Below are 57,671 nucleotides of genomic sequence, written 5' to 3'. Positions count from 1 at the left end.
GTTATAATTGCAAAATGAAAAAGTCTCGGATTACACTCAAGGATTTAGCAAAAGAATTAAATTTAGCACCATCCACAATTTCAAGAGCCCTGGGAGATCACCCCGCAATAAGTGAAGCCACCAAAACAAGAGTGAAGGAAAAGGCAGAGGAATTAGCCTTTATACCAAATTCAATAGCTTCCAGCTTTAGAAGGAAAAAAACGCGATCAATTGGTGTGGTTGTACCTCGAATAGATGTACACTTTCACTCATTGGTCATTAGTGGAATTGAAGAATATGCATATAAGAAAGGATATAATGTAACCATCTTTCAATCAAAGGATTCTTTAACCAGAGAAAAAGAAATTACAAAAATCCTTCAAAACAATATGGTGGAAGGAGTAATTGCGTGTCTTGCCATCGAAACCAAAAGAAGTGATCACTTTAAAAATTTAAAAAAAATAGGGATACCCCTGGTATTCTATGATAGAGTTCCATCAGATTTCGAATCCAACAAGATTGTTATCAATGATTTTGGAGCTGCTTTCCAGGCAACCGAACATCTAATAAATATTGGATGCAAAAATATTGGGCATATCGCAGGGCCTCAAACCACGGGGATTTTTAAGGCTCGGTTGGAAGGCTATAAGGCCGCACTAAAGAAAAATGGTTTGCCTTTCCATTCCGGTCTGATCAAGTATGCAAATAATTTAAGTTATGAAGAAGGAGTCTCTTGCGCTAAAGATTTTCTTAAATATAAAGAACCTTTAGACGGTATTTTCTGTGCCAATGATTACACGGCTATAAGTGTGATTCAGGTATTTCAAAAAGCTGACTATAAAATTCCCGATGACTTATCTATTATCGGTTTTAGTAATTATCCCATCTCAAGGATTATCGAACCTAATTTAACTACTATTAATGATAGGGCTTTCGAGATGGGACAGGCTGCCGCCAAATTGATAATTCGTCAAATCGAAGATGAAGAAGTCCTTATTGATTCAGAAACACAAAGCATCAAAACAGAATTAATAATAAGGGAATCTTCTATGAAAAAGAGAGCTGTTTAAGACCATCCTAGGTTTGAAAACAATTCTAAATTTCATCAGTTAATTAAACCTTCCAAAACAAAAAAGCCTCTTCCCACAAAGCGGGAAAAAGCTTTAGCAAACCGAATTTTAATGGCTAATCCCAAAACAAGATGGCTTCCTTAATTTCGAATGGCCAGGGAATTCACTGTATTTCACTTTAAAACTATCTAATAGTTAGAGAGTTTAGTTATTTCTCTGGAAACCTGAGAAAAATAAAATGAATCCCCTAGGTATATGTTCTTCCAAATTTTTATAATACCTCCTTTTTAATGTAATTTCTCAATCACCCGCTCCGGATAATCGGTAATGATTCCATCTACTTCCAATTCTATCATTCGGGAAATATCCTCCTGAGTGTTCACTGTCCATGGAATCAACTTCATATCTAATGCTTTTACCGAATCCACAAATTCCCGGGATTCCACCAATCCAAAATATGGATTATAATTGTCGGGTTTAAAATCCAACTTAGCAAGTTGCCTTGGGATACCGACACCACTTATTAAATATCCTACTTCCATTTCTGGATAAGCTTTATTAAGGTAATTTAATATCCTTGTATCAAAAGACTGAATATTACTGAAATCATTGATCTTCTTTTCTGAAACCACAGCCATAACTAAGTTCACAAACTCTTCGGGAAAAGGTTGAAACTTTCCATAATGTTTCTCTCCTGATTTTAGTTCAATATTATATTTTATAGGTTGATAGTTGTGTTTTTGAATGAAAGTCTCCACACTGTCAATTAGCTCGCTTAATAAGGGTTTATATGAAGCCATTGCTTTTTGATCTGGAAACAATTTATTCCCTTTTGAACCGGCATCAAATTTCCGAATACTATCATAGGCCATGGTATAAAAATTATATTTCTTTTGATCGGCTTCAGGTATAGAGTCTCCCGACGGATCCAACATGTATAGCGAATGCATATATGGTTCATGAGATACCACTACTTTGTTGTCTCCAGAGATCACTACATCCAATTCAATAACATTGGCTCCCTTTTCAATGGCACTATAAAAAGATCGAATTGTATTTTCAGGATAACTACCCCTATCTCCCCGGTGTCCCTGCACCTGAATGTTATTTTGTTGAATATTATCGCCGGTGGATTCACTTTCCCTTTCCTGAGTGCTTTTACAGGAAGAGATAATCAAAACTGCAACAAGAAGATTTAAAAAAGATAATAATTTCATTGTACAATATGTTTAAAAATAAGTGTTTAAGAAAACCATAAATAGGACTAGTACCAATAGGAGCATCAAATATTTTAATCTTCTCATCTCAAAATATTAATCTATTAAAACAGGGAGTGAAGGACCTACCTCAGCCATCTCTTTATAATTGAAATTCAGGAGTTTGGCAACGGTAGCTGCTACCTGAGTGGCGAAGTACTGATCCCGGGATTTTGCTTCGCCCAACTCTTTCACATTATTTCCGAATGCTATAAACCAGCTTTGCTCGGAGTTCCTTATTGACCTGCCATGATGTTTCCAGGTATTTTCCTCCGTTGCTTCTTCTCCTCTCCCATGGTCTGTGGTGATTACAAAGGTGGTTTGATCTTTATAAAAGGGATCAGACTGGACAAATTCCCAAAGCTCTCTTATCATCTTATCGGTTTTGTGAGCAGATTCAAGATACTTTTGGTAGTTGCCTTCATGGGCAAAGTCATCGGTTTCACCATAGGCTATATAGGTAACCAGAGGTTTGTCATACTTCAAACTTTCAAGAGCATAATTATGAGTGAAAGTATCGAACCTTACCGTGCCCCACCTTTTGGGAAACTCATCCTGAATTTTGTTAAGCAGGAGCTCATTTGGACTTGGGTTTTCCCTTAAACTATGACGATACCCGGCATTTACAGACAGCTTGCTTCGCTCCTCATTCAAAATATAGGGAAAGACATCCCAGCTACCAAAAGCCCTGATTCTACCCTGATACTCCTGACTTTCATTCAGGATTTCCAGCAGAGTTTTATTCGGGTTATTGAGCTTGCTGTTGTCTTTTATATTCTCGTCGTCGGGGTTTCCAGTAAGGATCTCGTTGTATCCCGCATAAGAAAGCAAAACTTTATTCTTTAGGCTGAATTTATTGCCTAATTGGCGATTTCCCAGAAATACTCCTTTGTCTACCGCCTCATTCCAGAAGAAGGGAAACAAGGCTTCCCTTCTTTTTTTCTCCTCAGGTTTCCAGAACTTTTGTTTTAGTTCTTCCTTGCTATATACAAATTTAGCTTCGTTAATCAACAAGCTGTCTGCTCCCTTATATAATTCCTGCCATCTAAGACCATCAATGGTAATCCAAATCACCTTATTTTCCCGTTGAGCAGTTAGGGAAACTGATACAAGCAGAATTAATATAAAAACATATTTCTTCATCTCCTTCGTCTTACTCAGCTTGCTGATACACCCTTACATAGTCTATTTCAAAGGTATGAGGGAAGGCGGCATCATCTATCCCTTGCTGACCTCCAAGTCCGCCTCCAATAGCCAGGTTGAGGATAAGGAAAAAGGGTTTATCAAATGGCCAGGCACCTTCTCCGGTTCCATCATTTTTGTAAATGAAATATTCTTCCCCGTCAACATAAGAACGTAATTCGTTCTTATCCCATTCCAGGCTATAAACATGGAATTCTTCTGTAGCAGTAGGCAGATACATCTTTTCCCCTACTTGCGTGCCAATCAAGTGATTGTAATCTTTGGTATGTACGGTTGAAAAAACGGTATCAGGATCGTGGCCAACATGTTCCATTATATCGATTTCCCCCATATCGGGCCATTTTACTGAATCATCGGAAGAGAGCATCCATATTGCCGGCCATGTTCCTCTACCTTCCGGCAATTTGGCCTTTACCTCAACTTTGCCATATTTCCAGTCCCCTTTACCTTTGGTAATAAGACGCGCCGAGGTATATTTTTTTCCTTCTTTATCTTTTATAATCGCATTGATTTTAAGAGTCCCATCGCTAACATAACTATTCAGGCTGTCTCTGTCAGTATGGAATTGCGCTTCATTATTCCCCCAACCCCAATCATTCCCTGCAGTATCATGGGTCCATTTAGAGGAATCAGGTAATCCTGTATAGTCAAATTCATCATTCCAAACCAGTTCCCAGGTGGCATCCAAATTTTGTCCTTCCTTAAAGTCTTTACTCTGTTTACAAGCTACAAAGCTCATAAACAGAGTAAAGATCACTGAATATCTTGTCAATTTCATAGTTACTTTAATAACCATATTTTTTTATTGATTTCATCAAACCCATCAAATTGACGTTCAAGTGCAGCTTCCAGATTCTCCCTGTTATATGTAGCCTCCGAACCAGGATAAAGCCATCTTAACGGTAAACCATCTTTGTTATTCTCGTTTAGACTGGTAGTGGGATCAACAGGAAATTCAGGAAATTGATTTCTACGGTATTCAAAAAAACTGGTGTCTCCATCCATCAGGAAATTTAAAATATAACGCTGCATCCAGATCTGCTCTAGTTGATCTTTTGTATTTTCAGCAAAAGCAGCTTCTTCGGTAAAATAATTATCGATATAAGCCTCATCTATTGGATTTCCATGAGCAAAATCGGTTGAGATCTCCAACATCTGAGAAAGAGCGGCTTTAACACCATCCTCATAATAATCTTTGGCAGTCCCCTGGGTAATCCAACCTCGAACATGTGCTTCCGCAAGAATAAGTTGCTGCTCGGCATAACTCAACAATCTTCTTGGTTCACTGCTCTCCTGGGTAAGGTATCGCAGATTGATAAGGGAAAATTCATCATTACTATGCATGGCATTCATTTGCGCATACTCCATAGAAACATCTACTCCTACATAAGCATCTTTATTGGATTCATCCAGACCCTCCATTATTTTGATTCCAGCAGGTTCAGCGAAATAATAAAGACGACGATCTTCGAGCTCCTTCAAAGTTTCTACGAGATGTGAACTAAGAATAGTTTTACTTGTAAAAAGGTCATTGGTACTGAAGAGTGGATGGGGGTTTTGAGTTGAGTAGCGTAAACCCCAGAAAACGCCGGGATTCTGGAACAAATTCCCCTGACTTACTATTTCCTGAAACTGTGCAGCCACATTTAATTCTTCAGCCTTAGGACTTAAACTCATTAAAACTTTTAATCTACAAGCATTTGTTGCTCTTCTCCATAGATCGGCATCTCCATTAAAAGGAGTGGGATCACCAGTAAAATTTTCGCCTTCCGCAAAATACTGGTCGGCCTCTTTCAATTCCTGAAGTATTCCTATAAAAACTTCTTTTTGAGTATCATAAGCAGGCTTATATTCCCCCTTAGCCCCTAAACCAGTTTCACTATATGGAATATCACCCATTTCCATAGTTAGGTTATAGAAAAGATAAGCCCGGGCAAATTTGGCAAGCCCTCTATAAGAGTTCTCGGCTTGTCCTCCTTCGGCATACTCGATCATTTTGTCCAGGTCAGGAAGTATCGTCATTCCTCCAAAACTGGAACTTCCAATAGAATTATATTGAGCGCCCATCTGACCTTCATTAGCATACCCCACATATTTTGGCAATGCCGAATTTGAGATAAAAGCTTTTGCATCCCCTCCAAAGCGGGTCATGCTTAAGATTACCTGAGTTGAAAGCAAGGAAGCACTGGCTTCTGTGGTGGTATCAGGATTTGTATTTATTTCATCGAAATCAGCATTACATCCTATAGCAAACAGTAAGCTAAATACTGCCAGGCCACTGATTATTTTTTTTATTTTTTTCATCTTCTTAAAATTTATATTTCAATCTTCATTAAAATGTTAGGTTAATGTTCAAACCTAAATAGCGTTGCGAGGGATCACTAAAATTATCAGAACCCCCATCAGGATCAGAATATTTAAAATCCTTTGCCCATAGCGCAAGGTTTTGCCCGATAGCCGACACAGAGCCTGAAGAAGCTCCAATAAGATCATTGAAAGTTTGTGGGAGATTATAAGACAGACTTATTTCTCTCAACTTTAGAAAAGTTGTACTATAAGTTTCCAATGGAGATGGTGGTCCCCACCATGCATTGCCTTTATGAGCTCTTTTAACCCAATTCTCATAGGTTACTGCGACATCATTTGGAGCAAATTCCCTTGTATCACTGGTAATATTACCATACGTATCATAGGCAACTTCTCCTGAAACAACCTTTACCCCTTCGGCTATATAATTAGCTGTCCCGGTAGTAGCATCCAGATAACGCTCTTCGGTTACCGAATCGGGGTGGTTACCAGATTGCCACATATACATTTCTGTTGTGGTTTGAGCTAAACCGCCCACGCGTCCATCCATGGAAATGCTTAGGCTAAAGTCCTTATATTTTAATGCGGTCCCCAATCCCCAAATCCAATCGGGGTCCGAATATCCGTATAGGGAGTGAAATGGATTATACTGTGGAAGCCCGTTAAGGTGAATAATATTTCCCTGGGCGTCTCTCTGAAATTCGTTTAGTGTAAAATGGTCTACACGCTCTCCTTCCTTCACCCAGATCTGATCTGGAGAGAACTCATCATCCAATTGCGTGTAATATCTGGCATATTTAGACCAGTTAAATGAAATATCCCATCTCCAGTCCTCTGTTCTTACCGGATTAATATTTGCAGCGATCTCAACACCTCTTCTGGTAATTTCCTCATCTGTGTTCACGTAATTGGAGGTATATCCGGAAGCCGGACTAATGCTGGTAGATCTTAGGAAATCGTACATTCTCTTTGCATAATAAGTAACATCGAATTTAGCTCTGTTGTTGAGTACATTCAAAACAGTACCAACTTCAAATGTGGAAGAAGATTCGGGTCGAACATCAGTTCCTCTAATAACGTTAGGAAATGTAGCAGCGCTTAAATTATCCCAGGCGTTATTGGTGATATTGTAAATATTATTGGTTGCATAAATACCCGCCGGAGTCTTGGATGAGGTCCAGGAACCCCGAAGCTTCCAAAAGGAAAGCCAATCGATCTCCGGAAGTACTTCTGAAACCACAAAACTTGTGGCTACCGAAGGATATAGATAAGATCTGGTAGATTCAGGTAATGTTGAACTCCAGTCATTTCTTAAAGTTCCTTCTAAAAAGGCGATATCGTTCCATGATGCCGAAAGTCTACCGTACAAACTGTTAACCTGTCTTTTATATAAGCGGGAATTAACCGCTGGAGGGTTAACCGATCCTTTAAGGGAATAAAACCCCGGAACCGAAAGACCGGCTTGTGTTCTTGATTCTATACCTTCGTCTTGCGTATAAAAAATAGTACCACCGGCTAAACCTTCTAAATTAAAATCTCCAAATTCATGATCGGCTGATAATAGGAAATCACTGTTTATACTATACCCACGGCCAATACCTATATTAAAAGATCCTTTTTGAGATTCTCCCCATATCTGAGAGCCTCCCTCAATAACGGTGGAGGTACCCCCTCCCTGGAAAGACCCTTTTGAAATGCGTACTACCTGCCTGTTGGTATAGGAGTCGTATCCTGTACGAAAAGTTGCATTCAACCAGGGAGTCAACTCATAACCTGCAGAGAAAAATCCATTAAAGATATCTTTATTTAATTCATGAATTCTCTCATTCCTATCGAAATACGGGTTATTATTAATGGAAGTATAACTACTATTCTGTACCTCATTTTCTACTAACCAGTAGTCCTTATAATCTCTTATATCATAGTCTGGAGAGGCCCAAACCAGAATATTATACATAGGATCATAACCGGTATAACCACTAAATCCAATATTTGGAGAATCTTGTTTATTGTAGGAGATAGAAGAAGATAAATTAAACCTTCCGGCTGTCATATCTCCTGATAAACTATAAGTTAATTTATCAAAGTCTGAATTAGGGTATTGTCCCTTATTATTAACCCAGGATGCCGAAGAACGAAGGCTCCCGTTTTCCCCCTGTTGAACAACGCTAATATTATTATTCAGAATATGGCCCTGCTCAAGGAAGTTGGCGAAATTATCCTTCCCTCTTGCAGTAAACGGCATGGGTTGCATAGATTTTGAAACCGGATCCCACTGAATTACTTCCTGGCCTTCTAATGGAGGTCCCCAGGAACCATTACCAGATCTCACATATTCGTTGGTATTGGTATTCACCTTCCTTCCGTAAGTAGATTGTGTTTCAGGGATGGCAAGGTATCCCGCAGTAAACATAGTACTACTATTTAAGGAAACACTTAAGCCCTGGTTCTTAGCACCTTTCTTAGTGGTAATCATAATTGCACCACTATCACCTCTAAATCCGTACAGTGCCGAGGCTGTAGCTCCTTTTAAGACATCAATAGTTTCGATATCATCAGAGGGAATATCTCTTAAGCTCATATTCCCATAAGGCACTCCATCAATAACAATTAAGGGATTCTCACCACGTAATTCAATTTCAGGAGCAGCGGTGAACTCGGTACTGTTTTTCACTAATAATCCGGCAACCTTCCCTGTTAAAGAAGTTCCTACATCTACCCCTTTTACAGTGGTTAGCTCTTCCCCCTGTACTTTTTGGGTGGCATACCCTAAGGCCTTTTCCTGTCGTTTTATACCAAGGGCTGTGACTATAACTTCATCAAGAGCACTAGCACTCTCTTCCATAGTGATAACCTGGAAAGTACTGGTATTAAAATTTACTTCCTTTGTTTCATATCCTATAAAGGAAATAAGCAGAGTGACATTAGGCTCTGAAACATTCAAGCTGAAATTACCATCAAAATCGGTGTTTACCCCATTTGAAGTTCCTTTTTCAATGACGGTAGCCCCGGGTAAAGGCATGCCATTTTCATCCTGCACCTGTCCTTCTACTGTATCATCCTGAGAAGCGGCAGCATCTAAAGTAAGGGTGATATTATTTCCTACTATTTTAAAATTATACCTCGTAGCCTGAGAAAGCTCAGCCAGTACCACAGATAGTTCCTGGTTCGTAAAATTAAAGGCTCCAGCTACCTGGGCTTTTGGGTTTATATTGCTTGCGAATGCAAATTTGTAATCGGTCTTACCTTCAATCTCAGCGATAATTTGATTTAAACTGGGATTTTCGAACGAAACGGAAATTTCCTGAGAAAAACCGGTTAAAGACCAACAAAAAAACAGTGTAAAAATTAGTTTCTTCATATTGAATTTAGTTAAATTTGGGAAATAGAAAGCCTCTCGACCCGCTAAAGTCGTTTGTGCTTTATTTTGAATTTTTATAAAAGAGTCCTCTATTTGATCGTGGCGGACTCTTTTTATTTTTTAAATATTGTCACTTTCTTTTGTTCCTTGTTCACTTCATAATTGGTTTTATTTATTATTGATAGGATATTTAAAACTTGTTCGAGGGAATCAGATTTATTGATTCTTAAGGTCACTCTTTTGTTTTCCATTATTGAATCAGTATGGAATTCATATCCAAACCGGTCGCTTAGAAAATCAAACAGTTTTTCTATCTCCAGATAATTGACATCGATGAATTTATTTCCTGCCTCAAAAGACAAAATCGTCTCAAATTTTTCTATTGAAGTACGACCGTTTTTATAAACCAATGATTCTCCAGGGATAATAGCAAAAGATTCAGCTTTATCCTTAATGGAAACCAGGACTCGACCCGAGAAAAGAGTTACCCGTGTATTACTTGCATTTTCATCCTCTTCTTCGATTAAGAAAGAAGTCCCTAGAACGGTAGTAGTTGTTGCCTGGGTTTTAACTTCAAATCTTTTTAAAGTATCCCGTACAACATCGAAAAAAGCATTTCCTTTCAAAGAAACATTTCTTTTTTCAAATTCCTTTGCATATTCAATCTCCGACCCCGGCTGCAAGATCACCAAACTCCCATCAGGCAGATTAACTTCTTTATTAGCAATTGAGTTATTAACTATATGCATGGAACTTTCCGAAAGAGAGAGGTAAGCATATCCCGCTAAAAGGGCAACAAAAATTGCCGCTGCTGAATATATTTTGATTAAATGTGACTTTTTGTGATTTTTTTTCTTAGAAATCGTTTTCGAAAAATCATTCCAGGAATCCTCTATAACGTCTTCCGACAGGTTTTCATAACTGCCCTTCCAGGCTCTTTCCATCTCTTGATTAATATCGGAATCGTAATTTTTCACCTTTTTAAATATAGGATTATACTACTATAACAATTGAGTAATGGAAAGTTCCTAAGGAAAAGAGAAAAAATTCAGAATTTAAATTTTTCCTTTTAAAAATAAAGTAGCCAGGTAAATTTGATTTGCGATGGTTTTCTTTGAAATGCCCAGATTTTCAGAGATCTCCTCATAGCTAAGGTTATTGATCTTGTGCATAAGAAAAATTTCTTTCCTTTTCTCAGGCATCTCAGCTATTATCTTATCAAATCGGTTTTTATTTTGTTGATACCGCTCATCCTCATTTTCTTCAGGAGAAGAAGAATCTGGTATATATGAATCTGGATTACCGGAAATTCGGGTGAATTTCAGATCTCTTTTTTGCTGATTAATAATGATGTTTTTGCATATCACAAAAATTTGCTTGTCAAACAATACATCTTCCTTGAGAAGTTCTCTATTCTCCCATAATTTAAGAAAGCTTTGTTGAACAAAATCATTAGCTTCAGTTTTAGAATTACCAAATTTAATGGCAAATTCATATAATTTGGAATAATAGTCTTTATACACTTTTTCCAGTGCAGGCAAGCTCCCAGCCTTGAGTGCTTCCACTAAAAAATATGTATCTACCCTTTCCAATCGTAATTAAATTTTATCACGGGTAAACTTAAAATTTTGTTAATCAAAATAAAAGAAGAAAAGAATATTATTTCTTGAAATTAATGTTAATTAAAATCAGGAAACCCCACCTCAAAGCAAGGTAAATAGCCTCAAGATTCCCGGGAGAAAGAGGGATTTTCAAAAACCTTCCAAAAACAAAAAAGCCTCTTCCCGCAAAGCGGAAAAAAGCTTCTCATCAGTCGACCATGAAATCCTGGAAGTCCAGGAATTTCAATGGTTAACTACACAATCCCGAATAATCGGGACAAACAACACAACTAATCTTTAGCGCCAAAAAAAGCCCCCCATTTTGAGGAGCTTCTTTGCAACTTTGCGGTCTGGACGAGACTCGAACTCGCGACCCCCTGCGTGACAGGCAGGTATTCTAACCAACTGAACTACCAGACCGTTGCGTTATTGCGAGGGCAAATATACTACCGATTTTAGATTACACAAACCTTTTTTTTACTTTTTTCAAGCTTATTTTTTACACCCTAGACAAGCTTTTGTCTTTCAAGCATATAAGCAGTGAGAATATTATCAAAATTTTTATTGATATCGGCTTGTACATAGCTTATCTTATATTTTGCACACTCCATTTTCAGATCGTTTACGTATTGCTCTACCGCTTTTCTGTAGCTTTCCTGAATATTTTCCGAATAAAGATCTATCTCTGCACCGGTTTCCACATCGGTAAATCGTCTGGGGCTGTTATCAAAGTCAAAGTTTAGCTCTTTTTTTTTATCCAGAACGTGAAAGAGAACCACCTCGTGCCTGTTATATTTCAAATGTCTTAGAGCTTCAAAGAGTTCACCTTCTTCAGCATCGGCCTGAAACATATCTGTAAACAACAAAACCAGGGAACGCCGCTTTAATTTCTCGGCGATCTGATGAAGATAGGTATAAGTATCTGTCGCTTTTTTTTGTCCTCCTTTAAGGAGCATTTGTTCCAGGGCATTCAGCAACATAAAATAGTGCCTTTCACTGCCCATTTCCGGAGCGTAAAACTCAAATTTATCACTATAAATACTTAAACCCATAGCATCCCGCTGCCGCTTTAAAATTTGCATTATACTGGCCGTTGCTAAAGCCGAAAATCCAATCTTATTTAAAGAATCTATACTGAATTGCTCCAGTTTTGGGTAATGCATGGAAGCCGAATTATCTATGATAAAATGACACCTAAGGTTGGTTTCCTCTTCATATCGCCGGGTATAAAGCTTATCGGTCCTGGCGTAGAGCTTCCAGTCAATATGCTTGGTGCTTTCTCCAGCATTGTAGATCTTATGTTCAGCAAACTCTGCAGAAAAACCATGAAACGGACTTTTATGTATTCCAGAGATATAACCTTCTACCACCTGCCGGGCTAACAGGTCGAGATTAGAAAATCCTGATAGTTTATGTATTTCCCGTTTTAAGTCCATTGCTCTAAGATAGCGATTAGACATAAAAAAATCCCGGATAGACCGGGATTTTTAAAGTTATATATGCTTGCAAACAACTACATAAGTTGATCTAAAGCCTCAGCATAAGTATTTTTTGGAGCTACTCCAACCTGACGGCCTACAACCTCTCCGTTTTGGAAAATAAGAACCGTTGGGATGTTACGTACCCCGTACTTTGCGGCAAATTCCTGGTTGGCATCTACATCAAGTTTTGCAACCACGGCTTTCCCATCATATTCTTCACTAATTTCCTCAATGATAGGTCCCACCATTCTACAAGGTCCGCACCATGCAGCCCAAAAATCTACTAAAACTGGTTTATCACTTTTTAATACTTTTTCTTCAAAAGTAGCATCGGTTATTTCAATTGCCATAATATTTGTTTTTATAACGTTTTGTGTTTCGTTTAAATCAATTGTAAAATTAGTCAAATATTTTCGGTTTCCTTACAAACTCAATATTGTATTTCATTATGAGAACATTAGGTGTCTTTATTCCAGTAAATTCGGCTAATTCAGCTTATATAAAACCTGTTGTTCTTCCAGAGCAGTAAGCAATTCCTGCGAGATTTGCACCTTCTGTTTCCTGCTGGGCATATGCAGTTTCACCTGTTCTTTCATCTCATAAACCACAAAATTCAGAATGTGATTTCCGCGATGATTTCTAAAGGTCTCCTTCATCCACTGAATATTATCCTCTTTCAGGTCGTCAATATTAAGTTGAATAGTGAGCTTTTTTGCAAAGGTATCCATCACTTCGTGTAACAGCATAAAATCTGTAAATTGAATTTTAGGATCGAATTTTTTTCCGGTTTCTTTATTATGCCAGCCCTCTTTTATATTGATCTTTATATGAACAAAGGAATTAGGCACCAAAAAATGTCTGAATTTAAGGTACTCCTCTTTAAACAACTTAAACTCATAAGAAGAATTGTAATCTTCTACCGTAAAGATTGCCCAGCCCTGTCCCTGTTTGGTGGTTCGGTGCTGCACATCACTTATCACCCCTCCCAAAGTTAGAGAACGATTAACACAACGTTCCAGATCCTCCAGATCGGCGAGTACGGCATTGCAGAAATACTTCATCTCCAGCCTGAAATCATCCAGAGGGTGTCCTGAAATATAAATTCCTACCACTTCTTTTTCCCGACGCAGTTTTTCCATGGTACCCCATTCTTCACACGGAGGCACTTCAGGTTCTGGGATTTGCACTTCGCTGGCTTCCCCAAACAAGCTTACCTGGGAGGAATTCTGATTTTCCTGAAATTTAGCGGCATATTTCACCACTTTCTCAAGAAAGCTTATCCCATCTCCCTCATCATGAAAGTATTGAGCGCGGTGGGTATCGCCAAACCCATCAAAGCCTCCTGCCAGGGCCAGATTCTCAAAAGCTTTTTTATTGGCGGCACGCAAATCTATGCGCTTAGCCATATCAAAGATAGATTTGTACGGCCCTTCCTCGGTTTTACGGTTTTCTACTATAGTGGCTACCGCTCCGGCTCCAACACCTTTAATGGCCCCCATTCCAAAGCGTACCGCATTTTCCTTATTTACCGAAAACTTGTAGTAAGATTCATTTACATCGGGCCCAAGCACATTAAGCTTCATTCGCTTACATTCCTCCATAAAGAAGGTCACCTGCTTGATGTCATTCATATTATTGGAAAGCACCGCTGCCATATATTCGGCCGGATAATGGGCTTTTAAGTAGGCGGTTTGGTATGCAATCCAGGCATAACAGGTAGAATGCGATTTGTTAAAAGCATACGCAGCAAAGGCTTCCCAATCTTTCCAGATTTTCTCCAAAACATCCCGCGGATGCCCTTTTGCTTCTCCTCCGTCCAGGAATTTTGGTTTGAGTTGTTCCAGTAAGGCAAAGATCTTTTTCCCCATCGCTTTCCGAAGAACATCGGCTTCACCTTTGGTAAATCCTGCAAGCTTTTGTGATAGCAACATCACCTGCTCCTGGTAAACCGTAATCCCATAGGTTTCCTGGAGGTATTCCTCCATATCGGGCAAATCGTAGGCAATCTCTTCCTGGCCATGTTTTCGGGCGATAAAGCTGGGAATATATTCCATCGGACCGGGGCGGTACAGGGCGTTCATCGCGATAAGATCATCAAAAACCGTGGGTTTGAGATCTTTCATATGTTTCTGCATCCCCGGCGATTCATATTGAAAAATCCCAACCGTTTCCCCGCGCTGGAACAGCTTGTAGGTTTCCTCATCGTCCAGCGGAAAGCTGTCAGGATCAAGATCAATATCGTGTCGTCCTTTAACGATCTTCACCGTATCTTTTATTAAGGTAAGGGTCTTAAGCCCCAGGAAGTCCATTTTCAGCAATCCGGCATTTTCTACCACCGAGTTATCGAACTGGGTAACATAAAGCTCAGAATCCTTTGCTACTGAAACCGGCACATAATTGGTGATATCACTTGGAGTAATAATTACCCCGCAGGCGTGAATTCCGGTGTTTCTAACAGAGCCCTCCAGGATTCTGGCCTGGTTAACCGTTTGTGCTTCCAGGTCATCCCCTTCCGAAATATTTAAAAGTTCATTTACCTTGTCGAGCTCTTCACTTCTGAATTTCTTCTTCAGGTCTTTCTCCTCCATTCCGAAGATCTTGCTGAGTTTAGCCATATTCGGAATAAGCTTAGAAATTCTGTCGGCATCCATTAAGGGAAGGTCCAGCACCCTGGCAGTATCCCTTATTGAGGATTTAGCGGCCATAGTTCCGTAGGTAATAATTTGTGCTACCTGATTGGCGCCATATTTCTGAATCACATAATCCATCACCCGGCTTCGGCCCTCATCATCAAAATCAATATCAATATCGGGCATGCTCACACGATCCGGATTAAGAAAACGCTCAAAAAGTAAGTCATACTTTATCGGATCAATATTGGTAATCCCAAGACAATAAGCCACGGCACTACCCGCAGCCGATCCCCTTCCCGGCCCGACTGACACATCCATATTCCTGGCTTCGCGAATAAAATCTTCTACGATGAGAAAATACCCCGGATAACCGGTATTCTCAATTACCGAGAGTTCAAAATCCAACCTTTCTTTAATATCAGGAGTGATCTCGCCATAACGGTCTTTAGCGCCTTCGTAAGTGATATGTTTGAGGTAGGCATTCTCCCCGCGTTTCCCTCCATCCAGATTATCCTCGGGATGAAGAAATTCATCGGGAATAGTAAATGCAGGTAACAGTACGTCCCGCGCCAGTTCAAAAGGTTCAATCTTATCGATAATCTCCTTAATATTCGAAATAGCTTCGGGCAGATCCTTAAAGAGATTCTTCATCTCTTCTGAACTTTTGAAATAATATTCCTGATTAGGCAAACCGTAACGGTAACCACGACCCCGGCCTATTGGGGTAGCCTGCTTTTCACCATCCTTTACACACAGGAGAATATCGTGAGCATTGGCGTCTTCTTTAGCGCAGTAATACGTATTATTTGAAGCAACCAGCTTTACATCGTGTTTTTTTGAAAACTGCACCAGCACTTCATTCACACGGTTTTCCTCTTCCTGGCCGTGGCGCATTAACTCAATATAAAGATCGTCCCCAAATTGTTCTTTCCACCATAGCAAGGCCTCTTCTGCCTGATTTTCGCCAACATTAAGCACCTTGCCAGGCACTTCCCCGTATAGGTTTCCTGTGAGCACAATGATATCTTCCTTGTACTCCTTAATGATTTCCTTATCTATTCGCGGAACATAATAGAACCCATCGGTATAGGCTTTTGAAGACATTTTTGCGAGGTTATGATAACCTTTTTTATTCTTGGCGAGCATCACGATTTGATACCCGTTGTCTTTACGGGATTTATCGGCGTGATTTTCACAAACAAAGAATTCACAGCCTAGAACGGCCTTTAATTCCTTAGCCACCGGCGGTTCATTATTAGCCAGTGCCTCTTCATTTTTTGTTTTTACAGATTTATTGTAGTCCCCAACCTCCTTTACAAAATGGAAGGCTCCCATCATATTTCCATGATCGGTAAGGGCTACGGCAGGCATATTCTCTTTAGCAGCGACCTCCACCAGGTCTTTTATACTGATGGTGGATTGAAGAATGGAAAACTGCGAATGATTATGTAAATGTGCAAAGGGGATCTCATCGAGTTTTTGCAGGTTCTCCTCGATCTCCTCTGTGGTAATTTCTTCAGAAGCCTGTTGTTTTTGAAGCTCTTTCCTTATTCTTTCTGAAGCCTTCTTTAAATTGATATGCTTTAACCCAATAAGCTGAAAGGGTTCCGGGTTATGTTCCTCAAAGCGCTCTAAATACCCGGCTGGCATTTCCAATTTGTTGGTACTAAAGGCCCTTCTTCGGATAAGTTCCAGGAAACAACGGGTGGTTGCCTCAACATCGGCAGTAGCGTTGTGGGCTTCTCCAAAAGGCTCATCAAACAGATATTCATGAAGCTCAGTTAGGGTAGGAAGCTTAAACCTTCCTCCCCGGCCTCCGGGAATTTTACATAAATCGGCAGTGATTTCGGTACAGGTATCCAGAACAGGTAATTCCTGCAAGCTGTTTTCTACATTCTTTCTGTAGAATTCGGCGCCCATGATGTTCAGGTCAAAACCAACATTCTGACCAACTACAAATTTGGTTTTATCCAGTGCCGCCTGAAATTTCTCAAGGACTTCCATCAGGCTTATTCCTTCCTGTTCGGCCAGCTCTGTAGAGATCCCATGAATCTTTTCAGCATCAAACGGAATATTAAAGCCTTCAGGTTTTACCAGGTAATCCTGACTTTCCAACAGGTTACCCATTTCGTCATGCAACTGCCAGGCAATCTGTATACACCTGGGCCAATTATCGGTATCGGTAAGAGGAGCATTCCAGCGTTTAGGTAATCCGGTGGTTTCGGTATCAAATATCAGGTACATGGGCTGTAAGTAGTTAAGGCATCCAGCTGATTACCAGCCTTCAGCACAAGAGTTTTAAATAAAAAACAGGAGGCTAAAAATATGGAATTTTAATGTCGACTAAAAAGAAACTTTTTAGGATTTATTAACTGTTTTGGAAAGCCTGAAAAAACGCTCCTGCACTATTGAATAAAAAAACCTCACAGAAGGCGCATTGAGCAATCTGTGAGGTCTGTACGAACACTAAAAACTACTACTACATCAATCAAACATCTGCTCGTACATCTTAACATTATTAATACTAGTTTGTATATGTCTTTGCTGGCGATTTAGCTTCGAATTAAGGCTTGGGGGAAGATCGGTTTCGGTAGTTATATCTTTATAATCTTCCAGTGCAGCTTGTTCACCCTTAAGTGTTTCTTGCAGGATGACTTCTTCATCATCACCTGAAAGTGCAGTTTTCAAATCCATCCAGGTGCGGTGCATACTACCAGTGCTACTTCCTCCATTTTCGGGCACCTGTCCATATCCGGCAATTTCGTCACGCAATTCCTTAATAAACATTTTTCGTTCCTGAGATTTCTGGCGGAAAAAGTCGCTCAACCTATCATTTTTCACTTTCTCTGCAGCCTTCTGAAAGCCTTTTTCGGCATCATAACTTTTCTCGAGCAACTCGTTGAGCTTCTCACCCATTTCTTCTTTCGTTCTTTTCATATCTGTTTTTTTAGTCGGCCTGAATTCTCAGGCTCTTCACTTTATTTAAAGCAGCGACAATATCGTTTTTCTGCTTTAGCAGAATATTAGCTGTGCTGGCAGGCACCTCGGGATCATCCAGTATCTCTTTATATTCTTCTATGGCTATTTTTTCACCTCTCACAGCTTCCTCTAAAGCCGGTTCAGCTTTATTGGTAGAAAGCGTGGTTTTTAAATTCATCCAGGTACGGTGCATATCCCCGGTAAGGCTGGACTTTTCCTTAGGCATTTCCCCAAAATTCCTGATCTCAGATTTAAGCCGGTGAATAAAATCGTAGCGCTCTTCTGCCCTTTCAGTAAAAAAAGCTTTTAACTGAGGGTCTTTTACATTTTCGGAAGCAAAACGATACCCCTTTTCTGCATCAATATTCTTTTCCAGGAGCCGGTTGAGTTTTTCGGCAATTTTTTCGGGGTATTTCATAGTGGCTATTTATTAATTTTTCAGTTATAAATATAGAGCCACAAAGCTTATTCAACAAGCTGTTTAACAGGCTTTAGCACTAATTAACTGCTTTTAACAACGGGAGGATAGAAAGCTAAAAAACCTTCAGAATAATTATGATTTTTAGCTTATACCACAATTGTATTTGCAAAGACTTGTAAATTAGAAAATTGTAGTATCTTTGCAGCCTTATTAATAATCGGGGTCGGGAACCCCACAAATTAATTTTTATGCCAGTAAAATTAAGATTACAGAGACACGGTAAAAAAGGAAAACCTTTTTTCTGGATCGTAGCCGCCGATGCGCGTGCTAAAAGAGATGGTAAATTTCTTGACAAATTAGGAATTTACAATCCAAACACCAATCCTGCAACTATCGAACTTGATATTGACGGAGCGGTAAAATGGTTAGAAAACGGGGCGCAACCAACAGATACGGCTCGTGCTATCCTTTCTTACAAAGGTGTTATGCTAAAAAGACACCTTGCCGGCGGAGTGAAAAAAGGTGCTTTAACTGAAGAAGAGGCTGAGAAGAAATTCCAGGCCTGGTTGGAAGAAAAAGAAGCCAAGATCAACGCCAAGAAAGAAAATCTTTCCAAAGAGCAGCAAGCTGAAAAAGCTAAAGCTCTTGAAGCTGAAAAGGAAGCCAATGCAAAGCGTGAAGCTGAAGCTAAAGAAGCTCTAGCTGCCGAGGAAGCTGAACAAGAAGCTGAAGCTGCTGCAGATACTGCAGAAGCCCAGGCTGAAGACGCTGCCGATGCACAAACTGCCGAAGAAGCAAAAACAGAAGAGAAAAAAGACTAATTCTCAGGCGACGATGACTAAAGATGAATGTTTCTATTTAGGAAAGATCGTTGCTAAATTTAGTTTTAAAGGGGAGGTGCTCATCAAACTGGACACCGATGAACCTGAAGCTTACACAGAAATGGAATCGGTTCTCATTGAATACAATGAGAATCTGGTTCCATTTTTTATTGAAAGAAGTTCACTACAAAAAAGCACCCTGCTCCGCGTTAAATTTGAAGATATTGACACCGAAGAAGACGCCGAAGACCTTATTGGCGCCCATACTTATCTTCCACTATCTATGCTTCCCGAACTGGAAGAAGACCAGTTCTATTACCACGAGATCATAGGTTTTGAGGTTATCGATGCCGAGCACGGTAATATTGGTGTAATCACCGGCATCAACGATTCTACCGCGCAAGCACTTTTCGAGATCAAAAAAGGAGATAAAGATCTTCTTATCCCAATGAACGACGAGTTTATCGAAAAGATAGACAAATCCAATAAAACTATATACCTAACTACTCCTGAAGGATTGGTGGAGATGTATCTTGGGTGATCGTTATTGCGAGGCAGGCGATAGCCTGACGTTGCAATCAATCCTTTGTGAAATAAAACATACTCAAAGTCACTCTATTTTTCAATTCAAAAGATTGTTTCAGTTGCAAAAAAGCAACTTTGCAATGACGCATAGCTTGGTTTTTTCCGTCATTGCGAGGAACAATTCGACTGGAGGAGAATTGTGACGTGGCAATCTGTCAAAAGAAAGTGGAATTTTTCAACAAAAGATTACTTCAGCTGCCAAAAAGCAGCTTCGCAATGACGCTTCAAGGTACATTCGTCATTGCGAGCGACGAAGGAGCGCGGCAACCTTATGTAATTTATCCTAAAATCATATCTTTAGAAAGATCAATCCAATCTGGATTCTGGCCGTTTATAAGTTTTTCTTTTCGGGATCGGTTTCCAGATTTAATTTTCTTTTCATATTCAATCGCCTGATTTATTTCGCTGAATTCCTGAACAAAAACAAGTTTTTCACAATTATACTTCGCGGCAAATCCTTCATATATTTTATGGTTATGCTGATACATTCTTTTCTGAATATTGGAGGTATCTCCGGTATAGAAAACTGTATTATTTTTATTGGTTAGTATATACACCCAGGATTTTTGCATATTATAAAAATATGGACCTACTCAAATTAGAGAAATAAGGGAATTTACTGAATATATGGATGAGATTGCTTCAGCTGCGAAAAGGCAGCTTCGCAATGACGCTTTGAAGAATTGTTTTCGTCATTGCGAGCGACGTAGGAGCGTGACAATCTGTTCTTATTAACCTTTTTCTAAAATCACTCTTTCTTCAGCTCAACAGATTGCTTCAGTCGTGCCTCCTTCGCAATGACGGCAATAAAAAAATCCGCTCCCCCAACCTGGAAACGGATTTCTTCAACTTATATATTATTTAATCTTTTATCCCACTATATTCACAATCTTCCCGGGCACCACGATCACCTTTTTAGGGGTGCGGCCATCGAGTTGTTTTTGAGTACGCTCATCGGCTAAGATGGTTTTTTCGATTTCATCTTTTGGCATATCCAGCGGTAATTCCATCGTAAAACGCATTTTTCCGTTGAAGGAAATCGGGTAGTTTTTGGTGCTTTCTACAAGGTATTTTTCTTCATATATAGGATATTCTTCTGTCACCACTGATTCTGAATGCCCTAACTTACTCCAAAGCTCCTCGGCTATGTGTGGTGCGTAAGGCGCTATTAAAACTACAAGAGGTTCAAGCACTTCCCTGCTGTTACATTTTTGCGCTGAAAGCTCATTTACACAGATCATAAAAGTAGAAACCGAAGTATTAAAACTGAATTCCTCGATATCTTCAGTCACTTTTTTAATGGTTTTGTGCAAAGTCTTCAAAGATTCGGCTGAGGCTTTTTCTTCCGAAACTTCAAATTGCTCGCCGTTGTGATATAACTTCCAAAGCTTTTTAAGAAAATTATGCACTCCGGTAATTCCTGCGGTGTTCCAGGGTTTTGCCTGTTCTAAAGGTCCAAGAAACATCTCATACATTCTTAAAGTATCGGCGCCGTAGTCTTCACAAATATCATCGGGATTCACCACGTTGTATTTAGATTTAGACATTTTTTCAACTTCACGGCCAACAATATAAGAGCCATCTTTTTCGGTTAAAAACTTCGCATCCTTAAATTCAGGGCGCCATTCTTTGAAAGCTTCAATATCCAATTCATCGGAATGATTAACCAATGAAACATCTACGTGGATAGGTTGCACTTCATTCTTTCCTACCAGATTCTTTGAAACCAGAACATTTTCTCCTTCCAACCTGTACACAAAAGCACTCTGTCCTAAAATCATCCCCTGGTTGATGAGCTTTTTAAAAGGTTCTTCAACTGAAAGGTATCCTCGATCGTGTAGGAACTTTGTCCAGAAACGGGAATATAATAGATGGCCGGTAGCGTGTTCGCTTCCGCCTATGTACAGATCTACATTTTCCCAGTAGTTTTGCGCCTCTTTCGAAACAAAATTTTCATCATTCCCTGAGTCCATATAACGAAAAAGATACCAACTACTTCCTGCCCAACCCGGCATGGTATTCAGCTCTAGTGGAAATACCGTTTCATCGTCAATCTTCTCATTACTCACTACCTCGTTAGATTTTGTATCCCAGGCCCAATCGGTAGCATTTCCTAATGGTGGTTCACCTGTTTCTGTAGGAAGGTATTTTTCTACTTCAGGAAGATGCAAAGGTAAATGTTGCACATCTATCATTTGCGGCATTCCCTTTACGTAATAAACAGGGAAAGGTTCACCCCAGTAACGCTGGCGGCTAAAAACAGCATCGCGTAATCTATAATTTGTTTTCCCGTAACCGTGACCGGTTTTTTCCAATTCTAAAATCACTTTTTGAAGTGCTTCCTTATATTCGAGTCCGCTAAGGAAATCGGAATTCGCTATGACCGTGCCCTCTTTTCCGGAGAAAGCAGCCTCAGAAATATCAACATTTTCAAAAATATTTTTAATCGGAATATCAAAATGTCTGGCAAAATCATAATCCCGCTGGTCGCCACAAGGCACGGCCATTACGGCGCCGGTTCCATAACCTGCAAGCACATAATCACCAATCCAGATAGGTATTGACTCGCCGGTAAAAGGATGCTCGGCATAAGCCCCGGTAAACACCCCGGTAATACTTTTCACATCGGCCATACGTTCGCGCTCGCTGCGTTTTGCACTGGCAGCGATATAGGCTTCAATTTCTTCTTTTTGTTGCGGTGTGGTTATCTTTTTTACCAATTCGTGTTCCGGAGCCAAAGTCATAAAAGTCACTCCAAAAATAGTATCTGGCCTGGTGGTGAAAACACCAATTTTATCGTCAGAGTCCTGAACATTAAAATCTACGTGTGCTCCAACCGATTTCCCGATCCAATTACGCTGACTTTCCTTTAAACTCTCGGTCCAGTCCAGTTGATCTAAACCTTGTAATAATCGCTCTGAGAATGCCGAAATTCGCATACTCCATTGCGTCATTTTTTTGCGAACTACGGGATAACCACCACGTTCGGAAACGCCATTTACAATCTCATCATTCGCCAAAACGGTTCCCAGTTGTGGGCACCAGTTTACTTCGGTTTCAGCCAAATAGGTAAGTCGATATTTTAATAGAATCCCCTGTTTTTCTTCTGAAGTGAAATTATTCCAGGTTTCAGCCGAAAATTCCTCAACCTCATCATCACAAGAGGCTGTTATCCGGGAATTTCCTTCCGAGGCAAAAATTTCCTCTAATTCAGAAATTGCCCTGGACTTTTCAGCTTCCATATCATACCAGGATTCAAAAAGCTGAATAAATATCCATTGCGTCCATTTATAATATTCAGGATCGCTGGTACGCACTTCCCTACTCCAATCAAAGGAAAAGCCTATTTTATCGAGCTGTTCCCGATACCTTTTAATATTCTTAGCTGTGGTAAGCGCGGGATGTTGGCCGGTTTGAATCGCATATTGCTCAGCCGGTAGTCCAAAACTATCGTAACCTTGCGGGTGCAATACATTAAAACCTGTATGCCGTTTGTAGCGCGCATAAATATCGCTGGCAATATAACCAAGCGGGTGCCCAACATGAAGCCCGGCCCCTGAAGGATAAGGAAACATATCCAGCACGTAATACTTTGGTTTATCTGATGAATTGCTGGCGCGAAAAGTTTGATTTTCGGCCCAGTATTTTTGCCATTTGGCTTCAATATCGTTGAAGTTGTAACTCATTATTTTGTTTTTCTGCCCTTAGAGGCGACACCACATTAATGCGTGCAAATTTACAATTTTAAACCACTTATGGGAATTTAGGGAGAAGGGATTAGAAGATTAGTTTCTCTATCTGACACCCTCTTTCCCCATTCAGGTTCTATTCTTAATAAATCAAACGAGATTTAAGACTTCCTTAATGTAGCTTATCCTATTAATTCAGTAGATTTATAGGGAAATGTCTGATGACAAGGCTAAATATTTTGATTTTTTTTCAAAATGACAAGCTAAAATCACGACATAAAAAACCTAACTAACTCAATAATCTTTCAAAGATCTAATATGAACGTGATACACGTAAGCGCTGAATGTTATCCTGTTGCAAAGGTTGGAGGCCTGGGAGATGTTGTAGGTTCTTTACCAAAATATCAACAACAAGCGGGAGTTAGTGCTAAGGTAGTGATGCCGTTTTATGATAATAAATTTACCGCTGCCCACAAGTTTGAAAGTGTTTACGAATCGGAATTGGTTTTAGGGAAAGATACTTTCTCCTTCAGGATTCTCAAATTAAAAAAGAATATTTTAGAAATTGAAGTCCTATTCGTAGATATTCCTGGACTTTTATTTAAAGATTATGTTTATTCAGAAGATGACACCGCGCGATTTACGGCATTTCAAATTGCGGTGATGGATTGGATGTTGACCCTAAAAACCAAACCTTCTATAATTCACTGTCACGATCATCATACCGGATTAATTCCTTTCATGGCACAGGAATGTTTTAAATACCAAGCGCTGAATCAAATTCCGGTTATTTTAACTATTCACAACGCTCAATACCAGGGCTGGTTTTCACACGATAAAGTACATTATTTACCCGCTTTTGATATTAATCATATCGGTTTGCTGGATTGGGATGGGGTGATAAATCCTTTAGCCGCGGGAATAAAATGTGCCTGGCGGGTAACTACGGTTTCCCCAAGTTATATGAAGGAATTACAACAGGTTGCAAATGGTTTAGAAAGTTTACTAAGCCACGAAAATCAAAAATGTATTGGAATTTTAAACGGGATTGACGCCGAAGTATGGAATCCCGAAACCGATGAGTTTATCGCTAAAAATTATTCCACAAAAAATATCCAGACCGGGAAAACAGCTAACAAAAAATGGCTGTGTAAAGAGTTTGGCTTTTCAGCTTCAAAACCTTTGTTCGCCTTTATTGGACGACTGGTCTACGAAAAAGGCGCCGATCTTCTGCCGGAAGTTTTAGATAAGGTACTTTCAGAAAAAAAATGCAGTGTCTTGATCTTAGGTTCGGGAAACCCTGAAGTAGAAAAAGATTTAAAAAACCTGCAGAAAAAACACATAGGCGTTTACAATACTTTTATCGGTTACGATGAAAAGCTTTCCCACCTCATCTACGCAGGGGCAGATTTTCTTTTGATGCCATCCCGTGTGGAACCCTGCGGACTCAACCAACTATACTCTCTTCGCTACGGAACTATTCCCCTGGTGCGAAGTATTGGCGGTTTAAAAGATACCGTTATGGATGTTGAAGATGGTGGTTTTGGGTTTTCGCATCAGGAATCTTCGGCAGAGGACATTCTTCAAACTCTAAACAGAGCCATAGCATTTTATAAGGATCAACCTGCATTTAAAAAAACCAGAAAACATATTATGGGCATTGACCATTCCTGGAATGTTTCAGCTCAAAAATATATCGATTTGTATAACTCTATAAAACCGGCTAAAAATGAATAATGACAAAGTATTATCAGTTATCCTTGGAGGGGGGCAGGGTACCCGGCTTCACCCTTTAACAGAAAGCAGATCCAAACCGGCAGTTCCCATTGCGGGCAAATACAGGTTGGTAGATATTCCAATTTCAAATTGTATTAATTCTGATTTGAAGAGGATGTTCGTGTTAACGCAGTTTAATTCTGCTTCATTGAACCAGCACATTAAAAATACTTACCATTTTAGCTTTTTTAGTTCGGCTTTTGTAGATGTTTTGGCGGCAGAGCAAACCCCGCATAACAAGACCTGGTACCAGGGCACCGCCGATGCCGTTAGGCAGGGAATGCATCATTTCAAGAAACATAAATTTGATTATTTTCTTATTCTTTCGGGGGACCAGTTGTATCATATGGACTATAACCTAATGGTGCAGCAGCATATAGACACCGGCGCCGATATTACCATTGGCACCGTCCCTGTTAATGCGAAAGATGCTCCTGGTTTCGGAATATTGAAAACCGATAAAGAGAACAATATCACGTCATTTATTGAAAAACCAAAGTCTGAACTTTTACCGGATTGGACCTCCCCTACCGGCCCTGAAATGGAAGCAGAAGGCAGAAATTACCTGGGTTCTATGGGAATTTATGTTTTTAATCGTGATTTATTATTTAAACTTATGGACGATCCCAACACCGTAGATTTTGGGAAAGAGATCATCCCACAGGCCATAGGAAATAAAAAAGTTTGCAGTTACCAGTTTGAAGGCTACTGGACCGATATTGGAAATATTGAATCCTTTTTCGAAGCAAATATTGGCCTTACTGAAGACATTCCGAAGTTCAACCTTTACGATATGGAAAACAGGGTATATACCCACGCTCGGATTCTTCCCACCTCAAAATATACTAATACCAAACTCAAAAAAGCTGTAATTGCTGAAGGTTGCATTATTCACGCCGATAAAATTGAATCTTCCGTAATTGGCGTTCGGTCTCGAATTGGAAAAGCTTCGGTTATAAAAAACTGTTATATGATGGGAACCGATTTTTATGAATCTTTAGAGGAAATTGAAAAAAATAACATAGAAATCCTCGCAGGAATTGGAGAAAACTGTCATATCGAAAATGCCATTATCGACAAAAACTGCAGGATTGGAGACAATACCAGCATTAAGGGAGGCTCACATCTGGAAGATACAGAAACCGATGCATATGTAATAAAGGAAGGAATTGTAGTGCTTAAGAAAGAGGCGGTAATTCCACCCGGAACAACAATAGGATAATATGGCAGAAGTTATAACGCACAGTTTATTTTCAGAATTTGATATTAATTTATTTAAGTCGGGAAAACATTATCGGCTGTACGAGAAGTTTGGCTCTCACCCACTAACTGTAAATAAAGTTCAAGGAACTTATTTTGCGGTTTGGGCTCCCGGCGCCCAACAGGTTTCGGTAATTGGAGACTTTAATTTCTGGCAGGATGGCGAACACCAATTAAATGTGCGTTGGGATGGCAGCGGAATTTGGGAAGGTTTTATTCCAAATGTTGAAAAAGGGAATTTATATAAGTATAAGATTCATAGCAACCATAACGAAATTATTACCGAGAAAGCCGATCCTTATGCGAGGCGCTGTGAACATCCACCAAATACAGCTTCGGTGGTTTGGAAAGATGATTATAAATGGAAAGATAAATCCTGGCTGCAAAAACGCAAAAAGAATAATTCTTTACAAGCTCCTTATTCGGTTTACGAGGTGCATTTATCTTCCTGGAAGAAGAAAACCGAAGAAAACAGGTCTCTTTCTTATTGGGAACTTGCAACCGATCTGGTTTCCTACGTTAAAGAAATGGGCTTTACTCACGTAGAGTTTATGCCTATTATGGAATATCCTTACGACCCGAGCTGGGGTTATCAAATCACGGGATATTTCGCGCCAACCTCAAGATTCGGATATCCCGATGAATTTAAATTTTTAGTAGATAAACTTCACGAAAATGAAATTGGGGTTATCCTTGACTGGGTACCTTCGCATTTTCCGGAGGATGCCCACGGACTCGGTTATTTTGACGGAACACATCTTTATGAACACCCAGATCCTAAAAGAGGTTACCATCCCGATTGGAAAAGTTTGATCTTCAATTACAGCCGAAACGAAGTAAGAGCTTTCTTGATTAGTAACGCTTTATACTGGTTAGAACAATTCCACATCGATGGCTTGCGCGTAGATGCCGTAGCTTCTATTCTTTACCTGGATTATTCGCGGGAAGAAGGCGAATGGGAACCCAATGAATATGGCGAAAATAAAAATCTGGAAGCAATCTCGTTTTTAAAAGAATTAAACAAAGAAGTTTACGCTTCCTTCCCCGATGTACAAACCATTGCCGAAGAATCTACCGCCTACAGCGGGGTTTCCAAACCGGTATTTTTAGGCGGACTCGGTTTTGGAATGAAATGGATGATGGGCTGGATGCACGATACGCTTCAGTATTTTTCTAAAGAACCCATATACCGCAAACATCACCAAAACAATATTACTTTTTCTCTTACTTATACGTTTACGGAAAATTTTATGCTGCCATTATCCCATGACGAAGTGGTTTACGGTAAGCACTCTATTTTAGGAAGAATGCCGGGAGACGAATGGCAGCGTTTTGCCAATTTGCGTTTGCTGTATGGATATATGTTTATGCACCCGGGAACAAAATTATTGTTTCAGGGGTGTGAATTTGGGCAAAGTGAAGAATGGGATTTTCAGAAGAGTTTAGACTGGCATTTATTGGAGTATGATTCTCACAAAGGAATTCAGGAGGTAATTAAAGCTTTAAATAAATTCTATAGATCTGAGCCCGCTTTATATGAAAAACAGTTCGTGCCCGATGGTTTTGAATGGATTGATTACAGCGATGCCGAAAATTCGGTGATGAGTTTTATCAGAAAAGGAAATGAGCCGAAAGATGATTTGATCGTTGTTTGTAATCTCACTCCTACACCGAGGGAAAACTACCGGATCGGTTTGAATAGTTCGGGGGAGCTCCAGGAGGTTTTCAATAGCGATCATAAAAAATTCTTCGGTACAGGAAATTACGAGAATTCCGCAAAAAAGACCACGAAAAAGCCCTGGCATTCCCGGGAATATTCAGTAGAAATAGATCTTCCTCCTCTAGCTATACTAGCTTTTAAGTATTCTTCTTAGCGGAACATATAACATCGATAAAGTTAATAAACGCTTATAAATAATTTGTGAATAGCGGTTTATATATGAAAACTATTCAGTTCTTTTACCGCCCAGTAATTTGATAAAATATGATCACCAATACCGAGTTAGAACAAAAAGGAAATGTCTTTCCTTCTGGAATAATTTCTTTTCACAAAGATGTTGACAGGCTTTATTTTACAACAGAAAATGATGTTGCCTTACAAATCACAGTTCTTAGGGATGGTTTGTTGCGATTTCGATATTCCACCACCGGTAGATTTGCTAACGATTTCTCTTATGCCATAACGAAATTCGCCAGCATTGGCTACAATCAGTTAGATATTGAAGAAGAGGAGGAGTATTATAGCATTACCACTTCCAAGATTATAAGTGAAGTCTCTAAAAAAGATCTGAAAATAAAAATTTATGATCGTGCAGACGGGACATTGATCAACGAAGATGAACTTGGTTTTCATTGGGAAGAAAGTTATGAATTTGGTGGAGACATCGTGAAAATGAGCAAGGTCTCACACGATGGGGAGAGTTATTTTGGGCTGGGCGACAAACCGGGACATCTAAATTTAAAAGGCAAACGCTTCGAGAATTGGGTGACCGATTCTTATGCCTACGGAAAAGATACCGACCCAATTTATAAAACCATTCCGTTTTACTCCGGGCTTCACAATAATAAGGCCTACGGGATTTTCTTTGATAACACCTTTAGATCCTTTTTTGATTTCGGGCAGGAACGGCGATTTGTTACTAGTTTTTGGGCGCAAGGCGGCGAGATGAATTATTATTTCATCTACGGCCCTAAAATGACCGATGTGGTTGAATATTACACTGATCTAACCGGAAAACCAGATCTACCGCCACTTTGGGCCTTAGGATTTCACCAGTGTAAATGGAGTTATTACCCTGAAAGCAAAGTAAAAGCAATCACTTCTAAATTCAGAGAATTGCAAATTCCTTGTGATGCCATTTACCTGGACATTGATTATATGGAAGGGTTCAGGTGTTTTACCTGGAACAAAGAGTATTTCCCCGATCCAAAACGAATGGTAAAAGAACTGGAAGCAGATGGTTTTAAAACCGTGGCGATCATAGATCCCGGGATTAAAATCGATAAAGATTATTGGGTTTTTATGGAAGGCCTGGAAAATGATTATTTCTGCAAACGCGCCGACGGGCCTTACATCAAAGGAAAAGTTTGGCCGGGCGAATGTTACTTCCCCGATTTCACCAAACCTGAAGTAAGGGAATGGTGGTCTGGATTATTCAAGGAAATAATCGAAGAGATTGGGGTTAAAGGAATCTGGAACGATATGAATGAGCCCGCGGTGATGGAAGTTCCGAATAAAACTTTTCCTCATGATGTTCGTCACGACTACGACGGGAATCCCTGCAGCCATAGAAAAGCCCACAACATCTATGGAATGCAGATGGCCAGGGCCACCTACCAGGGCGTGAAGAAATTTTCACATCCAAAACGACCTTTTGTGATCACCAGAGCGGCCTATTCGGGGACACAGCGCTATACCTCAACCTGGACGGGCGATAACATCGCGAACTGGGAACATTTATGGATCGCCAATGTGCAGGTACAGCGCCTTGCAATGTCGGGCTTTTCGTTTGCCGGCAGCGATGTAGGTGGTTTTGCCGAGCAACCCCAGGGCGAGCTTTTTACACGCTGGATTCAGCTGGCAACTTTTCACCCTTTCTTTAGAGTGCATTCTTCGGGAGATCACGGGGAACAGGAACCCTGGACGTTTGGAGAAGAAGTTACGGATATCGTTCGGAAATTCATTGAATTACGCTATCAATTGCTGCCCTATTTATATACCGCTTTCTGGGACTATACCGAGAAGGGTGTGCCTTTAATCAAATCGCTGGTAATGTTTGACCAGGAAGATGTGAACACCCATTACCGAATAGATGAATTTATTTTTGGTGATAGTATTCTTGCCTGTCCGGTTCAGGAGCCTAACGCCAAAGGAAGAAGAATGTATATTCCGCGTGGAAACTGGTACAACCACTGGACCGATGAAGTGGTGAAAGGCGGAAAAGAAATGTGGGTTGATGCCGATATTGATAGTATGCCGGTATTCATTAAAGAAGGAGCCATCATTCCAAAATATCCGGTGCAGCAATATGTGGGTGAAAAAGTGATCGAGGAAGTGATTTTAGACATTTACTATAAAGAAGGCAAGGAAGATTCTCAGTTTTTCGAAGATGCACAGGATGGTTACGATTATGCCAAAGGGCGCTTCTGTCTTAGAAGTTTTAAACTAACCGGAAGGAAAAACCAACTGGTAATTCAGCAGCATAAAGACGGAACTTTTGAAAGTGATTGCAAAAAATTCAAATTGCAAATCCATGGACTTCCCTTTGAGATCAAAAACATACAGCTGGATAACGAAACCAAATCTTTAGAGCACTTGCATCATAATGGATGTATTACTATGCAAATCGATGAAAATTTTAGCATGATAGAACTGGGCGGGGAAAACGGAAATAATTAAGAATTCCTCGCCTCTTTTTCCATAGGCAACAAACACTCGTAGATCATTTTATTTACGGGTGTTGCTACGCCTAATTTTTCAGCTTCCTTTACAATGAACCCGTTGAAGTTTTCTAATTCTGAAGGCCGTCCGGCCATAATATCGCGTTGGGTAGAAGCGGTAGTTCCCGGGGCTTGATTTTGAATAATTTCAAAAGCTTTTTCCAAATGCTCCTCTGTTAACGGAATTCCCTTAGCATTGGCCACCAATTTAATTTCCTGAGCGGTTTTTAGCAATAAGTCATACAAATATTCGCTTTCCCTTATTTTATCAATAGAAACTCTGGTTAGCCCACCAAGACCACTAATGGTGGCGATAAACAGAAACTTCTTCCAAATTTCCAGTTGAATATTTTTTGGATTCAAATTAGTGATCCTAGCTTTTTCAAAAAGCGTTTTTAATCGCTGAATTCTTTCTGAATTAGAATTATCAATCTCCCCGAAAGTGATTCTGGGCTCAAAGGAAACGTGTTTTATCTTCCCGGGTCTTTCAACATAACTTATAACATGGCAAAGCCCGGTCAGAATGTTTTTCTTCGGAAGGATTTCCATGAGTTTTTCCACATTATTGGCGCCGTTTTGTAAAGGTAAAACCATGGTTTCAGCTGAAATTACCGGTTTCAGTTGCTCAGCAACTTCAGGGACTTGCCAGGATTTAACCCCTAAAATTACCAAATCTGGAGTCGGAACTTCAGCCAAATTATCAGTTGTGAGGTTTGGTTGCACCCTAAAGTCACCATTGATACTTTCAACTTCAAGTCCGTTTTCTTTAATCGCTTCCATGTGTTTACCACGGGCAATCATAGTCACATCATAACCTGCCTGGGCGAGTTTTCCACCAAAATAACCGCCTACACCTCCAATTCCGAAGATTAAAATATTCATAGTACTTGTGATTTCAATATAAAAGTAAAATTACTGTTCCAACCTACCAACTATTCCTGCACTGGTTGCTAAAATATTTCAGGTCTCTGCTAATTTTTCCAAACTTTAAACGTTTTAGAGAAATTGAACGCTTAACTTTTTTATTTTTACAAAAAATATCCAGGTCGCCCTATGAGCACATCTTTTGAAAAGTACCAGAAACGCAGGTTGATTTCTTCTTATTTTTCAGTTGTTATAAGTATCGCTTTGGTACTATTTTTATTAGGGATGCTGGGTTTATTGGTGCTCAACACCAAAAAGGTAGCTGATCACTTTAAAGAACAAATCGCGCTTACTGTATATTTCAAAGATTCGGCTAAGGAGGTCGAGATGGAGGAGCTTAAAAAGAGCCTCGCCATGGCAGATTACACAAAATCCACCACTTTTGTTTCCAAGGAAGATGCCGCCGAGGCCCATAGCAAAGAAATAGGCGAGGATTTCATGGAGTTCCTGGGGTATAACCCCTTGCAAAATTCCATAGATGTATATATGAACGCCGATTATGTTTCGGCCGAACAGGTTGATGAGATCGCGGCAGAACTCACGGGAAAAAACTTTGTAGATGAAGTGATTTATGACAAACCGCTTATTTCCTTATTAAACGATAATGTAAAGAAAATTAGTTTCTGGGTACTTATTGCCAGTGGGATATTCACTTTTATAGCCGTTTTACTTATAAACAGCTCCATTAGACTTTCGGTCTATTCCAAGCGCTTTATCATAAAAACCATGCAAATGGTTGGTGCCACCAAGGGTTTTATTAGACGCCCCTTCATATGGCAAAGCGTAAAACTAGGGATCATTGGGGCTATTTTGGCCTTAATTGGTATGGCCGCCTTTCTCTATTATCTCGATAACAGTTTCCCTGAACTCGATTTGGCGGGAGATATTAAAATACTTGCCGCATTATTTATCGGGGTTTTCTTAACCGGGATTCTTATTACCTGGCTTAGCACTTTCTTTGCCACTTCCCGTTTCCTGAATTTAAAGACCGACGAACTTTATTATTAAAAAGGGATTCTAAAAGCTTAAATTTCACCGTATACAATTTTAAGGTCAAACTGAATGACACTTTTGTTACACTCACGAAACAGTTAAAAATAAGATTAATAGTTTGATTTTTAGATATTTATGCAGCAAAATAATTCCCTTCTGTCTTTTTCGATTGCATGCTTAACCTTCAAAACGACCTGATTTTCTTCCAATCGGGACTTCAAATCTTCTAAAATCTGACTGCCGTCATAAATTCTGTAGGAATTCTGCCCCAACTTTGTACCAAACTTAAAAACCTAATGTCATGAGAAGTTCAATATCAATCGCACTAGTACTATTTCTTTTTGTAGTAGGCACAGCTCAAAGTCAGAATTTTAAATTGCAATCCTCTTCCGATATCAAAGTTGAAGGAACATCAAATATTCACGATTGGGAATTAGATGCCGAACAAAAATCCGGTAGTGCTGTTTTGGAATCTGAAGACGGTAAAATTACCGGCCTTCAAAGTTTACAGGTAACCATCCCGGCTGAAAGTTTAAAAAGCGGTAAAGGTGGAATGGACAAAAACACCTATAAGGCTTTAAACACAAACAAGTACAAAAACATAGAGTTTAAACTGGACCAGGTAAAAGATTTCCAGGATGCCGGAAACAATACTTATAAAGTAAAAGGTGTTGGCACCTTAAAGATCTCTGGGGCTACTAAGCAAATCCCACTTGATTTCACGATGAGCGTTAACGGAAATACGATCAAGATTTCTGGAGAAAAAACGCTAAATATGACCGATTACAAAGTAGACCCTCCTACTGCTATGTTCGGAACCATTACCACTGGGGAGGAAGTAACTATTAAATTCACTACAAATTTTACTAAATAATCAATCCAATTAAACAATTAAAAAAATGAAAAATTTAATTAAATATTCAGGAATCGCGCTTATAATGGCGCTGGGCTTTCAGGCTCAGGCACAAGAAGTTGAGGTAGAAGAACAAAACAAAACTATTTGGGATAGAGACCTTCCTAACTTCAGAGATCCAGACCTACGTGGCATCAATGATTTTGAAGCCCCTAAAGACACCGAAACTTATTTTGATGGTGTACAGGTAAGAGTTGGTGGAGCTTCTACCATCCAGTTCCAGTCTTTAGAACATGAAAATGACTTGAATACCCTTCCAGAACTAGAAGGAAACTTTAACCTGGCAACTGCCAACCTAGACCTTGATGTATTGCTTTACGACGGGGTGAGAATGCACTTAAGAACTTATCTTTCTTCTCAACACCACACTGAGGCTTACGTAAAAGGTGGTTATATCCAGATTGACAAATTAGACTTCATTAGCGAAGGATTTGCACAAGGTCTTATGGATCACATGAGAATCAAGATTGGTCACATGGAGAACAACTATGGTGATGCTCACTTCAGAAGAACAGATAACGCTCACGCACTTCACAACCCATTCGTAGGTAACTACCTAATGGATAGTTTTACTACAGAAGTTGGTGCTGAAGTTTATATGTTCAACGGCCCCTGGTTAGGTATGTTAGGATTTACCAACGGTAAATTGAACCAATCTACAAAGGGTGACGGAGAAACCGATCCATCTTTCCTTGCTAAACTTGGATATGACAACCAAATCACTGAAGATTTTAGATTCAGATTAACAGGTTCTCTCTTCCACAGTGGACATAACTATGCTCGTGGAAACTACCTTTACAGCGGTGACCGTGCAGGTACACGTTACTACAACGTAATGACCGATGTTGATGGAGAGGGAGACACTTATAAAGGTGGTCGTATCGCTACTTCTTTCAAGAACGAGATGACTTCTATTATGATCAACCCATTCTTAAAGTATGGTGGACTTGAGTTCTTTGGAATCTTTGAAACTACTAGTGGAAAAAACAAAGGAGAAGCTGACACAAGAAACTATACTCATCTTGCAGGTGAACTTCTATACAGATTTGGTGCTAAAGAAGATTTCTACCTTGGTGGACGTTTCAGTAACGTAAATGGTGAACTTACCGATACACAAGAAGTATCTGTAAACCGTTTCCAATTAGGTGCAGGTTGGTTTATGACTAAAAACATACTGGCAAAATTAGAGTATGTTAATCAGGAATATAGCGACTACCCAGTAGGAGACATTCACGCTGGAGGACAATTCAATGGAATTACGCTTGAGGCGGCAATAAGCTTCTAAGTTGAGAGTGGCCCCGGGATTTAACCTTAAATAAAGGTTATCCCGGGGTTTTTTATATCATTTTGGCAAGGATTTCGCTATATTATAATGATACTTTATTTTTATAAAAATTGCAAAAAAAGAAAAAATGAAAACCTACCTGTTATTTTTTAGTCTTCTGATCTCAAGTTTGGCAGGTTTTGCTCAACCCAATGTGGAAACCCGTGAAATAGAAATCCTGCCCGAGAGCAGTTTAAGTATTTCCGGAAATACTAATATCAGTGAATTTGAATGCGACTTCAATACTATTCGGTTTAAAGAACAAAGCATTACCGTTCACTTTTCTTCTAAAGGCGACATCCTTGATTTCAGAAATAGCATTCTTCCTTTAAAGAATACCAATTTTGACTGCGGAAACAGACGAATTAACAAAGACTTTCGAGAGCTCCTCAAAACCGAAAAGCATCCGGAAATACTTCTTAAAATCCAACAAATAGAAATGGACGACAAGCAGAATGCTCATGTCACTTTAAATTTTGAAATTGCAGGAAAGAATAAAAATTATCGTTTCCCGGTAAGACTTACCGGCGATGATCAACTTTGTTTTGAAGGAAACCTGGCGTTAAACATCAAAGATTTCGATCTTGAAGCTCCAAGCAAAATGTTTGGGTTAATTGTAATCGAAGAAGAAATAAACATTAATTTCAAACTTAATATAAAAGCCTAAAATATGACCAACCTCAAAATAGTCTCTCCAACTGAAGCCGTTTCGGTAGTTAAATCGGGCGACCGTGTATTTTTTCAGGGAGCTGCAATGACACCAAACGTTTTGATAGATGCTTTAAGTGATAGACACAAGGAATTAAGTGAGGTTGAGATCATACAAATTCATACCGAAGGAAATGCTAAATACACTAAAAAACCTTTTAGCGATTCTTTTGTCACCAACAGCTGTTTTGTAGCCGGGAATGTGCGAGAGGCGGTTAATTCTTCTATTGGCGCCTATATCCCTATATTCTTAAGTGAAATGCATTTGCTTTTCAGAAGAAACATTTTACCCCTGGATGTGGCTTTCATACAGGTTTCTCCGCCAGATAAGCACGGCTATTGCTCCCTGGGAGTTTCTGTAGACATAACACTTCCGGCAATACAAACCGCAAAGAAAGTAATTGCCCAAATCAATCCTCAGGTACCAAGGAGTCACGGCGATGGAAACATTCACATCAGCAATATTGATGCTGCCTGCGAGGTAGATCATCCAATATTTGCATTGAATATTCCTGAACCCACCGAAGTTGAAACCCAAATCGGAAAGCACGTTGCAGGGCTTATTGAAGATGGGGCCACCCTACAAATGGGGATTGGCGGAATCCCAAATGTGGTATTGAACAATCTTAAAAACCACAAACGTCTGGGAATACACACCGAAATGCTTTCAGAAGGAGTCCTGCCACTGGTAGAGTCGGGGGTAATTACCGGCGAAATGAAAGAGATTAAAACGGGAAAAATAGTGACCTGTTTTGCACTGGGATCACAAAAACTTTACGATTTTATTGACGATAACCCCATAGTTCATTTTAAGGAAGCAGGCTACACCAATGATACTGCTATAATACGCCAGAATCCAAAAGTAACAGCCATAAATAGTGCTCTGGAAATAGATCTTACCGGGCAGGTTTGCGCCGATACTATAGGCAAATATCAATACTCGGGAGTAGGCGGCCAAATGGACTTTATTCGCGGGGCCTCACTTTCAGAAGGCGGAAAACCTATTATCGCCATGCCCTCGGTGACCGCAAAAGGAATTTCCAAGATTGTACCATATCTTAAAGAAGGAGCAGGCGTAACTACTACCCGGGCCCACGTGCATTACATAGCCACCGAATATGGTGTAGTAGATCTCTACGGAAAAAACTTAAAACAACGGGCAAAAGCCTTAATCTCCATCGCCCATCCCGATCACCGGGAAGCCCTGGAAAAGGAAACTTTTTTAAGATTCAGGAAATAAAAACCTTGTAATTTTTAGCCTTAAAGCCTGGGAACCTGTAGTTTCCGGGCTTTTCTATTTCTTACTTATGATTTAAGTCATAAGTATCCGGCAGTAAGCAGGCTAATTTTATGCCCTAATCTAAAAAATCACTAAAATGAAACTTTACAACAACCTGCTTGCAGATTTTAAAGAAATGCCCCTGGGCTATTCTACCATTGGAATTATCGCTTCCAGTTGTCTGGGCTCAGTGGCTGCCATGCTTATTTTAATGCAGGGCCACGGATTTCTGGATATGTTGCAACTCTTTGCCGTAGTAAGCGTTTGTATGGGGTTTAACGCCGTTATTCTCGCTCAATTTAAACCAAAGATCATCCTTAATGCATTAATCCTTAGCTTAGCAGTCTCCATAATCTTTATCCTAATAAATATTATCTAAGCAATGAGGAATGACATTCAAAATCGGGAAGATGTATTTACCCTCATCTCCCGGTTCTATTCCAAAGTACGCAAGAATCCTGAAATTGGATATTTTTTCAATGAATCTATAGAAGATTGGGATGAACACCTGGACAAGCTTACAGATTTCTGGGAGAGTAATCTTTTCTTCAAAGGTGTCTACCGTGGAAACCCACAAAAGGCTCATGTAAAAGTAGATCAGAAAAATGACCACAAGATATCTTCTGAACATTTTGGAGTATGGCTTAACCTATGGTTTGAAACCATAGATGAACTCTTTGAGGGAGAATTGGCTAATCGCGCAAAAAATAACGCCAGGAAAATGTCTACCCACCTGTACCTGAAAATCTTCCAGTCAAGAAACTAAAATTAGCGCTTCCATAAAAAATAAAAAACCTGCTCTATAGAACAGGTTTTTTGGGGCTAATTTCGTTTTATTCTAAAATGAATGAAACTTTTTTATCCGTGAAGGATCAATATTGGCGGTCTTGAGGCTTGCGCCCCATTTTGTATGGGAGGATGCAACAACAATATATCTGAAATCTTCAGGTTTCGCGCCATAAGCACGACAAGATTTGCAGAAGATTTAGCATCCTTCCAGAATTGCCCGCCAAGTTGGGTATTTGGATCGATGGTATTAAAGTTAACAGCTCTGGGGCTCAACCTGGTATTTAATTCCTGACGAATTACACCAAGTTGATTTCCGTTTTGATTATTGCCGTTTATCTCCCACACATTGAAAACTGAAGCTGCCAACAAGGGTAACTTTTTAAACACATCCAGCATATCGCCGTGCAACATTACTGAATAATCAATTGGGAAGAACAGGTTTTCCCAGGCTTTGAATTCCTGGTTCTCGGTAACGGTAAGTACGGGACATTTCACCTTTCTCAACACATTATAAGTGTTAGTCCCAATACCTTTAATTTGATCGGAGCTTCTGCCCGACGCGCCCATAACTATAAGATCAATATCCTTTTCGGCCACAACTTTTCGTGTGGCATCAATCAAATTATCATTTTTCAGGATTGCATGAAATTTATGGCCGTCAGCTGTAGCTTCTTTACGAAGCTTTTCGATGCAAGCATCAAGGCCCTCTTTGTTTGAATCGCCGGCGTGTAAAATGTAAAAATTTGAGGCAACACCGGGTAAATTCAGGGCATATTTAGCTGCATTATAAGCATGTGCAGAATAATCGGTTAAGATTACTATATTAATGGCCATGGATTTCCTTTTCTAATTTGTGGTAAAATTATAGAGAAAGTCCGCAGCCAAATATGACGGCAGTCAGCTATACCAAAAAAAGCTAATTAGCCTATTTTTTCGAGCTTGTCGGCATCGATAATCTTAACATTTCTACCCTCAATTTCGATAAGGCCTTCCTTCTTAAAATCGGAAAGTGTTCTTATAAGAGTTTCGGAAGCGATCCCAGCCACACCGGCAAGATCGGCACGGGAAATCCTAATACTATGTAAAGGATTCTTTTTAATCTCCCTGGCGAACATAAGTATAGTTTTCGCAGTTTTTCTACGTACTGAAGCGTAAGCAATGTCGATAAGTTGTTCTTTTATTCCGAAGAGGTTTTCATTCATCACTTCGAGAAGTTCCATACTTACCCGGCTGTTCTCATGAAGTATATCTTTCAACTGGTCACGTGAAAGCATATAAAGAGTGGTATCTTCCATAGCCGTAGCAAATTCGCGGTATGCCGAATTAGAATTAAAACTAAGGCTTCCGAAGAAATCTCCATCTTTATATAATTGTGTAATAATTTCCTTGCCCCGGGAATCAAATTTATGAGCCTTAACCACCCCCCGGTCTACCATATAAAAATTCACCGAAGTTTTTCCTTCTTCATAAACGCTCTCCCCTCCTTTATAATTTTGCCGTTCCCCGGTTTTCATTAACTCTCTAAAAGCCGTTAGGTTTGGGATGTGCTGTTGTTCCTTTGGTTCCTGCTCCTGGCCAGTAGTTTTATCTTTTTTCAGGATCTCCATTTTTGCAAGACGGCTTTCAATAGCACTTAAGAGATCAGACTCTTCGAAGGGTTTGGTGAGATAGTCGTCAGCACCAAGGTCCATCCCACGTCTCACATCTTTATGTTCTGTTTTTGCTGAAAGAAATATAAAAGGAATACCGCTGGTTTCAGTAGTTTTGGAGAGTTCTGTTAATACATCATAGCCATCCATTTCGGGCATCATAATATCGCAAACAATAATATCGGGTAATTCGCTTTTAGCCCTGGCTACACCTTGCTTACCATCTGAAGCAGTCACCACCTCATAATCTGATAATTCAAGGATCTCGGCGGTATTTTCCCTCACCGTAACATCGTCTTCAATAAGCAATATTTTCTTCATCGATATAAATTTCCAGCACCATATAAAATGGCCCTAAATTTCACAAAACTATTTAACGTTCGTAATTGGGTAATTGGACTGTAAAGGTTGAGCCTTTGCTTTCTTCACTGGTAAAATAAATTTTTCCTCCCATATTCTCTACATGAACTTTCACAATATTGAGCCCAATGCCCGTTCCCTGATTAAGCAAGGCATTTTCGGCCCTGAAATAGCGTTCAAAGATATGCTTTTGATCTTTCTCAGGGATTCCCATTCCTTCATCAGAAACCTCAAAAATAACCATATTATCATTATTCTCAATTCTAAAATGGATTGTCGAATTCTCAGGAGAGTATTTTATCGCGTTTCCAATAAGGTTGGATAACACAAGATCCAGTATTTTTTCATCCTGATACAGGGTTACTTCATCCAGATCCCTGGGGTACTCGATCTCCTGGCCGTATTTAAGGGTCACGTTGGCATTATAAACCACATCATTAATAACCTTATTCAGGCTAAAACTGCTGTATTTATAGTTCACATTACCCGATTCCAGTCGTTCCAGGGAAAGAAAATCATTCAAAATATTATTCAGGTAGTGCACCTTATTTTTAATGGTGCGAAGATGTTTTTCTCGTTTTTCCTGTTGTTCTCCCGTAACATATTTTTCAGCAAGGGTTGCAGAAGTTAGTATCCCGCTTAACGGAGTTTTAAATTCGTGAGAAACAAGGGACAGAAATTTTGTTTTAAGTTCGTTAAGTTCCTTTTCCTGTTTAAGCGCCAGTTTAATCCTTTTTTCAGCTTCTTTTCTTTTGCTGATTTCCTGTTCAAGATTGTCTACAGTTTCCCGAAGCTCTTTGGTGCGAACCTTAATTTTGTCTTCAAGTTCGGCATTCAACTCCCTGATGCGCTGTTGATTTTCCTTCCGAACAGTAATATCGACAATAAGGGACATCACAAAATCTTCCCCATCGATGCGGAAGGGGTTGAGTCCGGCTTCTACCGGGAACTGGCTTCCGTCCTTTTTACTTCCAAATAATTCCCGCCCATGGCCCATTTGCCTTTTTTCGCTATGAGATAAAAATTCCTTGAAATGTTTGGAATGGTTTGGTTTATAACTCGGTGGGATAAGGATATTAAGATGCTGGCCTACAAGCTCTCCCCGTTCATACCCGAACATTTGCAGGGCAGCAAGGTTTACCGTCACAATAATTTGACTACTATCGACAACGATAACCCCTTCTGAGGCCGCTTCGAAGAGGGTATTAAAAACACTATGATTTTCCTTAAAAAATTCTCTGGCCAAAATTGCTGTTTAAAATTTGCAGAAACTAAATTACAAAGCATTTCCCAAAATTGGCTTGAAGAAGGAAAATATTTTAAACAATCGAAACCTTAGTCTTTTTAGAATTCGGTTTTTAACATTTTTTCTTGGCCTACCAGGGCTTCCGGATATTTCGCAAAAGCTACAATCGGGATAAACTACTCGTCCAAATTTCTCCCAAAAACAAAAAACCGAACTCTTTTCAGAATTCGGTTTTACATTTTTTGTTGGCCTACTAGGGCTCCCTTCGGCTACGCCCTCTTTCATCGGGCTTCGCTCAGGATAAACTTCTCGCCCAGCAAATTCTTTCTAAAAACAAAAAAACCGAACTCTTTTCAGAATTCGGTTTTACATTTTTTGTTGGCCTACTAGGGCTCGAACCTAGACTCTTCTGGACCAAAACCAGACGTGTTGCCAGTTACACCATAGGCCAATGCTTAAATGCGGATGCAAATTTAAAACAAACTTTTATTTACACAAACTTTTTCCAATAAATTCGAAGAGTATTTTTAATACCGATTTTAGTATTCACATTTTCAGGCTTATTAAAAATAATGGGCATTTAAATGCTCCTGTTGAAGGGTTCACAATTTTATTACTAAATTCGCCACTCAGGATTCAATTATATACCATAATGAGGGATTTCAGCTTTAAGAAGTGGAACAAAATACTGGGATGGCTGGTATTTCTAATCGCACTTACCACCTACACTTTAACCTTAGAACCAACTGCGAGCTTTTGGGATGCAGGAGAATATATAGCCACCTCGGCTAATCTGGAGGTGGGACACCCTCCCGGGGCGCCTTTTTACCAGATGGCAGGGGCTTTCTTCTCGATGTTTGCCCCAGATGAAACCAAGGTCGCCCTTATGATGAATTTTATGTCTGGAACGGCCAGTGCTTTTGCGGTACTGTTTATGTTCTGGTCCATAAGTTTATTGGTGCTAAAAATTGCCGGACCCGCAGAAAAATTGGGCATGGCTAAAAAAATCGCTGTCCTGGGAAGTGCTGCCGTGGGATCTCTGGCCTTTACTTTTACCGATAGTTTCTGGTTTAGTGCCGTAGAAGCTGAAGTTTATGCCATGGCCGCCTGTATTATGGCCCTGCTCTTCTACCTGGGATTGCTATGGGAGCGGGATATGTTCAAACCACGGGGTAACCGCTGGCTCATCCTTATTTCATTGGTGGTGGGCCTTTCCTTTGGGGTGCACTTTTTAGGTTTACTAACCATTCCTGCCATCGGATTTCTATATTTCTTCAAAAATTATAAAAAGGTAACAGTAAAGAATTTTATTATTGCCAATATCGTGGTGGTCGCTGTGTTAATGTTCATTTTTAAGCTGCTGCTCCCCTACACACTTACATTTTTTGCAGCCTCAGAATTATTTTTCACCAATTCCCTCGGGCTGCCTTTTAATACCGGAACTATTATAGCATTCCTCCTAATTGTAATAGCCTTTTATTACGGAATTAATTATACCCGGAAAAAGAACTACTATCAACTAAACACCCTCTTTCTGTCCATTTTATTTATCCTTATTGGCTTCTCCAGTTGGGTGATGCTCCCAATTAGGGCTAACGCGCCTACGGTTATAAATGAGAATAGTCCCGATAACGCCCGCGAATTACTGGCATATTATAATAGAGAACAATATGGAGAGACCCATCTTTTCTATGGGCCCCAGTTTTCAGAAATGTACAGCGGTTTAGATGCTGACAATCCATATAAAGACGGTAAACCACATTATGAAAAGGATGAGGAAAAAGGGGAATATGTTATTGTAAACGATTATAAAAATGCCCGGCAGAACCTGGACGACAGTCATAAAGCTTTTCTTCCCAGAATGTGGAGCAGCGAACATGCCGCCAACTATATGGAGTTTACCGGCCCTTTAGAATTCACGGTTAAGAGAGAATATCAGGGACAGGAACAACTCCTGCAGGCTATACAGGAATTTAAAAATGAATACTCTCAGGGCAACCTGGATAATACCGATTACCACAGGTTTTTACAACAGTTTGGAGAATATATTAATGTAGAAAAACCTACGTTTTCTTCGAACATCGCTTATTTGCTGGAATACCAGATAGGTTATATGTACTGGCGATATTTTATGTGGAACTTTGTAGGGCGTCAGGATGATATCCAGGGGAAATATGACGATTTGCATGGAAACTGGCTTAGCGGAATTAATTTTATAGATGAGATACACCTGGGCCCTCAGGAGAATCTACCTTCTGATATCAAAAACAATAAAGCCCGCAACACTTATTACTTTTTACCGTTTATTCTGGGCCTCATCGGGTTGGTATTTCACTTTAAAAAGGATAAAAATAATTTCTGGGTTTTGCTGGTATTTTTCCTTTTTACTGGAATAGCCCTGAAAATTTACCTCAACGAACGTCCTTTTGAACCAAGAGAACGTGACTATGCCCTGGTAGGTTCCTTCTATGTTTTCGCTATGTGGATAGGAATTGGGGTCTATGCCTTGTTCGATTGGGCTAAAAAATTCTTCACGCCAAAGATCGTGGCGCCGGCGGCAGCAATAGTTTCTTTACTTGCCGTGCCGGTTATTTTAGCTTCTGAAAACTGGGATGACCATGACCGCAGCGGAAGAGACACGACCCTTAGCATGGCCAAAATGTACCTGGATTCGGTAGATGAAAATGGGATAATATTCACCATTGGAGATAACGATACTTTTGCCTTATGGTATGTGCAGCAAATCGAGCGGTACAGAACCGATGTAAGAGTGGTAAATACAAGCTTGTTTGCTACCGATTGGTATATCGACCAGATGAAGCGAAAGGCATTTGATAGTGACCCCATCCCTTCCCAATTTGAAGCGAAGGATTATACCGGAAAAAATGATGCGGTTTTTTTCAGGGAGATCACACAGGATACGCTCCCGCTAAAAACCTTTTTGAATTATATTCAGAATGACGATCCCCGAACCAAAGCGGAATTACAAAGCGGACAGTTTGTAAATACATTCCCATCTAAGAACGTGCGCATTCCTGTAGACAAACAAACTGTTCTGGAGAATGGTATAGTTAGGGAAGAATTTGCTAATCAAATTGTAGATCATATCGATTTGCAAATAGATAGCCAAATCCTTTATAAAAACCGATTAATGATGCTGGATATTATTGCCAATAATGATTGGGAACGCCCCATATATTTCACAGGCGGAAGCTATGGCGATGATGATTACCTGTGGATGAAGGACCATCTGCAGCTCGAAGGGATAGCATACAAACTCGTGCCCATAAAAACACCTTTGGACCCCCGAAATCCTTACGATATGGGTAAGGTGAATACTGAAAAAATGTATGAGATCGTTAAAAGCTGGGATTGGGGGAATATGGGCAGTGAAGATATTTATCACGATCCCGAAACACGGAAGAACTCAATTACCTACCGCAGCAATTTGGCCAGATTGGTGGAAAATCTTTTAAATGAAGGAGATACCACCCGGGCTAAAGAAATCCTGGATCTGGCGATGGAGCATACCCCGGTAGAATATTATGGATATTACAGCCTGGTAGAACCTTATATAGATGGTTATTACAAAGTGGGGGAGCCAGAGAGAGCCCGTGAAATATGGGAGCAGGTGGCTACAAAATACCAGGAAAACCTAAAATGGTATAGCACCTGGGGGGTAGACAGGCAGTATCGCTACGCCGATGAAATTATTTCTGATATGGAGCGCTACCGCAGCCTGGTTGACATCCTCGTGAGAAATCAGGATGAGGAGATTATACAGGAGAAAGCCGATGAATTTAACGAACACCTTAGAATGTTTAGGCATTTTTACGGCGATGAAGAAGAAATAGAAGCGGAAGATGTTCCTCTTGAGGAAACTCTGGATCAGGATGCTTTAAGGGAATTAGGTCAGGAGGCGGAAAAGCCCCGGTTAGATTCTACCGAATAAAATAGTGCCTTTTTGAAAATTCAAATTATCTTCTCACTTTGAGAATAAATTGAAAATTTTTCAGAAAGGCACTTTCTTTAAATATGAATAAATTCCTGGTTAAATATCCTGCATTACTAAGGTGGCTTTACCCCAAAAGGATTTCCCACCTACCTGAATCAGGATCAATTTACCTAACCTTTGATGACGGGCCCGTGCCGGGAATAACTCCCTGGGTGCTGGACCAACTCAGTAAATATCAGGCTAAGGCAACTTTTTTTTGCATTGGGGATAATATCAGGAAATATCCTGAGGTTTTTCAGAAGGTGATTTCTGAAGGGCACCAAATCGGTAATCATAGTTTTCATCATTTAAATGGCTGGAAAAACCCAACTTCAGAATATTTTAGAAATGTACTTCAGACTGAAGATTTAATTAATAAGAAACACCCAAAAAACCCAAAACCCAAAATGTTTAGGCCACCCTTTGGGAAAATAAAGAATTCCCAGGCCAGGAAACTCTCCAAAGCGGGTTTTAAAATTGTAATGTGGGATGTAATAAGCTGGGATTTTGACAGTAATATTAAGAAAGAAACCTGCCTTAAGAATGTGATTGAAAATGCCAGGGAGGGGAGTATTATAGTTTTTCACGACAGCGAAAAAGCCTCAAAAAACTTAAAATACGCTTTACCAAAGGTTCTGAAATATTTTACCGAAAAAGGCTACGCCTTCAAAAGCCTTTAAACGTATTCTTTAAGTAAACCGATAAGGGTTGGCGCATCCTGTTCACCACTTTGTCGCCATTTCATCTCTCCCTCTTTATAGATCATTAAGGTTGGCAGCGCTTTTACCCGTAAGGCTTCGGCTAATTGGGAGTTCTTGTCAATATCTATTTTAATGACTTTTACCTTATTGCCAAGAGCTGCTGCAACATCTCTTAACACAGGATGCATAGCTACCGATGCATTATTAGCTTCAGTATAAAAATCCAATAAAACCGGGATTTTAAGATCTACTAATTCACCAAATTTAGACATCAGTTTAATTTTTAGTTAGTACTGCATCGGCTTAATCAAATATAGCAAATTCTTGTAATTATGCAGGTCTCGGGCCTTTTTTAAGCTCGATTACACTTATTTCGGGCCAGATACCAACGCGGCCGGGAAATGCAAGGTATCCAAAACCACGGTTCACATTAATATATCTGCCGAATTCTTCGTAGATACCGGCCCAGTTTTTATAGCGATACTGCACAGGACTCCAACGGAACCAGCCAGGAATCTCAATACCAAACTGCATTCCGTGGGTATGTCCACTTAAAGTTAAATGATAGTTCTTTTCATCTTTTTTCACGACCTCCTGCCAATGGGAAGGATCATGACTAAGCAACACTTTAAAATCTTTAGCCAAAAGTCCATCTGTGGCTGCCTCAAGGTCACCTGCTTTTTTAAAACCTCCTATCCCCCAGTTTTCTACACCTATCAGGGCTATTCGCTCTCCATTCTTTTCGATAAAACGATGTTCATTCAGGAGCAGATTCCACCCCATTTCAGCGTGGGTATTTTTTAGTTTTTTCAGGTTATCAGCTTTTTCTTCTGCCGAAGACCAGTTTTTATAATCGCCGTAATCGTGATTTCCCAATACCGAATACACCCCATCTTTGGCTTTAATCGAGGAGAACATTTCTTTCCAGGGGTCCATTTCGGCAGCTACATTATTCACCAGGTCTCCGGTGAATAGCACAAGATCACTCTCCTGCTCGTTTAAAAGATCTATTCCGTATTTTATTTTATTTTTATTATCGAAACTTCCGCTATGAATATCACTTATCTGGCTGAGCTTATATCCATCAAAGGCATCGGGAAGATCTTCAAAGTACAGGGTGTAGCGCAAAACGCGAAAATTGTATCGCCCCTGATACATCCCATACAAAACCGAAGCTAATGGGATAGCGGCGATTCCCAGTGCAAGCTGCCCGATAAACTTCCGACGGGAAGGCATATTAAATCCTTCTTCAGAAGAAAACTTACTTATAGTTCCGGCTCCCAGTCTAAAGATATCTTCTCCTAACATAAACAGGCTCATAAGAAGTTTGGCCAGTATAACAGCAAGAAGGAATCCAAAGGCATATCCACGTCCGATAGAAAGCACCGTTCCCTCTGTGGGTTGCATCCATTGGTAGATGAAATTCCCCACCACCGCTACAGAGATGAAAACGTAGATCCCAAGAGCCCAGTTGCTTCGGGTAAAATTCCGGAGCACCTGAAAAGCATAAATATCAATAATAAGATAGAAAACTATAAAAATGAGCCAGCGCATTGAATAATCAATTTTTTTGCAAATATACTTTTAACATCCTGCTTTAAAAGCTTCGTTAACAGAAGTTTTAACTCCTGTATAAGTCGCAGAAATAATTACTTGTTACTTCTCCAAACAAAAAGCCTGCCTTTGTTTTCAATTTTTACACGCGGCTCAGATGAGGTATGATTTTATCTTTGTAGTTTTGAAATATTCTAAAAAATAAACCTCCATTTGTATGTCTGACCAAAAACGTCTTTTTCTCGTTGATGCTTATGCCTTAATATTCCGCGGTTATTACGCTTTTATTAAAAACCCGAGAATTAATTCCAAAGGCTTTGACACCTCAGCTATCATGGGGTTTATGAACTCCCTTTTTGACGTAATACGACGTGAAAGGCCCGATCATTTGGCTGTTTGTTTCGACAAGGAAGGCAGTGAGGTACGTACCGAAATGTTTTCTGAATACAAAGCAAACCGCGACGCCACCCCCGAACCTATAAAAGATGCAATTCCGATAATTCAGGATATTCTCAAGGCTATGCATATTCCGGTGGTTGTACTCCCGGGCTGTGAGGCCGATGATATTATTGGAACATTAGCAAAGCAGGCCGAAAAGGAAAACTACCGGGTCTATATGGTAACCCCCGATAAAGATTTTGCCCAGTTAGTCACCGAAAACATCTTTATGTACCGCCCTGCCAGAATGGGAAATGGCATTGAAATTTGGGGGATTCCGGAGGTGCAAAAGAAATTTGAGGTAGAAACCCCAGATCAGGTTATAGATTTTCTTGGGATGATGGGCGATGCTGTAGACAATATCCCCGGACTTCCGGGAGTGGGCGAGAAAACCGCAAAAAAGTTTCTCAAAGAATTTGGGAGTATGGAAAATCTGCTGGCCAATACCGATAAACTTAAAGGCAAGATGCGTGAAAAGGTGGAAGCCCATAAAGAGCAAGGCATAATGTCTAAAAAACTCGCAGCAATTTTAACCGATTGCGATGTGAAATTCCATGCTGAGGATTACGAGCTTTCTATGCCCGACGCCGAAAAAGTTCAAAAAATATTTGATGAACTGGAATTTAGAAGACTTAAAGATCAATTCATAAAACTTTTTAGCGGAGAGGAACAGCACACCCAAACCCAGGTCACTAATTCCCCCTCGGCAAGAAAAAACGCGAAAACTGCCGGAGAGGGTCAATTTTCACTTTTCGGATCTGATGCTGCAGAAAAAATAGAGTCCACTTCCGGAAGAAAAACATTAAAAGACACTCCTCACCTTTACCAAAGCCTTACCACAGATATGGCGAGAAGCCTGTTCTTAAAAAACCTGATGAAACAAAAAAATGTTTGTTTCGATACTGAAACTACCAGTTTAAATGCTCTTGAAGCAGAACTGGTAGGCATAGGTTTTTCCTGGGAACCCGGCAAAGGTTTCTATTTACCTTTTCCCGAAAAAAGGGAAGAGGCACAGTCACTTATCGAGGAATTACGCCCGTTTTTTGAAGATGAAAACATCGAAAAAACAGGACAAAACTTAAAATACGATATTAAAGTATTGGCGAAATATGGGATCAGGATCAAAGGACAACTTTTTGACACCATGATTGCTCATTACCTCATCAATCCCGATATGCGTCACAATATGGATATTCTTGCAGAAACATATCTGAATTATAGTCCGCAGCCCATTTCAGAATTGATTGGCAAAAAAGGTAAGAATCAAAAATCTATGCGGGACGTGCCGTTGGAGCAGCAAACCGAATATGGCGTAGAAGATGCCGACATCACTCTTCAGCTTAAAAAATTCTTTGAAGAGGAATTAAAAGAGGCCAATACCCGAAAACTTTTTGATGAAATCGAAATTCCACTGGTAAGGGTTCTCGCCGATATGGAACTGGAAGGAATAAAACTGGACCAGAAATTCCTCAATTCTCTAACGGAGGCCTTAAACAATGATATCGCCGAATTGGAAACAAAGATCTTTTCAGAAGCCGGTGAAGAATTTAAGATAAGTTCTCCAAAACAACTGGGAGTGATCCTCTTTGAGAAAATGGAGCTGGTAAAAAAACCAAAAAAGACTAAAACCGGTCAATACTCTACCAGTGAAGACGTCTTGTCTAACCTGGCAAAAGACAATAAGATTATACAATTTGTACTTGATTACCGTGCTTTAGTGAAATTGCTGAACACCTATGTAACGGCTCTTCCTAACCAAATTGAAAAGTCGACCGGAAGAGTGCATACGGATTATGTACAAACCATTGCCGCAACCGGAAGGTTGAGCTCCAATAATCCCAACCTACAAAATATCCCGATAAGGACTGAAAGAGGACGTGAGGTACGGAAAGCTTTTATTCCCAGAGATGAAAATTACATCCTGCTTGCTGCCGATTATTCTCAGATAGAATTAAGAATAATCGCTGCGCTTAGTGAAGAGGAGAATATGATAAAGGCTTTTAAAAACGGAGAAGACATTCACGCTTCTACGGCTGCAAAGGTTTTTAATGTACCTCTTGAAGAAGTGACCAGGGAGCAGCGGAGCAATGCCAAAACGATAAATTTTGGAATTGTCTATGGGGTTTCTGCTTTCGGCTTAAGCAACCAGACCAATTTATCCCGTAGTGAGGCCAAGGAACTTATCGACACCTATTATAAAACCTATCCAAAACTCACTAATTACATTGGAGAGCAGGTGGCCTTTGCCCGCGAACACGGATATGTTCAAACTATTTTAGGCAGAAGGCGATATTTAAAGGATATTAATTCTCAAAATGCCGTGGTTAGAGGAGCGGCCGAGAGAAATGCTGTAAATGCTCCTATTCAGGGCAGCGCGGCCGATATCATTAAACTGGCTATGATCAATATTCACAGAAGGTTAAGTGAGGGTAATTACAAGACAAAAATGCTCCTTCAGGTGCATGATGAATTGGTGTTTGACGCCCATAAGGATGAAATTGATGAAATAGGAGAATTAATCAGAACAGAAATGGAAAACGCCTATCAATTTGACGTTCCTCTTGAGGTGGAAATTGGTACCGGCCACAATTGGCTGGAAGCACATTAAACTTCCCGATTCTTTGTAAATACCAGTACTAAAAAGACTTCCCGTATTTTGTACCGAATAATACGGGCAATCCCCCATTGTCTTCTGGCGATTACTAGTCCTATATTTGAAAGGAATCAATAAACCGGATACTTTTAAAACCGGTCTTGATTTATCCCTACACTTTTTAGCACCATCCCTCCCAGATCAATTATGTCCTCTTAGGACACCTACTCTTGTATGGTTATCTAACATTGGATTTTATTAATTATTCAATATTTAACCAAAAACTTTTAATTATGAAAAGATTTAAAAATTACCTGATGTACCTGGCCGTTCTGGCTATGTTAATGACTGCCTGTAGTAAGGATGAAATAGAGTCCATCCCAACAGATGAGCCGGAAATGGCTACTCTAAATTTTGGAGCAGTTTTAAATGACCTGGTAGATCAACAGTCCTTAACAAGGCAAGCCACGACTTTGCCAGACTGTTCTGAGCTAGTTCCATCTTATGTTCATGTAGTATTAAGCGGTACTACCGCTGTGGGAACTTACGAAGATCCAATTCAAGTGGATGTAAACCCCACTCCCGGAGATTACGATGACGACGGCACTGAAGAATATTTCACCATGGAATCTTCAGATCTCGAACTGGCACCCGGACCATACAGCCTGGATTATTTTGCTGTTTATGATGAAAATGATGTCCTTATCTGGCTTGCACCATATGGAGAAAGCGATTATATAGATTGGGTAGATGTACCACTACCTATGGATTTTGATTTGGGGGCTGGCACAAAGAAATATTTAGATGTAGAAGTGCTTTGTTTTGACGATCGTACCGTTAATGAATTTGGCTATTTATTCTTTGATCTTCATCCAACTCAGGCTATAGAGTTTTGTATTTTTGGAAATTACTGTGATGATAATGGAAGACATTATCCTGCAGAATACTCTGTTAACATATGGAGTGGTACCGACGATACCGGAGAGGTACTTCATTCGGGAGTTCAAAATACTGTTGAAATGGATGATAACGGAGATTATTCCGGTAGCCCTGTTTGTTTTGCATTACCCGATATAGGTGGTGAAGAAACGGTAGACAATTATTACGTAGAAATCACTTTACTTAATTCTGATGCTTACGGAGACGTAACCGAGGAGGTAATTCGAAGCTTCACGCTAACCGATGTCCAGGTTAGAACCTTGTTTGACGGGGAAGATGCTATAGATTACTGGCACTTTAGAGAAGGTGTAGGCTGTGCCACAGACTCCCCTGTATTTACCGATAATGGAACCCCACCTGTAATTGATGAGGATACTAATATCTATATTTATTTCGACTCTTCAGGTTCAATGAACTCAACTCTGTCTCCTCTTCAGGTTATGCGTAATACTTTGCTAAGAGATGCCTTAATTGGATTATATGGTAATGATGATGACCTTTATGATAGTAAAGTAAGAGTGATCTCCGATGGATCTGAAAGAACTTTAAATATGCTGAATTTCCAGGGAGAGACTCCCACCGGAAATGTAATATCTCTGGTCTTCCAGGATGAGGCAGAAAATATTTATCATTCGGGAGGTGCCTGGGATGAAAACACAGCCAGGACCGCCGCGTATGACATGGATATTGATGCACTTAGAACAAGGTTGAATTCCTTTCCTTCTGGTTACTATAGAGGGGTGATCTTCCAGGTTGAGACAGATACCTGGGGAGCATTTGCAAACTTTAAATCACTGGTGGAATATATGGAAAACGGCACAGGAAATTACGCCGGCAACTACGGTTTATCTGACCGTATTGAATTTGGTTATAACTATGGAGTAATTCCAGGAGCTTCTGCAGAGTATTATAAAGATTTAATAGTACAGGCTTTAGAAGATTTGGGATACCAGTTATAGATTAACCATTCTTAAAAAGCAGAAATAAAAAAGGAGGCAATTTTCTAAATAGCCTCCTTTTAATTTTAGCATTGGTAGTAAATACTAATTAACCCTGGTATACTCTACCGCTAACACAAGAATATGTGAGGCGTGGGAATCTCCAGGATCGTCTACATATTGAGAAGATTCGAATTTGGAAACATCAAAACCAAAGGTATCAGTATCCTTATCGATAAGTTTCCTGTCGGTATAAACCTCACCATTAATTTCAAGATTTAAAATGAGTTCATCATTTTCAACATCCCAGGTCCCATGATCAGTACGACCGGAAAGGCATTTAAACTCATCGGCGTTTACGCCGTAATTAAAATCCAGTTTAGAATTCACGGTGGAGAAAGTTCCGTCCTCATTAAAAGTAATTCCCATGGTATCAAAACAAGTAGTTTCTTCAAGGATGTTCACGTGGCCTAAACCGTCTCCATTGAGATCCACAAGAGTATCGGCTTGCATAGTAGTTAACTGCCATTCGCCTACCATAGCATCACGATCAATAACAGTAAGATTAGTTTGAGAAATATTGACTGCTGCAATATCATCATTGCTGGGCTCACAGCTTCCAAGAAGCAGCATTAAGCCTGCGGCAAAGAATGTCTTTCTTAAATTGAAAATTTTAATCATAGCAATTGGGGGGTTTATTCTTTTTCTGCGGCAAAGCTATGAAACAATTACACAATTTTATGACTTTTTTAACATAAAATATACCGTTAATCGTTGTTTATGAGCCTTTTGTCGGTATTTATAGGGGTTACGGCAGGCTCAAGATCAAATTATATCGGGCGGAGAGCAACTCATTGCTGCCTGCAATTAGAACTGGCACCGTTCAAATACAAAAAGGAAACAAAATGGCTTGACATCCAGGGATTTCCAATGGAATAAATTAATAAGTCACATATTTGCTATATGAATTTATAATTGTACATTTGCACCCCGTTTTCCCGCCATGATTCATGTAGGGAACGGGAATGGAATGTTTAATAATAAGTAAATTTAATTAGTGTGGACACATTAAGCTACAAAACAGTATCGGCAAACAAGGCTACCGTTTCAAAAGAATGGGTTCTTGTAGATGCTGAAGGACAGACTTTAGGCCGCCTTTCTTCTAAAGTAGCCAAGCTACTAAGAGGTAAGCATAAGCCTGATTTTACCCCACACGTTGATTGCGGAGATAACGTAATTGTTATCAATGCTGAAAAGATCAACTTAACCGGAAAAAAATGGGATGCGAAAGAATACATTCGCCACACCGGTTTTCCAGGGGGGCAAAGAAGTTTAACAGCAGCCGAATTATTCGACAAAGCTCCAGAGCGTCTTGTTGAAAAAGCAGTAAAAGGAATGCTACCAAAGAACAAACTTGGAGCCGACCTATTTAGAAATTTAAAGGTTTATGTTGGATCGGAGCACGATCACAACGCGCAAAAACCTAAAACTATTAACTTAAACGAATTTAAGTAATGGAGGTTATTCACAAAATTGGCCGTAGAAAAACAGCGGTTGCAAGGGTATATGTTTCTGAAGGAAGCGGAAACTTTACCATTAACAAAAAAGATCTTAAGGATTACTTTACTACAGGTACCCTTCAGTACAAAGTAAACCAGGCATTGAATCTTACCGGAAACGACGGTAACTTCGACATTAAAGCCAATGTTTATGGAGGCGGAATCACAGGTCAGGCTGAAGCTATTCGTCTTGCTCTAGCAAGAGCTATGGTAGAACTGGATGCAGAGAACAGAGGGGTGTTGAAACCAGAAGGTTTAATGACCAGAGATCCAAGAATGGTAGAACGTAAGAAATTCGGTCAGAAGAAAGCCCGTAAGAAATTTCAGTTCTCTAAACGTTAATTTTTATCGGGATTATTTCCCGGAAGTTCATTTAATATTAAAAAGAATTTTGTTGTTATCCCGATTGCTGTCGGGAGTTAGTTTAGCATCTAAACAGGTAAGGCCGTGTTTTTAAAAAACAGCCACTTACTTGTTGCTATCTCAACAGAACGTAAACTATTACAAAAATGGCAAACAAAGTAGAAGTAAAAGAATTACTTGATGCAGGTGTGCATTTTGGCCACCTTACAAGAAGATGGAATCCAAATATGGCCCCATATATCTATATGGAGCGTAACGGGATTCATATCATCAACCTATACAAAAGTGCTGCAAAAATGCAGGAAGCCGGAGATGCTCTTGCAAAGATCGCAGCCAGCGGCAGAAAAATACTTTTTGTAGCAACTAAAAAGCAGGCTAAGGAAATTGTAGCCGAGCAAGCTGAAAAAGCAAATATGCCTTACATCACCGAGCGCTGGCCCGGTGGTATGCTTACCAACTTCGTAACCATTCGTAAAGCCGTCAAGAAAATGGCTTCTATAGACCGAATGAAAAAAGATGGTACTTTCAACACCCTTTCTAAAAAAGAACGCCTTCAGGTAGATCGTCTTAGAGCAAAATTAGAAAAGAACCTTGGTTCTATCTCTGAGATGAGCCGACTTCCAGGAGCATTGTTTGTAGTTGATATCACCCGTGAACACATCGCCATTAAAGAAGCTCAGAAATTAAACATTCCCATCTTTGCAATGGTAGATACCAACTCAGATCCTCGTGAGGTAGAATATGTTATTCCTTCCAACGATGATGCTTCAAAATCTATCAATAAGGTAGTTTCTTACGCAGCTGATGCTATCGTAGAAGGCCTTTCTGAAAGAAAAGCAAGCAAAGAGAGTAAAAAAGCTGAAAAAGAAGAGAAGGAAGAAAAAGCAACTAAAGCCGCAAAAGCCAAAGTAGCTAAAACTGAAGATGCAGAAGTTCCTTCTAAAGATGCCGAAGACAAAAAAGCAATGAAAGAAGCCCAACAAGAAGTAAAGCTTGAAGACAAGCAAGAAACTCTTGATAAGGCCAAATCATCTAACGAAGAAGAATAAACCAATATTTTTTATAAAATCTAAAAGTCGTTTAGTCCTTTCTTTCTGAGTTAGATTCTAAACGACTTTTTAATAAAATACAATACTATGGCTAAGATAACTGCTGCAGAAGTAAATAAATTAAGAAAAGCTACCGGTGCCGGAATGATGGACTGTAAGAAAGCACTTGTAGAAACCGATGGTGATTTCGACAAAGCTATTGAAGTACTTCGTAAAAAAGGTCAGAAAGTTGCTGCAAAAAGAGCCGATCGCGACTCTTCTGAAGGTGCTGCAATCGCCAAAACCAATACCGATAACACTAAAGGTGTGATCATCTCTCTTAACTGTGAAACCGATTTTGTTGCCAAAAATGATGATTTCGTGAAGTTGGCTAACGATTTCGCTGATCTTGCTTTAAATTACAATTCAAAAGAAGAATTCCTTAAGGCAGATTACAAAGGAATGAGCGTTGAAGACAAGTTAACCGAGCAAACCGGGGTTATTGGTGAGAAAATTGAAATTGGTGCTTTCAAAACTCTTGAAGCTCCTTTTGTAGGATCTTACATTCACGCAGGAAACAAGATCGCTGTAATCACCGGACTTTCTAAAAATGTTGAAGGCGCTGAAGAAGCTGCCAAAAACGTATCTATGCAGGCCGCTGCAATGAACCCAGTTGCTCTTAACGAAGAAGGTGTTGACCAAAGCACCATCGAGAAAGAAGTAGAGATCGCTAAAGATCAACTTCGCCAGGAAGGAAAGCCTGAAGAAATGCTTGATAACATCGCTAAAGGTAAGATCAAGAGATATTTTAAAGACAATACTCTAGTTAATCAGGCTTATATTAAAGACAGCAAACAGAGCGTTTCAGATTACGTGAAATCTGTAGACTCTGACCTTGAAGTTATAGGTTTCGAGAGAGTTGCTTTAGGCGAATAATTATATTATTTATGTCATTTCCGCGAAGGCGGAAATCTCAGAATAAATCCAAAACCGCTTCCTTAATCAGAAGCGGTTTTTTAATTTTATCTCATGTCCAACAAAGCATTTCAATTTAAAGAATTCAAAATAGAACAGGATCGCTGCGCCATGAAAATTGGAACAGACGGGGTCCTTCTTGGAGCCTGGACTCCCCTGGAGCATAAACCCAATAGCATTCTGGATATTGGCACAGGCACCGGTCTAATTGCATTAATGCTTGCGCAGCGCTCTCCTGCCCTGCTTATTGACGCATTAGAAATAGATGAAAACGCCTATGAACAGGCCGTAGAGAATTTTGAAAACAGCGATTGGAGCGACAGACTTTTTTGTTACCACGCAGCTTTCGATGAATTTGTCGAGGAAATGCAGGATGAAGAAAAATATGAGCTCATAGTTTCCAATCCCCCTTTCTATTCTGAAGATTTTACTTCGGAAAATACCCAGAGAAATCAAGCCAGGTTTGCAGAGGCTTTGCCTTTTTCCGAATTACTGGTAGGGGCATCGAAATTGCTTTCAAAAAAAGGCTTTTTTAGTTGTATCATTCCTCACCGGGAGGAGAAAAACTTCCTGCAATTAGCTCAAGAATCGGGTTTATTTCCGCAGAAAATAACAAGAGTACGGGGCACCCGGGATTCCGGGATCAAACGCAGCCTTATAAACTTAGGTTTTACCGAAGGGAAAACTCTGTATGAGGAGCTTATTTTAGAGATCTCCAGACATAATTACACCGAAGAATACAAAAAATTGGTTTCCCCATTCTACCTTAAATTATAATTGTTTGCTATAAAAAGCTTGGCTACATTTGTGTAAAACACTACACAACATGAAACCAGATCTATTTCAAGCTCCCGATTATTACAATCTTGACGAGCTTTTAACCGATGAACATAAAATGGTTCGCGATGCCGCCCGGGAATGGGTGAAACGCGAAGTCTCTCCAATAATTGAAGAGGCAGCACAGAAAGCCGAATTTCCAAAATCAATCATTGGGGGTTTAGCCGAAATTGGCGCTTTTGGACCCTATATTCCTGAGGAATATGGAGGAGCCGGTCTCGATCAAATCTCTTACGGACTCATCATGCAGGAAATTGAACGTGGCGACAGTGGAGTACGCTCTACAGCCTCGGTTCAATCTTCTCTGGTGATGTATCCCATTTTTAAATACGGAACTGAAGAGCAAAAGCAAAAATATCTACCGAAACTTGCCAGTGGAGAAATGATGGGTTGCTTTGGTCTTACCGAACCCGATTACGGTTCGAATCCCGGCGGGATGGTTACTAACTTTAAAGATAAGGGGGATCATTATTTACTAAATGGTGCCAAAATGTGGATCTCTAATGCTCCCTTCGCCGACATTGCTATTGTTTGGGCCAAGAACGAGGAAGGCCGTATCCACGGACTGATTGTGGAACGCGGGATGGAAGGTTTTTCTACTCCTGAAACCCACAACAAATGGTCGCTACGTGCCAGTGCTACCGGAGAACTTATTTTTGATAATGTAAAAGTTCCAAAAGAAAATTTAATGCCGAATAAAAGCGG

General features: G+C 39.9%; 45 protein-coding genes and 2 tRNA genes (1 of these 47 running past the window's edge). 24 read left to right on the top strand and 23 right to left on the bottom strand.

All coding sequences use genetic code 11. From position 1 onward, the window contains the following. The first annotated feature begins 14 nt into the window (after positions 1 to 14). On the top strand, positions 15 to 1,049 hold the full coding sequence (locus tag BUW93_RS07445; RefSeq protein WP_081210672.1) for a LacI family DNA-binding transcriptional regulator: 1,035 nt from the start codon (positions 15 to 17) through the stop codon (positions 1,047 to 1,049). Positions 1,050 to 1,336: 287 nt separating this feature from the next. Here the strand turns inward: BUW93_RS07445 and BUW93_RS07440 are convergent, their stop codons facing one another. From BUW93_RS07440 to BUW93_RS07380, 13 genes are all read right to left on the bottom strand, one after another. Then, entirely contained in the window at positions 1,337 to 2,266 is a 930-nt protein-coding gene (locus BUW93_RS07440) for a glycerophosphodiester phosphodiesterase family protein (protein WP_081210670.1), read from the bottom strand. A gap of 96 nt (positions 2,267 to 2,362) precedes the next feature. Beyond that, positions 2,363 to 3,448, bottom strand: coding sequence for an alkaline phosphatase family protein (locus BUW93_RS07435; RefSeq protein WP_081210668.1), 1,086 nt, complete (start codon positions 3,446 to 3,448; stop codon positions 2,363 to 2,365). Positions 3,449 to 3,458: 10 nt separating this feature from the next. Then, a complete protein-coding gene (locus BUW93_RS07430; protein WP_081210786.1) occupies positions 3,459 to 4,286 on the bottom strand; it encodes a glycoside hydrolase family 16 protein in 828 nt (275 codons plus the stop codon). A 2-nt stretch (positions 4,287 to 4,288) separates the two neighbouring features. Continuing rightward, positions 4,289 to 5,812, bottom strand: a complete 1,524-nt coding sequence (locus BUW93_RS07425) for a SusD/RagB family nutrient-binding outer membrane lipoprotein (protein WP_081210666.1) — start codon at positions 5,810 to 5,812, stop codon at positions 4,289 to 4,291. Positions 5,813 to 5,840: 28 nt separating this feature from the next. Then, on the bottom strand, positions 5,841 to 9,176 hold the full coding sequence (locus BUW93_RS07420) for a SusC/RagA family TonB-linked outer membrane protein (protein WP_081210664.1): 3,336 nt from the start codon (positions 9,174 to 9,176) through the stop codon (positions 5,841 to 5,843). A 113-nt stretch (positions 9,177 to 9,289) separates the two neighbouring features. Further along, positions 9,290 to 10,153: a FecR family protein gene (locus BUW93_RS07415; RefSeq protein WP_081210662.1), complete on the bottom strand. Its 864-nt coding sequence runs from the start codon at positions 10,151 to 10,153 to the stop codon at positions 9,290 to 9,292. A 78-nt stretch (positions 10,154 to 10,231) separates the two neighbouring features. Continuing rightward, entirely contained in the window at positions 10,232 to 10,768 is a 537-nt protein-coding gene (locus tag BUW93_RS07410) for an RNA polymerase sigma factor (RefSeq protein ID WP_081210660.1), read from the bottom strand. 355 nt (positions 10,769 to 11,123) lie between these two features. Further along, positions 11,124 to 11,197, bottom strand: a tRNA-Asp gene (locus BUW93_RS07405). Between the two features lie 86 nt (positions 11,198 to 11,283). Continuing rightward, positions 11,284 to 12,213 carry a DUF58 domain-containing protein gene (locus BUW93_RS07400; protein WP_081210658.1) on the bottom strand — a complete coding sequence of 310 codons (930 nt, stop codon included), beginning with the start codon at positions 12,211 to 12,213 and terminating at the stop codon, positions 11,284 to 11,286. A gap of 77 nt (positions 12,214 to 12,290) precedes the next feature. After that, complete coding sequence (gene trxA / locus BUW93_RS07395; RefSeq protein ID WP_262507179.1) at positions 12,291 to 12,623, bottom strand: thioredoxin; 333 nt, start codon at positions 12,621 to 12,623, stop codon at positions 12,291 to 12,293. A gap of 120 nt (positions 12,624 to 12,743) precedes the next feature. Continuing rightward, on the bottom strand, positions 12,744 to 17,135 hold the full coding sequence (gene dnaE / locus BUW93_RS07390) for a DNA polymerase III subunit alpha (RefSeq protein WP_081210654.1): 4,392 nt from the start codon (positions 17,133 to 17,135) through the stop codon (positions 12,744 to 12,746). Positions 17,136 to 17,375: 240 nt separating this feature from the next. Further along, positions 17,376 to 17,828, bottom strand: a complete 453-nt coding sequence (locus tag BUW93_RS07385; RefSeq protein WP_081210652.1) for a ferritin-like domain-containing protein — start codon at positions 17,826 to 17,828, stop codon at positions 17,376 to 17,378. 10 nt (positions 17,829 to 17,838) lie between these two features. Beyond that, a complete protein-coding gene (locus BUW93_RS07380; RefSeq protein ID WP_081210650.1) occupies positions 17,839 to 18,288 on the bottom strand; it encodes a ferritin-like domain-containing protein in 450 nt (149 codons plus the stop codon). A gap of 251 nt (positions 18,289 to 18,539) precedes the next feature. On the opposite strand from BUW93_RS07380, the gene BUW93_RS07375 reads away from it, so the two are divergent. Both BUW93_RS07375 and rimM read left to right on the top strand, forming a co-directional pair. Continuing rightward, positions 18,540 to 19,112 carry a 30S ribosomal protein S16 gene (locus BUW93_RS07375; protein ID WP_081210648.1) on the top strand — a complete coding sequence of 191 codons (573 nt, stop codon included), beginning with the start codon at positions 18,540 to 18,542 and terminating at the stop codon, positions 19,110 to 19,112. Between the two features lie 13 nt (positions 19,113 to 19,125). Further along, positions 19,126 to 19,653: a ribosome maturation factor RimM gene (rimM, locus tag BUW93_RS07370; protein ID WP_081210646.1), complete on the top strand. Its 528-nt coding sequence runs from the start codon at positions 19,126 to 19,128 to the stop codon at positions 19,651 to 19,653. A 322-nt stretch (positions 19,654 to 19,975) separates the two neighbouring features. On the opposite strand, the gene BUW93_RS07365 is transcribed toward rimM, so the two are convergent. Continuing rightward, the gene (locus BUW93_RS07365) at positions 19,976 to 20,269 is read right to left on the bottom strand and encodes a GIY-YIG nuclease family protein (protein WP_081210644.1); all 294 of its coding nucleotides are present in this window, start codon (positions 20,267 to 20,269) and stop codon (positions 19,976 to 19,978) included. A gap of 297 nt (positions 20,270 to 20,566) precedes the next feature. Then, entirely contained in the window at positions 20,567 to 23,383 is a 2,817-nt protein-coding gene (leuS, locus tag BUW93_RS07360) for a leucine--tRNA ligase (RefSeq protein WP_081210642.1), read from the bottom strand. 321 nt (positions 23,384 to 23,704) lie between these two features. On the opposite strand from leuS, the gene BUW93_RS07355 reads away from it, so the two are divergent. The 4 genes from BUW93_RS07355 (at position 23,705) to BUW93_RS07340 (ending at position 30,821) form a co-directional block, all read left to right on the top strand. Beyond that, positions 23,705 to 25,123: a glycogen synthase gene (locus tag BUW93_RS07355; RefSeq protein WP_081210640.1), complete on the top strand. Its 1,419-nt coding sequence runs from the start codon at positions 23,705 to 23,707 to the stop codon at positions 25,121 to 25,123. Further along, positions 25,116 to 26,384, top strand: a complete 1,269-nt coding sequence (locus BUW93_RS07350) for a glucose-1-phosphate adenylyltransferase (protein WP_081210639.1) — start codon at positions 25,116 to 25,118, stop codon at positions 26,382 to 26,384. The genes BUW93_RS07355 and BUW93_RS07350 overlap by 8 nt, the downstream gene beginning before the upstream one ends. A 1-nt stretch (position 26,385) precedes the next feature. After that, positions 26,386 to 28,296, top strand: coding sequence for a 1,4-alpha-glucan branching protein GlgB (glgB, locus tag BUW93_RS07345; protein ID WP_081210637.1), 1,911 nt, complete (start codon positions 26,386 to 26,388; stop codon positions 28,294 to 28,296). Positions 28,297 to 28,406: 110 nt separating this feature from the next. After that, entirely contained in the window at positions 28,407 to 30,821 is a 2,415-nt protein-coding gene (locus BUW93_RS07340) for a glycoside hydrolase family 31 protein (protein ID WP_081210636.1), read from the top strand. On the opposite strand, the gene BUW93_RS07335 is transcribed toward BUW93_RS07340, so the two are convergent. Then, complete coding sequence (locus BUW93_RS07335) at positions 30,818 to 31,744, bottom strand: ketopantoate reductase family protein (RefSeq protein WP_081210634.1); 927 nt, start codon at positions 31,742 to 31,744, stop codon at positions 30,818 to 30,820. The genes BUW93_RS07340 and BUW93_RS07335 overlap by 4 nt on opposite strands. 171 nt (positions 31,745 to 31,915) lie before the next feature. On the opposite strand from BUW93_RS07335, the gene BUW93_RS07330 reads away from it, so the two are divergent. From BUW93_RS07330 to BUW93_RS07300, 7 genes are all read left to right on the top strand, one after another. Next, positions 31,916 to 32,794 (top strand): cell division protein FtsX, encoded by an 879-nt coding sequence (locus tag BUW93_RS07330; protein ID WP_081210633.1) that lies wholly within the window; start codon positions 31,916 to 31,918, stop codon positions 32,792 to 32,794. Between the two features lie 286 nt (positions 32,795 to 33,080). After that, positions 33,081 to 33,653, top strand: coding sequence for a YceI family protein (locus BUW93_RS07325; protein ID WP_081210631.1), 573 nt, complete (start codon positions 33,081 to 33,083; stop codon positions 33,651 to 33,653). A 64-nt stretch (positions 33,654 to 33,717) separates the two neighbouring features. After that, on the top strand, positions 33,718 to 34,977 hold the full coding sequence (locus tag BUW93_RS07320; RefSeq protein WP_232778329.1) for a hypothetical protein: 1,260 nt from the start codon (positions 33,718 to 33,720) through the stop codon (positions 34,975 to 34,977). A 127-nt stretch (positions 34,978 to 35,104) separates the two neighbouring features. Further along, positions 35,105 to 35,683, top strand: coding sequence for a YceI family protein (locus tag BUW93_RS07315; RefSeq protein WP_081210628.1), 579 nt, complete (start codon positions 35,105 to 35,107; stop codon positions 35,681 to 35,683). 3 nt (positions 35,684 to 35,686) lie between these two features. Beyond that, on the top strand, positions 35,687 to 36,964 hold the full coding sequence (locus BUW93_RS07310) for an acetyl-CoA hydrolase/transferase family protein (RefSeq protein WP_081210627.1): 1,278 nt from the start codon (positions 35,687 to 35,689) through the stop codon (positions 36,962 to 36,964). 136 nt (positions 36,965 to 37,100) lie between these two features. After that, on the top strand, positions 37,101 to 37,382 hold the full coding sequence (locus BUW93_RS07305) for a hypothetical protein (protein WP_081210626.1): 282 nt from the start codon (positions 37,101 to 37,103) through the stop codon (positions 37,380 to 37,382). A 3-nt stretch (positions 37,383 to 37,385) separates the two neighbouring features. After that, positions 37,386 to 37,769, top strand: a complete 384-nt coding sequence (locus BUW93_RS07300; RefSeq protein WP_081210625.1) for a group III truncated hemoglobin — start codon at positions 37,386 to 37,388, stop codon at positions 37,767 to 37,769. Between the two features lie 92 nt (positions 37,770 to 37,861). Here the strand turns inward: BUW93_RS07300 and BUW93_RS07295 are convergent, their stop codons facing one another. From BUW93_RS07295 to BUW93_RS07275, 4 genes are all read right to left on the bottom strand, one after another. After that, complete coding sequence (locus BUW93_RS07295; protein ID WP_081210623.1) at positions 37,862 to 38,626, bottom strand: universal stress protein; 765 nt, start codon at positions 38,624 to 38,626, stop codon at positions 37,862 to 37,864. Positions 38,627 to 38,712: 86 nt separating this feature from the next. Then, positions 38,713 to 39,762 (bottom strand): response regulator, encoded by a 1,050-nt coding sequence (locus tag BUW93_RS07290; protein WP_081210622.1) that lies wholly within the window; start codon positions 39,760 to 39,762, stop codon positions 38,713 to 38,715. Positions 39,763 to 39,814: 52 nt separating this feature from the next. Then, a complete protein-coding gene (locus BUW93_RS07285) occupies positions 39,815 to 41,047 on the bottom strand; it encodes a PAS domain-containing sensor histidine kinase (RefSeq protein ID WP_081210621.1) in 1,233 nt (410 codons plus the stop codon). A gap of 378 nt (positions 41,048 to 41,425) precedes the next feature. After that, a tRNA-Gln gene (locus tag BUW93_RS07275) sits at positions 41,426 to 41,498 on the bottom strand. 201 nt (positions 41,499 to 41,699) lie between these two features. On the opposite strand from BUW93_RS07275, the gene BUW93_RS07270 reads away from it, so the two are divergent. Next, positions 41,700 to 44,999: a glycosyltransferase family 117 protein gene (locus BUW93_RS07270; protein WP_081210618.1), complete on the top strand. Its 3,300-nt coding sequence runs from the start codon at positions 41,700 to 41,702 to the stop codon at positions 44,997 to 44,999. A gap of 83 nt (positions 45,000 to 45,082) precedes the next feature. Then, entirely contained in the window at positions 45,083 to 45,721 is a 639-nt protein-coding gene (locus tag BUW93_RS07265) for a polysaccharide deacetylase family protein (RefSeq protein ID WP_081210616.1), read from the top strand. On the opposite strand, the gene BUW93_RS07260 is transcribed toward BUW93_RS07265, so the two are convergent. Both BUW93_RS07260 and BUW93_RS07255 read right to left on the bottom strand, forming a co-directional pair. Continuing rightward, positions 45,718 to 46,014 (bottom strand): thioredoxin family protein, encoded by a 297-nt coding sequence (locus BUW93_RS07260; RefSeq protein ID WP_081210614.1) that lies wholly within the window; start codon positions 46,012 to 46,014, stop codon positions 45,718 to 45,720. The two genes, BUW93_RS07265 and BUW93_RS07260, sit on opposite strands and share 4 nt — an antisense overlap. 58 nt (positions 46,015 to 46,072) lie before the next feature. Continuing rightward, the gene (locus BUW93_RS07255; RefSeq protein WP_081210612.1) at positions 46,073 to 47,296 is read right to left on the bottom strand and encodes a metallophosphoesterase; all 1,224 of its coding nucleotides are present in this window, start codon (positions 47,294 to 47,296) and stop codon (positions 46,073 to 46,075) included. A 217-nt stretch (positions 47,297 to 47,513) separates the two neighbouring features. On the opposite strand from BUW93_RS07255, the gene polA reads away from it, so the two are divergent. Then, on the top strand, positions 47,514 to 50,342 hold the full coding sequence (gene polA / locus BUW93_RS07250; protein WP_081210610.1) for a DNA polymerase I: 2,829 nt from the start codon (positions 47,514 to 47,516) through the stop codon (positions 50,340 to 50,342). A gap of 278 nt (positions 50,343 to 50,620) precedes the next feature. Further along, positions 50,621 to 52,225: a hypothetical protein gene (locus BUW93_RS07245; RefSeq protein WP_081210608.1), complete on the top strand. Its 1,605-nt coding sequence runs from the start codon at positions 50,621 to 50,623 to the stop codon at positions 52,223 to 52,225. Between the two features lie 84 nt (positions 52,226 to 52,309). On the opposite strand, the gene BUW93_RS07240 is transcribed toward BUW93_RS07245, so the two are convergent. Further along, a complete protein-coding gene (locus BUW93_RS07240; RefSeq protein WP_081210606.1) occupies positions 52,310 to 52,885 on the bottom strand; it encodes a DUF5004 domain-containing protein in 576 nt (191 codons plus the stop codon). 378 nt (positions 52,886 to 53,263) lie between these two features. Here BUW93_RS07240 and rplM point away from each other — a divergent pair, with 378 nt between their 5' ends. From rplM to BUW93_RS07210, 6 genes are all read left to right on the top strand, one after another. After that, the gene (rplM, locus tag BUW93_RS07235; RefSeq protein ID WP_081210604.1) at positions 53,264 to 53,719 is read left to right on the top strand and encodes a 50S ribosomal protein L13; all 456 of its coding nucleotides are present in this window, start codon (positions 53,264 to 53,266) and stop codon (positions 53,717 to 53,719) included. Continuing rightward, positions 53,719 to 54,105: a 30S ribosomal protein S9 gene (gene rpsI / locus BUW93_RS07230; RefSeq protein ID WP_081210602.1), complete on the top strand. Its 387-nt coding sequence runs from the start codon at positions 53,719 to 53,721 to the stop codon at positions 54,103 to 54,105. Before rplM ends, rpsI begins: the two co-directional genes overlap by 1 nt. Positions 54,106 to 54,272: 167 nt before the next feature. Next, complete coding sequence (gene rpsB / locus BUW93_RS07225; RefSeq protein ID WP_081210600.1) at positions 54,273 to 55,175, top strand: 30S ribosomal protein S2; 903 nt, start codon at positions 54,273 to 54,275, stop codon at positions 55,173 to 55,175. 87 nt (positions 55,176 to 55,262) lie between these two features. After that, positions 55,263 to 56,090, top strand: coding sequence for a translation elongation factor Ts (gene tsf, locus BUW93_RS07220; RefSeq protein ID WP_081210598.1), 828 nt, complete (start codon positions 55,263 to 55,265; stop codon positions 56,088 to 56,090). A gap of 93 nt (positions 56,091 to 56,183) precedes the next feature. Next, complete coding sequence (locus BUW93_RS07215; protein WP_081210596.1) at positions 56,184 to 56,906, top strand: tRNA1(Val) (adenine(37)-N6)-methyltransferase; 723 nt, start codon at positions 56,184 to 56,186, stop codon at positions 56,904 to 56,906. A 49-nt stretch (positions 56,907 to 56,955) separates the two neighbouring features. After that, positions 56,956 to 57,671, top strand: partial view of an acyl-CoA dehydrogenase family protein gene (locus BUW93_RS07210; RefSeq protein ID WP_081210594.1) — the 5' portion only. Its footprint extends 460 nt past the window's final position; only the first 716 of its 1,176 coding nucleotides appear in the window; its start codon is at positions 56,956 to 56,958; its stop codon lies off the right edge, out of view.

This window comes from Salegentibacter sediminis, from assembly GCF_002078605.1.
Classification (GTDB): domain Bacteria; phylum Bacteroidota; class Bacteroidia; order Flavobacteriales; family Flavobacteriaceae; genus Salegentibacter; species Salegentibacter sediminis.
Note: the sequence above shows the minus strand (reverse complement) of the source record. Positions and strands in the feature narration are given on the sequence as shown.

Bases quoted from the DNA above. Each gene is read 5' to 3' on its own strand.
- BUW93_RS07335 (WP_081210634.1), bottom strand. From the start codon at position 31,744: ATGAATATTTTAATCTTCGGAATTGGAGGTGTAGGCGGTTATTTTGGT.
- BUW93_RS07340 (WP_081210636.1), top strand. From the start codon at position 28,407: ATGATCACCAATACCGAGTTAGAACAAAAAGGAAATGTCTTTCCTTCT.
- BUW93_RS07295 (WP_081210623.1), bottom strand. From the start codon at position 38,626: ATGGCCATTAATATAGTAATCTTAACCGATTATTCTGCACATGCTTAT.
- BUW93_RS07355 (WP_081210640.1), top strand. From the start codon at position 23,705: ATGAACGTGATACACGTAAGCGCTGAATGTTATCCTGTTGCAAAGGTT.
- BUW93_RS07445 (WP_081210672.1), top strand. From the start codon at position 15: ATGAAAAAGTCTCGGATTACACTCAAGGATTTAGCAAAAGAATTAAAT.
- BUW93_RS07350 (WP_081210639.1), top strand. From the start codon at position 25,116: ATGAATAATGACAAAGTATTATCAGTTATCCTTGGAGGGGGGCAGGGT.
- rpsB (WP_081210600.1), top strand. From the start codon at position 54,273: ATGGCAAACAAAGTAGAAGTAAAAGAATTACTTGATGCAGGTGTGCAT.
- BUW93_RS07380 (WP_081210650.1), bottom strand. From the start codon at position 18,288: ATGAAATACCCCGAAAAAATTGCCGAAAAACTCAACCGGCTCCTGGAA.
- BUW93_RS07305 (WP_081210626.1), top strand. From the start codon at position 37,101: ATGAAACTTTACAACAACCTGCTTGCAGATTTTAAAGAAATGCCCCTG.
- tsf (WP_081210598.1), top strand. From the start codon at position 55,263: ATGGCTAAGATAACTGCTGCAGAAGTAAATAAATTAAGAAAAGCTACC.
- BUW93_RS07325 (WP_081210631.1), top strand. From the start codon at position 33,081: ATGAGAAGTTCAATATCAATCGCACTAGTACTATTTCTTTTTGTAGTA.
- leuS (WP_081210642.1), bottom strand. From the start codon at position 23,383: ATGAGTTACAACTTCAACGATATTGAAGCCAAATGGCAAAAATACTGG.
- BUW93_RS07425 (WP_081210666.1), bottom strand. From the start codon at position 5,812: ATGAAAAAAATAAAAAAAATAATCAGTGGCCTGGCAGTATTTAGCTTA.
- BUW93_RS07385 (WP_081210652.1), bottom strand. From the start codon at position 17,828: ATGAAAAGAACGAAAGAAGAAATGGGTGAGAAGCTCAACGAGTTGCTC.
- BUW93_RS07365 (WP_081210644.1), bottom strand. From the start codon at position 20,269: ATGCAAAAATCCTGGGTGTATATACTAACCAATAAAAATAATACAGTT.
- BUW93_RS07435 (WP_081210668.1), bottom strand. From the start codon at position 3,448: ATGAAGAAATATGTTTTTATATTAATTCTGCTTGTATCAGTTTCCCTA.
- BUW93_RS07400 (WP_081210658.1), bottom strand. From the start codon at position 12,213: ATGGACTTAAAACGGGAAATACATAAACTATCAGGATTTTCTAATCTC.
- BUW93_RS07290 (WP_081210622.1), bottom strand. From the start codon at position 39,762: ATGAAGAAAATATTGCTTATTGAAGACGATGTTACGGTGAGGGAAAAT.
- rpsI (WP_081210602.1), top strand. From the start codon at position 53,719: ATGGAGGTTATTCACAAAATTGGCCGTAGAAAAACAGCGGTTGCAAGG.
- BUW93_RS07320 (WP_232778329.1), top strand. From the start codon at position 33,718: ATGGCGCTGGGCTTTCAGGCTCAGGCACAAGAAGTTGAGGTAGAAGAA.
- BUW93_RS07260 (WP_081210614.1), bottom strand. From the start codon at position 46,014: ATGTCTAAATTTGGTGAATTAGTAGATCTTAAAATCCCGGTTTTATTG.
- BUW93_RS07330 (WP_081210633.1), top strand. From the start codon at position 31,916: ATGAGCACATCTTTTGAAAAGTACCAGAAACGCAGGTTGATTTCTTCT.
- polA (WP_081210610.1), top strand. From the start codon at position 47,514: ATGTCTGACCAAAAACGTCTTTTTCTCGTTGATGCTTATGCCTTAATA.
- BUW93_RS07300 (WP_081210625.1), top strand. From the start codon at position 37,386: ATGAGGAATGACATTCAAAATCGGGAAGATGTATTTACCCTCATCTCC.
- BUW93_RS07270 (WP_081210618.1), top strand. From the start codon at position 41,700: ATGAGGGATTTCAGCTTTAAGAAGTGGAACAAAATACTGGGATGGCTG.
- BUW93_RS07245 (WP_081210608.1), top strand. From the start codon at position 50,621: ATGAAAAGATTTAAAAATTACCTGATGTACCTGGCCGTTCTGGCTATG.
- BUW93_RS07265 (WP_081210616.1), top strand. From the start codon at position 45,083: ATGAATAAATTCCTGGTTAAATATCCTGCATTACTAAGGTGGCTTTAC.
- BUW93_RS07255 (WP_081210612.1), bottom strand. From the start codon at position 47,296: ATGCGCTGGCTCATTTTTATAGTTTTCTATCTTATTATTGATATTTAT.
- BUW93_RS07420 (WP_081210664.1), bottom strand. From the start codon at position 9,176: ATGAAGAAACTAATTTTTACACTGTTTTTTTGTTGGTCTTTAACCGGT.
- glgB (WP_081210637.1), top strand. From the start codon at position 26,386: ATGGCAGAAGTTATAACGCACAGTTTATTTTCAGAATTTGATATTAAT.
- BUW93_RS07240 (WP_081210606.1), bottom strand. From the start codon at position 52,885: ATGATTAAAATTTTCAATTTAAGAAAGACATTCTTTGCCGCAGGCTTA.
- BUW93_RS07440 (WP_081210670.1), bottom strand. From the start codon at position 2,266: ATGAAATTATTATCTTTTTTAAATCTTCTTGTTGCAGTTTTGATTATC.
- BUW93_RS07430 (WP_081210786.1), bottom strand. From the start codon at position 4,286: ATGAAATTGACAAGATATTCAGTGATCTTTACTCTGTTTATGAGCTTT.
- rimM (WP_081210646.1), top strand. From the start codon at position 19,126: ATGACTAAAGATGAATGTTTCTATTTAGGAAAGATCGTTGCTAAATTT.
- BUW93_RS07310 (WP_081210627.1), top strand. From the start codon at position 35,687: ATGACCAACCTCAAAATAGTCTCTCCAACTGAAGCCGTTTCGGTAGTT.
- BUW93_RS07215 (WP_081210596.1), top strand. From the start codon at position 56,184: ATGTCCAACAAAGCATTTCAATTTAAAGAATTCAAAATAGAACAGGAT.
- BUW93_RS07315 (WP_081210628.1), top strand. From the start codon at position 35,105: ATGAAAACCTACCTGTTATTTTTTAGTCTTCTGATCTCAAGTTTGGCA.
- dnaE (WP_081210654.1), bottom strand. From the start codon at position 17,135: ATGTACCTGATATTTGATACCGAAACCACCGGATTACCTAAACGCTGG.
- BUW93_RS07375 (WP_081210648.1), top strand. From the start codon at position 18,540: ATGCCAGTAAAATTAAGATTACAGAGACACGGTAAAAAAGGAAAACCT.